The sequence below is a fragment of the Agromyces sp. NDB4Y10 genome, assembly GCF_001620055.1.
GTDB lineage: Bacteria > Actinomycetota > Actinomycetes > Actinomycetales > Microbacteriaceae > Agromyces > Agromyces indicus.
This window is the reverse complement of the sequence record NZ_LQGY01000022.1, coordinates 55,253-105,581: the sequence shown is the minus strand read 5'-3', so window position 1 is coordinate 105,581 and position 50,329 is coordinate 55,253. Positions and strand designations below refer to the sequence as shown.

The window sequence follows — 50,329 nt, the reverse complement described above, 5'->3', positions numbered from 1 at the left end:
CTGCTCGACGGGCGATGCGGTGGGCGCCTCGGCGGGCTGCGCCTCGGCGGCCGGCGCCTCCGCCTGGGGGGTCTCGGCGGGCTGCGCCTCACCGGACTCCGCGGGCTGCGCCTCACCGGACTCCGCGCCGGAGCCGTCACCGATCGTGACGAGGGCGGTGCCCACCTCGACGGTCTCGTCCTCCTGGACGAGGATCGCCTCGATGACGCCCGCGACGGGCGACGGGATCTCGGTGTCGACCTTGTCGGTCGAGACCTCGAGCAGCGGCTCGTCGACCTCGACACGGTCTCCCACGTTCTTCAGCCAGCGGGTGACCGTGCCCTCCGTGACACTCTCACCGAGTGCCGGGAGGCTGACGGATTCGCTCATGCGCTTGTCTCCTTCACAGCGTGTGACGCGTTCTAGCTTATTGCAGTCGTGTTTCGGCGGCCCGGGATCAGAGCGCGTGGAGCGGCTTGCCCGCGAGCTTCAGGAACGCCTCGCCGAGCGCCTCGTTCTGCGTCGGGTGCGCGTGCACCAGCGGGGCGATGTCCTCGGGGTACGCCTCCCAGTTGACGGCGAGCTGGGCCTCGCCGATGAGCTCGCCCACGCGGGCGCCGATCATGTGGACGCCGACGACGGGGCCGTCGTTCACGCGCACGACCTTGATCGACCCGCTCGTCTCGAGGATGTGGCTCTTGCCGTTGCCCGCGAGGTTGTACTCGTAGGAGGAGACCTGGTCGGCGCCGAACTTCTCGGCGGCCTTCGCCTCGGTGTAGCCGATCGAGGCGACCTCGGGCTCGCAGTAGGTCACCTTGGGGATGTTGACGTCCTCGACGACGATCGGGTTCAGGCCCGCGATCTCCTCGGCGACGAAGATGCCCTGCTGGAAGCCGCGGTGGGCCAGCTGCAGGCCGGGGACGATGTCGCCGACGGCGTACACGCCGGGCGCGCTCGTGCGGAGGCGCTCGTCGGTGATGACGAAGCCGCGGTCGATCGTGACGCCGGCCTCCTCGTAGCCGAGGTTGGCGGTGACGGGACCGCGTCCGACCGCGACGAGCAGGAGCTCGGCCTCGATGGTGTCGCCGTTCTCGAGCGTGATGACGACGCCGTCGTCGTGCTGCGTGACGCCCTGGAAGCGGACGCCGAGCTTGTAGTCGATGCCGCGCTTGCGGAACGCGCGCTCGAGCTGCTTGGAGATCGACTCCTCCTCGTTGGGGACGAGGTGGGGGAGCGCCTCGATAATCGTCACGTCGGAGCCGAAGGACTTCCACACGCTCGCGAACTCGACGCCGATCACGCCGCCGCCGAGGATCGCGACCTTCTGCGGGACGAAGTCGAGCTCGAGCGCCTGCTCGCTCGTGATCACGCGGCCGCCGATCTCGAGGCCGGGGAGCGAGCGGGAGTAGGAGCCGGTGGCGAGCACCACGTTCTTGCCGACGAGGCGCTGGTCGCCGACCTGCACCGCGTTCGGGGCGACGAGGCGGCCCTCGCCCTCGACGACGGTGATGCCGCGCGCCTTGATGAGGCCCTGGAGGCCCTTGAACTTGCTGGCGACGATGCCCTCGCGGTACTTCGTCACGGCGGGCACGTCGATGCCCTCGAACGTCGAGCGGACGCCGAACTTCGACGACTCGCGGGAGTTGTCGGCGACCTCGGCGGCGTGGAGCAGCGCCTTGGTCGGGATGCACCCGCGGTGGAGGCACGTGCCGCCGAGCTTGTCCTTCTCGACGAGGGCCACCGTGAGGCCCAGCTGCACGGCGCGCAGCGCGGCCGCGTAGCCGCCGCTGCCGCCTCCGAGGATGACGAGGTCAAAGTTCTGCTCGGACAAACCGGAATCTCCCTTGCGCGTCGGATCTGCGGCGAGAACTGCCCCGGCTCATGGCCGGGCAGGCTGCAGGGCGGTGATCGCCCCTACGACCTTACTACCTGGCGGCGAGCTGCTCGCCCAGCGCGACGAGGGTGCGGACGGCGGCGCCGGTGGCGCCCGGGCCGGTGTGCCCCCAGGCGGATCCGGTGTTGAACGAGGGGCCCGCGATGTCGAGGTGCGCCCACGGGATGCGCGGTCCGTCGTCGCCGTCGCGGCGACCCACGAACTCCTGGAGGAACACGCCCGCGAGCAGCATCCCCGGCACCACCGTGCCGAGCTTCGTGTTGGCCAGGTCGGCCACGTCCGACTTCAGCAGCGCCCGCAGGTCGGACGGCAGCGGCATGGGCCACACGGCCTCGCCCGCGGCATCCGCTGCCCGTCGCACCTCGGCGACGAGGTCGTCGTCGCCCATGAGGCCGGCGATGCGGTTGCCGAGCGCGACGACCTGCGCGCCGGTGAGGGTCGCCACGTCGACGATCGCGTCCGGGCGTTCCTCGCTGGCCGCGGCGAGCGCGTCGGCCATGACGAGCCGGCCCTCGGCGTCGGTGTTCAGGACCTCGACCGTGGTGCCGCCCTTCATCCGGATCACGTCGTTGGGGCGCGCGGCGTGGCCCGACGGCATGTTCTCGGCGAGGCAGAGCCATCCGGTCACGCGGACGGGCACGCCGAGCTCGGCGATCGCGACCATCGCCGCGAGCACCGCGGCGGCGCCCGCCATGTCCGACTTCATGCCGACCATCGACGCTCCGGGCTTCAGCGAGAGCCCGCCGGAATCGAACGTAATGCCCTTGCCGACCAGGGCGAGGTGAACGGATGCCGCGTCCGGCGCGTACTCGAGGCGCACGAGCCGCGGCGGGCGCGACGACCCTGCGCCGACGGCGGCGATGCCGGCGAAGCCCTCCGCGACGAGCGCCTCTTCGTCGAGCACGCGGACGTCGATGCCCACGGCGGATGCCGCCTCGGCGGCGGCGTCGGCGAGGACCGCGGGCGGCAGGTCGTTGGGCGCCGCGTTCACGAGGTCCTTGGCCCGGGCGACGGCCGCCGCGGTCGCCCGGATGCGGTCGAGCCGGACGGCGTCGCCGTCGTGCTCCGTGAGGAGCACCACGCGCTCGGTGCCGGCCGGCGCTTCGCGGTAGCGCGAGTAGCCGTAGGCGCCGAGTGCGGCGCCCTCGAGGGCCGCTTCCGCGACGTCCGCCGCGGTGCCCTCCGGCAGCGCGACCGCCACGGTCGCCGCCGCACTCAGCGCGCGCGAACCCGCGCCGGCTGCGAGGCGGAAGGCTGCGGCATCCGTCGCCTCGCCGAGGCCGCACACCGCCACCACGCGGGTCCGCTCGCCCGGTGCGACGAGCCGGGTGACCTCGTCGGCCCCGGCCTTCGCACCCAGGGCCGCGAGTGCGCCCGGCACCCACTCGAATCCGACCGGAGCGAGCACCTCCGGTCCGTCGGTGCCGCGACGGGCGAAGACGAGGAGGGCATCGGCGTCGGAGTCGGAGGGGAGGGCGGTGCTGAGCTCGAGGCTGGGAACGGGCATGGAACCGATCGTAGGTGTTCGCTGTGGGCATCATCGCCCGCGTCCCGCATCCGGACGGGGGCGGGCGCGGCGTCAGTAGCCTTGGAGCATGCGCGATCCCCGCTCCCTCTACGAGTTCGACCCGACCGTCGAGGTGCCGCCCGGCCTGCCGCTCGTGGCGGGCCTGACCGGATTCGCGGACGCGGGCGGCGCGGTCGCGCAGACGACGGAGTACCTGCGCTCGACCCTCGAGACGAGGACCGTCGCCACCTTCGACGCCGACGAGCTGCTCGACTACCGCGCGCGACGGCCGATCATCCTGTTCCAGGAGGACCACCTCACCGACTACCGGCCGCCGCGCCTCGCGCTCGACCTCGCCCGCGACGAGCTCGGCCAGCCGTTCCTCCTCATGACCGGCTTCGAGCCCGACTTCCAGTGGGAGCGCTTCAGCCGCGCCGTGCTCGACCTCATCGATCGACTCGAGGTCGGTTCGACCACCTGGATCAACTCGATCCCCATGCCCGTGCCGCACACCCGCCCCATCGGCGTGACCGTCAGCGGGAACCGGGCGGACCTCGTCGAATCGATGTCGGTGTGGCGACCGACCACGCAGGTGCCCTCGAACGCCCTGCACCTGGTCGAGTTCCGTCTCCAGGAGCGCGGCCACCCCACCAGCGGCTTCGTGCTGCTCGTGCCGCACTACCTCGCCGATGCCGAGTACCCGACCTCGGCCGTCGCGGCCCTCGAGGCGATCACCGCATCGACCGGGCGGATCTTCCCGACCGACGCGCTCCGCGAGCAGGGTCGCGAGTTCACTGCTCGGATCGACGAGCAGGTCGCGGAGAACGGCGAGCTCGCCAAGCTCGTGCACGCGCTCGAGGAACGGCACGACGCCTACATGGAGGGCACCACGCTGCGGTCGCCGCTGACCGATGAGGACGGCGAGCCGCCGTCGGCCGACGAGATCGCGGCCGAGCTGGAGAAGTTCCTCGCGTTCCGGCGCAATCGCGACGATGAGCGGAATTGACCGGCGGGAGGGGAATGCCGCGCAGGCGCCACGCGTTGCACCAGAACGATGGGTGAAGTGCGCCCGATCCCGGCGGTGTCGCGGGACGGACGACGCACGTCGCCCTGTATAATGGGGGGAAGGACCCGTTCTGGTCCGCCGTGCGGCTCGCGCCGCCGACGACGCGGACTTGACATGGGTCCTCATCGTGTCCGAAATCGCCGGATCGCGACGTTCTCCCGCGTGTCCGAGCTCGGGCACCGCGCGCGACGGTGAGGAAGAGGTTCAAACGCATGGCAACCAAGGCCACCACGGCGGCGACCGACGAGGCCGAGGCGACGACCGCCGCCGGCTCCACGTCGAAGCGCTCCACCGCGACGAAGAAGACCACCGCCGCCAAGGGCGGCAAGCGCGCCACGACCGCGTCGAAGACTCCGCGCACCTCCACCGCGAAGGGCGCCAAGGCGAAGTCCGCGAAGGCGGCCGGCGCCGACGTCGTCGACGAGGAGGTGGAGGTCGAGCCCGAGGAGCTCGACGACACCGAGGTCGACGCGACCGAGGTCGTCGACAGCGCCGACGCGACCGAGGAGGCACCGGCCGACGAGGCCGCCCCCGCTCCGGCGGAGGAGGAAGAGGAGGCCAAGCCCATCCCGGCTGAGCCGCATCCCACGGGCGCGCTCGTCCTGCGGGCCTCCGACGACGAGGACGAGATCCCGGTCTACTCCACGACGATCACCGGCGCGACCGCCGACCCGGTGAAGGACTACCTCAAGCAGATCGGCAAGGTCGCGCTCCTGAACGCGGCCGAAGAGGTCGAGCTGGCGATGCGCATCGAGGCGGGCCTCTTCGCCGAAGAGAAGCTGTCGCACATGTCCGACGCCGAGAAGAAGTCCCAGCTCGGCCGCGAGCTCCAGTGGGTCGCCCGCGACGGCCAGCGCGCCAAGAGCCACCTGCTCGGTGCGAACCTGCGCCTCGTGGTGTCGCTCGCCAAGCGCTACACCGGTCGCGGCATGCAGTTCCTCGACCTGATCCAGGAGGGCAACCTGGGTCTCATCCGCGCGGTCGAGAAGTTCGACTACACCAAGGGCTTCAAGTTCTCCACGTACGCGACCTGGTGGATCCGCCAGGCCATCACGCGTGCGATGGCCGACCAGGCCCGCACCATCCGCATCCCGGTGCACATGGTCGAGGTCATCAACAAGCTCGCCCGCGTCCAGCGGCAGATGCTGCAGGACCTGGGCCGCGAGCCCACGCCCGAGGAGCTGTCGAAGGAACTCGACATGACTCCCGAGAAGGTCATCGAGGTGCAGAAGTACGGGCGCGAGCCCATCTCGCTGCACACCCCGCTCGGCGAGGACGGCGACAGCGAGTTCGGCGACCTGATCGAGGACACCGAGGCGGTCGTCCCGGCCGACGCGGTGGGCTTCACGATGCTGCAGAAGCAGCTCGAGTCGCTCCTCGACTCCCTGAGCGAGCGCGAGGCCGGCGTCATCCGAATGCGGTTCGGGCTCGGGGACGGCATGCCGAAGACCCTCGACCAGATCGGCGACACGTTCGGCGTGACGCGTGAGCGCATCCGCCAGATCGAGTCGAAGACGATGGCGAAGCTCCGTCACCCGTCGCGTTCGCAGTCGCTCCGCGACTACCTCGAGTAGGCCCGCGGTGAAGTACGCGCCGGCGATCCTCGTCGGCCGGCTCGTCAGGTTCGCCGCTCGGCTGCGCAAGCCGGGCGGCGGATCGGCGGTTCCCGGCCTGATCGTCAACCGCATCGCGCCGGGCTACCTGAAGTCCACGCTGTCCGGGTTCCCGCAGGGGCTCGTCGTGGTCTCGGGGTCGAGCGGCAAGTCCACGACCACGAAGATGCTCGTGGCGATCCTGCGTGCCCACGGCGAGGGCGTGTTCACGAACCCCTCGACGGCGAACATCAGCCAGGGCCTCACCTCGGCGCTCCTCGAGCAGGCCGACTGGCGCGGCCGCGTGCCCGGGGATGTCGCGGTCCTCGAGATGGACGAGGGCCACGGCGCGCTCGTCATGCAGGGCGTCGACGCTCGGATCGTGACGCTGACCAACGTCATGGTCGACCAGATCGATCGATTCCACGACTCCGAGATGGTCGCCGGGATGCTCGCGCGCATCGCCGACCGCGCCCACGAGGCCGTCGTGGCGAACGCCGACGACGCGTACCTGATGCGACTGGCCGCGGCCCTGCGACCCGAGGTGGCGGTGCGCCGCTTCGGCGTCTCCGCCGACGTCCTCGCGGCGGCGCCCCGCGGGCTCGGCCACACGGAGACCAGCCCGACGCGGCTCGACCCCGCCGACGGGGTCGTCGTGGCATCCGTCGACGGCGCCTCGACCGTGCTCGCCGACGGCGCGGCATCCGTGCCCGTCGGCCTGCCGGCCCGCGGCACGCACTACGCGGTCGATGCCGCGGCCGCCTACGCCACGGCGAAGCAGGTGCTGGGGGAGCGGTTCTCGTCCGAGACCGCGGCGGCCGCGCTGAGCGCGATTCCCGCCGTGTTCGGCCGGGGCGAGCGCGTGACGGTGCGGGGCCAGGAGGTCGACTTCGTCCTCGTCCAGAACCCCGCGAGCTACCAGCTCAACGTCGACAGCATCGCACCGGGCACCGAGCAGGTCCTCTTCGCCATCGGCTCCGACGTCCGCGACCCCTCGTACTTCTGGCCCGCCGACGCCTCCTCGCTCGGCCGCGTGTCCATCGTGAGCGGCTCGAAGGCCGCGGAGGCGGCGCTGATGCTCGCCTACGACGGCGTCGAGATCGACCGGGTCGAGCCCGACCTCGGTCGCGCGCTCGACGACTTCCTCGCGGCACCGGCGCCCGCATCCGGCATCAAGACGATCGTCTTCTCGGCCGATTCGATGCGCCGCACCCGCGCCCACCTCGGACTCACGGGAGCGGAATGACCCTCACGATCGCCTCGCTGCTGCCCTCGCTGCAGAACACGAACGGCGACGCCGAGAACGCGGCGGTGCTCGCCGCCCGGGCGCGCTGGGCGGGCCTCGACGCGCGCGTCGTCGCCGTCGAGCAGGCGGCCGACCTTCCGGAGCGGGTCGACGCGGTCGTGCTCGGCTCCGGAAGCGACGCCTCCCTCGACGTCGCGCGCGAGCGGCTGCTCGCGCTCGTCGACGAACTGCGGCGGTGGGGTACCGAAGGCGTGCCCATCCTCGCGGTCGGGACCGGCTGGGAGCTGCTGAGCTGGGGGATCGAGCGGGCCGACGGATCGACCGTCGAGGGCCTCGGCATCGTCGCCGGTCGCGGCGTGCCTCGTGAGCACCGCATCGCCGGCGACCTCGTCGTGCAGGTGCCGCGCATCGGGCTCCTCGTGGGCTTCGAGAACCACGCGCGCGACTACGTGGGCGCCGAGGCGTCGCCGCTCGGGCGGGTGCGCGCCGGCACCGGCAACGGCCGGAGGTCGGGTCAGGAGGGCGTCCGCATGGGCGACGTCATCGGAACCCACCTGCACGGCCCCGTCCTGGCGAAGAACCCCGTGCTGGCCGACGCGATCCTGCGGAGGATGTGCGAGCGTGCCGGGCTCGAGTACGCTCCCGGAGCGCGCACCGCGGAGGTCGACGGCTACGCCGAGACGGCTCGGCAGGCGCAGCTGCGCGCGGCCGGGGTGAACGCCGCCGTCTGACCGGGGTTCCGGCCGCGGCATCCGTTCGGCTCGCAACACGACGAACGCCCCGGATCGCTCCGGGGCGTTCGTGTCGTCTGGGACGCGCTCAGTCGCGCGTGTCGGTGAGGAGCCGGCTCGACTCGTCGTGCCAGCTGTGGGCGATCTGCGACAGCTTCTCTTCGTGCTTGCGGCCGTGGTGGGCGCAGAAGAGCAGCTCGCCGCTGGAGACGACCACGCGGATGTAGGCCTGCGCGCCGCAGGCGTCGCACCGGTCGAGCGCCGTGAGCTCGTGGGGGGTGTCGAGTTCGTCGACCGCACCGGCGGTGTCGGTGTACTGGGTCATGGCGCCTCCTCCATTGCTCACGATCCGATCATTCCGTTCACCAATGAAAACACGCGCGGTGCTGCGAACCTTCCGTGCGGACCCGCATTTCGCTGACCGCGAAGCGCCTGGCCTGCATCGGGGGTGGCCCTCAGTAGGCTTGTGCGACGTGAGCTCCGACTATTCCGCCCGCCATCTCTCCGTGCTCGAGGGCCTCGAGGCCGTCCGCAAGCGACCGGGCATGTACATCGGCTCGACCGACTCCCGGGGCCTCATGCACTGCCTCTGGGAGATCATCGACAACTCGGTCGACGAGGCGCTCGGCGGCCACGGCAGCGAGATCGACGTGGTGCTCCACGCCGACGGCAGCGTCGAGGTACGCGACCGCGCGCGCGGCATCCCGGTCGACGTCGAGCCGAAGACCGGGCTCTCGGGCGTCGAGGTGGTCTTCACCAAGCTGCACGCGGGCGGCAAGTTCGGCTCGGGCTCCTACTCCGCGTCGGGCGGCCTGCACGGCGTCGGCGCCTCGGTCGTCAACGCGCTGTCCGAGCGACTCGACGTCGAGGTCGATCGGGGCGGCGCGACGTGGGCGATGTCATTCCACCGCGGCGAGCCCGGCGTCTTCGCCGATCGCGGCGCGCCCTCGCCGCAGTCGCCGTTCACGCCGTTCGAGCAATCGAGCGAACTGCGCAAGGTCGGGCGTGTCGCGAAGGCCGTGACGGGCACGAGGGTCCGCTACTGGGCCGATCCGCAGATCTTCACCAAGGGCGCCGCCTTCCAGCTCGACGAGCTGCTGAACCGCGCCCGGCAGACCGCGTTCCTCGTCCCGGGCCTCGCCATCTCGGTCATCGACGAGCGGGGCGAGGAGCCGGAGACGCACCGGTTCCGCTTCGAGGGCGGCATCTCCGAGTTCGTGGAGCACCTCGCCGTCGACGGTCCGGTCACCGACGTCTGGCGCCTCACGGGCGACGGCCGCTTCACCGAGACCGTGCCGGTGCTGAACGAGCACGGCGCGATGATCCCCACCGACGTCGAACGGCACTGCCACGTCGACGTCGCGCTCCGCTGGGGCACCGGCTACGACACGGTGACCCGCAGCTTCGTCAACATCATCGCCACGCCGAAGGGCGGAACCCACCAGGCGGGGTTCGAGCAGGGGCTCCTGAAGTTCCTCCGGCAGCAGGTCGAGCAGAACGCGCGCCGCCTCAAGGTCGGCAACGACAAGATCGAGAAGGACGACGTGCTCGCCGGCCTCACCATGGTGCTCACCGTGCGACTGCCCGAGCCGCAGTTCGAGGGTCAGACCAAGGAGGTGCTCGGCACCCCCGCCGTCCGCTCGATCGTGGCATCCGTCGTGCAGAAGGCGCTGGGGGAGCGGTTCGCCTCGACCAAGCGCGACGACAAGGCGCAGACGGCGATGGTGCTCGAGAAGATCGTCTCCGAGATGAAGGCGCGCATCTCGGCACGCACCCACAAGGAGACCCAGCGCCGCAAGAACGCCCTCGAGACCTCCTCGCTGCCCGCGAAGCTCGTCGACTGCCGTTCGTCGGATGTCGCGCAGAGCGAGCTGTTCATCGTCGAGGGCGACTCGGCCCTCGGCACCGCCAAGCTCGCCCGCGACAGCGAGCACCAGGCGCTCCTGCCGATCCGCGGCAAGATCCTCAACGTGCAGAAGGCCAGCATCGCCGACATGCTGAGCAACGCCGAGTGCGCCTCGATCATCCAGGTCATCGGCGCCGGCTCCGGTCGCACGTTCGACCTGTCGGCGGCGCGGTACGGCAAGGTCATCATCATGAGCGACGCCGACGTCGACGGCGCGCACATCCGCACCCTGCTCCTCACGCTCTTCTTCCGCTACATGCGGCCGATGATCGAGGACGGTCGCGTGTTCGCAGCCGTGCCGCCGCTGCACCGGGTCGTCGTGATGAATCCCGGCTCGAAGCCGAACGACGTGATCTACACGTACTCCGAAGCGGAGCTGAACGGCGTGCTCGCCACGCTGCGCAAGCAGGGCAGGAAGTACCAGGACCCGATCCAGCGGTACAAGGGGCTCGGCGAGATGGATGCCGACCAGCTCGCGACCACGACCATGGACCGGCAGCACCGCACGCTCCGGCGGGTCGGCGTGGCCGACGCCGAGAACGCAGGTCGCGTCTTCGAGCTGCTCATGGGCAACGAGGTGGCGCCGCGCAAGGAGTTCATCGTCGACAGCGCCGCCGCGCTGACGCGGGACCGCATCGACGCCTGACTCGGCCTTGCGGGCAGCAGACGGCTCCGTGGCGTTCGGCCACGTCCAGGCCGGGCGCGCATCGGAGCCGATCGCGCCGTCGGCCGGCCAGGTCAGCGGATGGCGCGCCCGACGACCTGCACGACCGCCTCGAGCGGCTGGCCCGAGCCGTCGCGCTTGGCGCCGCCCTCGGGCAGGGCCCGCACCGTGCCGTCCGCGGCGAGGGCGTGCGCCGGGCCGGGTCCGACCCACGCGACCGACAGGGCGTCCTGGCCCTTGAGGAACCGGTGCGCGCGGACTCCGCCGGTCGCCCGGCCCTTGCCCGGGTACTCGGCGAAGTCGGAGACCTTGGCCGCACCGGGGTCGGCGCCGAGCAGCGTGTCGCTGGCTGCCGCGACGGTGACGACGACCGCTCCGTCGATGTCGTCGCGAGCGAGCGCCTCGAAGTCGATGACCCGCGCGCCGGAGGCGAGCTTGATGCCGGCCATGCCGCCCGCCGGGCAGCCCTGGGGGCGAACCGCGGAGGCGGGGAAGTGCAGCAGCTGGGCGTCGCTGGTGACGAAGACGAGCTCATCGTCGTCGCCGCCCTGGGACGCCCCGATCACGCGATCGCCCGGCTTCAGGGCGATGATCTCGAAGTCCGGTCGAGCCGGGTAGGTGCCGGGCGCGACGCGCTTGACGACGCCCTGCTCGGTGCCGAGCACGATGGGCTTGGGCGAATCCACGGAGACCACGGCGACGACGCGCTCGTCGCGGTCGGTGAGCGCGAGGTACTCGGCGGCCTTGACGCCGGCCGCCAGGTGCACCGAGTTGGCCGGCAGGACGGGCAGTTCGAGCGGCGAGAACCGGATGAGGCGTCCCTTGGAGGTCACCGCCCCGATCTCGGTGCGGCTCGTGGTGTCGAGCTCGGAGCGGACGGCGTCGTGCTTGGCCCGTCGCGCCGGGGGTGCGAGCTGCACGGCGTCGGTGCCCTCGGCCGCGTCGATGCGGGCGATCCGCCCGGTGGCGCTCAGGATGACCCGGCAGGGCACGTCGGCGTGCTGCAGGTCGGCCGGGTCGACCGCCTTGCGCGTCTTCGGCTGGAGCTTCGCCTCGGTCAGCATGGTCCGCCGCGGGGTGCCGTAGAGATCGGCCGCCCGGCTGAGTTCCTCGCCGACCTGGGCGCGGATGCGCGCGTCGCTGCCGAGGAGTTCCTCGAGGTCGGCGATCTCCGCGAGGAGCTGGTCTCGCTCGGCCTCGAGCTCGATGCGCGAGAACTTCGTGAGCCTGCGGAGGCGGAGCTCGAGGATGTACTCGGCCTGCAGCCGGCTGAGGTCGAACACGTCGATGAGGCGCGAGCGTGCGGCATCCGCGTCGTCGCTCGTGCGGATGACCTGGATGACCTCGTCGATGTCGAGGATCGCGATGAGCAGGCCCTCGACGAGGTGCAGGCGCTCGCGTCGCCGCGCGAGGCGGAACTCCGAGCGCCGGGTCACGACCCGGATGCGGTGCGCCAGGTACACCTCGAGCAGCTCGCGAAGGCCGAGCGTCTGCGGCTGGCCGTCGACGAGGGCGACGTTGTTGATGTTGAAGCCGTCCTCGAGCGGTGTGAGCCGGTAGAGCTGCTCGAGAACCGCCTGCGGGTTGAAGCCGGTCTTGACGCCGATCACGAGGCGCAGGCCGCGGTTGCGGTCGGTGAGGTCGGTGACATCCGCGATGCCCGTGATCTTCTTGGCGTTGACGCCGTCCTTGATCTTCTCGATGACCTTCTCGGGGCCGACGAGGTAGGGCAGCTCGGTGACGACGAGGCCGGTCTTGCGTGCGGTGAGCTGCTCGATGCTCACCTTCGCGCGGGTCTTGAACGAGCCGCGCCCGGTCGCGTAGGCGTCGCGGATGCCCGCGAGGCCGACGATCGTGCCACCGGAGGGGAAGTCCGGGCCCGGCACGTACTCCATGAGCTCGTCGAGCGTCGCCTGCGGGTGCTCGAGCAGATGGCGCGCGGCCGCGACGACCTCGATGAGGTTGTGCGGCGCCATGTTCGTGGCCATGCCCACCGCGATGCCGCTCGCCCCGTTCACGAGCAGGTTCGGGATGGCGGCCGGCAGCACCTCCGGCTGCTGGTGCGAGTTGTCGTAGTTGGGGACGAAGTCGACGACGTCCTCGTCGAGGTCGTCGGTCATCGACATGGCGGGCGGCGCCATCCGCGCCTCGGTGTAGCGGGCGGCGGCCGGGCCGTCGTCGAGCGACCCGAAGTTGCCGTGGCCGTCGACGAGCGGCACGCGGAGCGTGAAGGGCTGCGCGAGCCGGACGAGCGCGTCGTAGATCGCCGAATCGCCGTGCGGGTGCAGCTTGCCCATGACCTCGCCCACGACGCGGGCGGACTTCACGTGGCCGCGATCGGGCCGGAGGCCCATGTCGCTCATCATGTAGAGGATGCGGCGCTGCACCGGCTTCAGGCCGTCGCGCGCATCCGGCAGCGCGCGCGAGTAGATGACCGAGTAGGCGTACTCGAGGAACGAGCCCTGCATCTCCTCGGCGACGTCGACGTCGTCGATCCGCTCGGCGATCTGGGAGGCGGGGGACTCGTTCTTGCCTGGGGTCATTCGTCGTCTCTGGGCAGGGCGCGATGCGCGCACGGGGGAACGGGGACCGCGCCCGGCCTGTGCCAGACTGGGCGCGATGCCTGCCATGCTACCGGTGCCCGCCGACGGAGCCCCGCGGCTCACCGCAGTCCTGGGCGCCGCCCTCGCATCCGTGGCCGGTGGCCCGAACCCGCTCGGCCTGCCGTCCGCGACCTCGGCCGTCGTGGTGCTCGTCGACGGCCTCGGCGCGGCCAATCTCGCGGCCCGTTCCGGCCACGCCCGCGCGCTGGCCGGCCGCATGTCCAGGCGGGACGTGATCCGCACGGTGTTCCCGTCGACGACGGCGGCGGCGATCGCGAGCTTCGCCACCGGGCTCATGCCCGGCGTCCACGGCCTGATGGGCTACCGCGTGCCGGACCGCCGCCACGACCGCGTCGTGAACCAGCTGAGCGGCTGGGACGACCGCATGGTGCCGGAGGCGTGGCAGCGGCACGCGACCGTGTTCGACCAGGCGCTCGAGCGCGGCATCCGCGCCGTCGCCGTCGGCGGCACGCGCTACGCGACCTCGGGCTTCACCCGCGCGGTCCTGCGCGGCGCCGAGTACCGGGCCGGCGCGACGATCGCCGACCGCTTCGCCGAGGCCGCGCGCGTCGTGCAGGAGGGGCCGGCGCTCGTGTACGTCTACGTCTCTGAGCTCGACCAGATCGCGCACGCGCACGGCTGGGAGTCCGACCGGTGGATCTCCGCGCTCGAGTCGCTCGACGCCGAGGTCGCCGCATTCGAACGGCGGATGCCGCGTGGCGTCGGGCTGCTCGTCACGGCCGACCACGGCATGGTCGACGTGCCGGCGCACCGCCACGTGTTCGTCGATGCGAGGCCCGACCTGCTCGAGGGGATCCGGCACGTGGCGGGGGAGCCGCGATGCCTCGGGCTCGTCTTCGAGCCCGACCTCCCGGCGACCGACCGGGCCGCACTCCTCGACGGATGGCGCGAGGCCGAGGGCGCACGGGCGTGGGTGCTCTCCGGCGACGAGGCGGTGGCCGCCGGGCTCTACGGCGACGTCGACCCCGCCAACCGGGACCGCATCGCCGACATCCTCATCTCGGCCCGCGCGGGCGTCGCGTACTACGACCGGCGGGAAGCGGATCGCCGGGGCGAGTCGATGGTCGGCCAGCACGGCTCGATGACCGACGACGAGACGCGGATCCCATTGATCCGTGCGGGCGTCTTCACGCGCTCCTGAGGCTCCCTCGGAGCACCGGGCAGCCTCAGGCCGGGTACTGGCCCCGCTTGACCTGGGGCTTGGGCAGGCGCAGCGGCCGGAGCTGCAGCGCGCGCATCGCGGCGTACCAGCGGACCCGCTCGACCTTGTCGGCGCCGAACCGGGCCGCGAGCTTCCGCTGCAGCACGAAGCCGAGGATGATGACGTCGACCACCGAGACGAGGAAGAACGCCCAGAGGGCGAAGATGCCGATCGTCTGCACCTCGTAGCTCGGCACGAACGTGAGCACGATCACGACGAACATGACGGGGATGAGGATCTCGCCGATGCTGAATCGCGCATCGACGTAGTCGCGCACGTACTTCTTCTGCGGACCCCGATCGCGAGCCGGAAGGTACTTCTCGTCGCCGGCCGCGAGGCCGAGCCGGGCCCGCTCCCGTGCCTCCGCGGCCTTCGCGCGGGCCTGGCGCGCCGCTTCCTTGCGGTCGTTCGGCACGAGCGGACGCTTCCGAGCGGCCTCGCGCTCGGCGCGGGTCGGGGTGGGGGCGCCCTTGCCGACCTTGGGTGCGGCGTGGTCGCCGTCGCCGGTCTGCGGAGCGGGGAGGTCGGTACTGGGGTGCTTTGCCACGGGAGTCCTCGTCGATTCGGTTCGCCTTAAGATTACCCGCATGACCGACCTGCGACCCGACGTCCAGCCTGCCCGCGACTCCGCCGATCCGACCGTCGAACGGCTGCGTGAGGCGGTCGAGGCCGGCTTCCCGCGCACCGTCGCCGATCTCACTCGTCTCGTCCGCATCCCTTCGGTCTCGTGGGCCGCCTTCGATCCCGCGCACGTCGCCGCGAGCGCGGACGCGGTCGCCGAGCTCGTGCGCGACCTCGGCGTCTTCGACGTCGTCGACATCCGTCGCGCGCCGATCGGCGAGGGCGACGGGGCCGCACTCGGCCAGCCTGCCGTGGTCGCGCGGCGCGCCGCCCGCAACGGACGGCCGACCGTTCTGCTGTACGCGCACCACGACGTGCAGCCGCCCGGGCGCGACGAGGACTGGGACTCCGCCCCGTTCGAGCCGACGCTCCGCGGCGACCGGCTGTACGGCCGGGGCGCGGCCGACGACAAGGCCGGCGTCATGGCGCACGTGGCCGCCATCCGTGCGCTCATCGACGTCGTCGGCGAGGACCTCGACCTCGGCATCGCGCTCTTCATCGAGGGCGAGGAGGAGTTCGGTTCCCGCTCGTTCGCGGCCTTCCTGCGGGAGAACCGCGACCTGCTCGAGGCCGACGCGATCGTGGTGGCCGACTCCAACAACTGGGACGTCGACACCCCGGCGCTCACCGTGGCGCTCCGCGGGAACGTGACCTTCCGCCTCACGGTCTCGACGCTCGACCACGCCTCGCACTCGGGCATGTTCGGCGGCGCGGTGCCCGATGCGATGCTCGCGGCGGTGCGCCTGCTGGACTCCCTGTGGGACGCCGACGGAGCCGTCGCCGTCGAAGGGCTGCGGTCCGCGGACCTCGCGACGCCGGACTACCCGGAGGCGCAGCTGCGGGCCGAGACGGGGCTGCTCGACGGCGTGGAGCCCATCGGCCGCGGCAGCATCCTCTCGCGCATCTGGGCACAGCCCTCGATCACGGTGACGGGGATCGACGCCCCCTCCGTCGCGAACGCGTCGAACACCCTTCTCCCGAGCGTGTCCGTCCGGCTGAGCGCGCGCATCGCGCCCGGCCAGGACGCCGGCGAGGCGCTGGCGGCGTTGCAGGCGCACCTGCGCGAGCGCGCCCCCTTCGGCGCCCACCTGGCGATCGACGACGTCGACACGGGCCAGCCGTTCCTCGTCGACACGAGCGGTTGGGCGGTCGCCGAGGCGCGCGCGGCCATGGCCGAGGCATGGGGGAGGGAGCCCGTGGACATCGGCGTGGGCGGTTCCATCCCGTTCATCTCCGAGCTCGTCGAGGAGTTCCCCGCCGCGCAGATCCTCGTGACGGGCGTCGAGGACCCCGACTCCCGCGCGCACAGCCCGAACGAGTCCCTCCACCTCGGGGTGTTCCGGAGGGCGGTGCTGACCGAGGCGGCGCTGCTCGCCCGGCTCCAGGCGCGCTCCTCCGCCTGAGGCACGTCGCCCGAACGATCACGGATGCCGCACCCGGGCAACGCCGGCGGGGGAGCTGCCCAGCCTGCGCGGGTACAATCGAGGCACCGAAGACTTCCGAGGAGTGACATGAGCGACACGATCACCGACGCCGCCCACGGCGTGAAGCTGAGCGAGCCCGCCGCCGCCAAGGTGCGCAGCCTCCTCGAGCAGGAGGGGCGCGACGACCTCCGTCTCCGCGTCGCCGTCCAGCCCGGCGGATGCTCCGGCCTCATCTACCAGCTCTACTTCGACGAGCGGATGCTCGACGGCGATGCCGTCGTCGACTTCTCCGGCGTCGAGGTCGTGGTCGACAAGATGAGCGTGCCGTACCTCGACGGTTCGACCATCGACTTCGAGGACTCGATCCAGAAGCAGGGCTTCACGATCGACAACCCGAACGCGCAGGGCAGCTGCGCGTGCGGCGACTCGTTCCACTGAGACCCACGTCGCTTCCGGAAGGGAGATCCGCCACGGCGGGTCTCCCTTCCGCATTTTCCGCAGGTGGTCCGCCTTTTCGCCGCACATCTCGCTGAATGGACGCCGAGCGTGCACGACCGGGGTGCCGGTACGGAGTAGGCTAGGACCGATCAATGCGCTTCGCTGAGAAGCGCCTTCGAGTCTCCCGAAAGGTCACCGGTGCGCCACAATCGCCGTCTCCGATGGGCTGCTGTTCCGATCGCAGCGACGCTCAGCCTCGTCCTCGCCGGATGCACGCAGGCACAGCTGAACGGATTCCTCCCCGGGTTCGTCGAGGGCGAGCCGCCCACGACCAACCACGCCGAGCGCATCTCCGGCCTGTGGGTCACCTCGTGGATCGTGCTGCTCATCGTGGGCGTCGTCACGTGGGGCCTGACGATCTGGGCGGTGATCGCCTACCGGCGTCGCAAGGGCCAGACGGGCCTGCCGGTGCAGCTGCGCTACAACATGCCGATCGAGGTGTTCTACACCGTCGTGCCGCTCATCCTGGTGCTCGGCTTCTTCGCCTTCACCGCGCGTGACCAGGCGGCGATCGAGGAGCGGTTCGCCGAGGACGACGTCGACGTCAAGATCGAGGCGATCGCGAAGCAGTGGGCGTGGGACTTCAACTACGTGAACGAGGACGTCTACTCGGCCGGCATCCAGGCACAGCTCGACGAGGAGGGCCCCGCCGGCTCCGTCAAGCAGGAGGAGCTGCCGACCCTGGTGCTGCCGGTCGGCGCGAACGTCGAGATCGCCCTCGAGGCCCGCGACGTCATCCACTCGTTCTGGGTCGTGGACTTCCTCTACAAGAAGGACATGTTCCCGGGCAAGACCAACTACATGTCGTTCGTCCCGGAGCGCGAGGGCACGTACGCCGGCAAGTGCGCGGAACTCTGCGGTGAGTACCACTCGCTCATGCTCTTCAACGTCGAGGTCGTCTCCGAGGCCGAGTACGAGGACTACATCGAGTCGCTGCGCGACGCCGGCCAGGAGGGCCAGCTGTCGAGCGAGTACGACCGCAACCAGAACCTGCCCGGCACGGGCGCGCCCGAACTGAAAGAGGAAGAGTAAGCCGCGATGAGCACCACCACAGCACCGGCTCGCCCCACGGCGACGTCGCAGCCGTTCGGCGCCTCGAAGGTCGAGCGCAAGGGCAACATCATGGTCAAGTGGATCACCTCCACCGACCACAAGGTCATCGGGTACCTCTACCTGATCACCTCGTTCATCTACTTCCTCATCGGCGGCGTGATGGCGCTGATCATCCGCGCGCAGCTGTTCGAGCCCGGCCTCGAGATCGTCCAGACGCGTGAGCAGTACAACCAGCTGTTCACGATGCACGGCACGATCATGCTGCTCATGTTCGCGACGCCGCTGTTCGCCGGGTTCGCCAACGTGCTGATGCCGCTCCAGATCGGAGCCCCGGACGTCGCGTTCCCGCGCCTGAACGCCTTCGCGTACTGGCTGTTCAACTTCGGTTCGCTGATCGCCGTCGCGGGCTTCTTCACGCCGCAGGGCGCGGCATCCTTCGGCTGGTTCGCCTATCAACCGCTCGCATCGACGACCTTCTCACCAGGTATCGGCGGCAACCTCTGGATGCTCGGGCTCGGCATGTCCGGTTTCGGCACGATCCTCGGTGCCGTGAACTTCATCACGACGATCATCACGATGCGCGCGCCCGGCATGACGATGTTCCGCATGCCGATCTTCACCTGGAACACGCTCGTCACGTCGATCCTCGTCCTGATGGCGTTCCCGGTGCTCGCCGCCGCGATCCTGGCCGCGTCGGCCGACCGCATCTTCGGTGCGCACATCTACGACCCCGCGAACGGCGGCGTCATCCTGTGGCAGCACCTGTTCTGGTTCTTCGGACACCCCGAGGTGTACATCATCGCGCTGCCGTTCTTCGGCATCGTCTCGGAGATCTTCCCGGTGTTCAGCCGGAAGCCGATCTTCGGATACAAGACGCTGATCTACGCGACGATCGCCATCGCAGCGCTGTCGGTGTCCGTCTGGGCCCACCACATGTACGTGACCGGCTCCGTCCTGCTGCCGTTCTTCGCCCTCATGACGATGCTCATCGCCGTTCCGACCGGTGTGAAGATCTTCAACTGGATCGGAACCATGTGGCGCGGGTCGATCACCTTCGAGACGCCGCTGATCTGGTCGCTCGGCTTCCTGATCACGTTCGTCTTCGGTGGTCTCACCGGCGTCATCCTCGCCTCGCCGCCGCTCGACTTCCACGTGTCGGACACCTACTTCGTGGTGGCGCACTTCCACTACGTGGTCTTCGGCACCGTCGTGTTCGCCATGTTCGCCGGCTTCTACTTCTGGTGGCCCAAGTGGACCGGCAAGATGCTCAACGAGACGCTCGGCAAGTGGCACTTCTGGCTGCTGTTCATCGGCTTCCACACGACGTTCCTCATCCAGCACTGGCTGGGCGTCGTGGCCATGCCGCGCCGGTACTACTCGTACCTGCCCGAGGACAACATCACCTGGATGAACCAGCTCTCCACGATCGGTGCGTTCATCCTCGCGGTCTCGATGATCCCGTTCTTCCTGAACGTCTACGTGACGGCCCGTCGCGCGCCCAAGGTGACGGTCAACGACCCGTGGGGCTACGGCGGATCGCTGGAGTGGGCGACGAGCTGCCCCCCGCCCCGGCACAACTTCACGTCGATCCCGCGGATCCGCTCCGAGCGCCCCGCGTTCGACCTCAACCACCCGGAGGCGGGCATCCCCGTGGGCATCGGTCCGGCCAAGGACGCGCCCGAGGCACCCGTGTACGACGCCGACACCAAGGAAGTCAAGTAGATGCGCACCAACGTCATCCTCTTCTGGGTCCTCACCGGCTTCTTCGCCCTCGCGACCGCGGTCTACGCGTTCTGGAGCTCGATCGACGGCGCCTCCCGGATCGCGAACTCGTTCAGCGCGGGTCCGGAGTGGGCCGGCACCATCGCCCTCGCCCTCACGTCCATCCTGAGCGCCTTCATCGCGTTCTACCTGGGGCGCGTGCACAAGGAGCAGGGCGGTGAGCTCCCCGAGGACCGGCTCGACGCGAACATCGACGACGGCGACGCCGAGCTGGGCTTCTTCAGCCCGTGGAGCTGGTGGCCCATCGTCCTCGCCGGTGGCGCGGCGCTCGCGTTCCTCGGCCTCGCGGTCGGATTCTGGATCACCTTCATCGCGGTGCCCCTGGCACTGATCGGCCTGGTCGGTTGGGTCTTCGAGTACTACCGGGGTAACTTCGCCCGCTGATCGCACCGTCACGACGCCCCGGCCCCATACGGCCGGGGCGTCGTGCGTTGCAGCCGGCCTTCAGAGGGCTCGCACGGCCCCGACCGTGCACCATGCCAGCCCGGACCGCTCGTCCCGGATCTCGAAGCCCGCACGACGCACCGCCTCGCGCATGGCCTGCGGCCGGTGGACGTACGATCGGAAGTCCACCTGGGCGCGGCGATGCATCCGGTTCTCGATCGCGACGCGCGAGCGGATCACCCAATTCCGCCTCGGGTGACTGAACACGAGCGCGCGTCTCGCCCGGCTCGCGGCCGCCGTGAGGAGCCGTTCCGCTTCCGGGTAACAGCACACGACCCGGTTGAGCACCACGAGATCGGCCGGCTCGATCGCCTCGGGGTCGACGGCGACATCCAGGCCCACCAGACGGGTCACCCGATCGGCGACGCCCGCCTCACTGAGCAACCGTTCGGCGTCGCGCTCGTAGCCGTTCGAGAGCTCGACGTTCACCGTCCGCGTCGCGCCACGCGCCAGCAACTCGAGTTGCATCTCGCCGACGCCACCTCCGATCTCGAGCACGGTGGCCCCGCGGACTCCGGCTTCCTCGAGGAATTCGACGAGACGGCGCTCGATGCGCGACAGCCCCCTCGCGCCGTAGCGCCGCGCGACGCGCTGGGCGAACCGGCCGTCGAACACCTCGTCGTAGCCGTCCGGATGCGAGGGCCCGCAGCACTCGTCCATGCGGACAGTATGGGCCAGGCTCAGCGGCGACGGAAGAGGAGCACGTCCACCGACACCGTGACTGCCGTGATCCCCGCACCGGGACCGACTCCCGGGCTGGGCGCGGCCGCCAGATCGCTCGGTCGGACGTGGTGTGCCGCCGGTCCCATTCCGACGAGCGCGGCGCACTGGGCTTCATCCAGCTCCGCGACGTAGTCGAGCGTCGTGCTGGTCACCGGATCGAATCCTGCGCTCGACAACTGGGTCGTGACCTGCTCGGCCTTGCCGCTCGGAATGTCCAGCATGGCGCCGGAGGAGCGGAGCTCCGCCAGGTGCCGGTCGGTCGGCACCACCACCGCGAGCAACCCGCCCTCACGCGTGATCCGCGCGAACTCGTCGGGGTTCCGAGGGGCGAAGACGTTGATCGACAGATCGGCGACGGCGTCCCGGATGGGCAATGGGCGCCAGAGGTCGAGGACGACACCGGTCGCGTGCGGGTTCCCGCGTCGCGCCATCCGAACCGCGGTGGGCGAGCGGTCGACGAGCAGCAGGTTCGCCCCGTCGAAGCGCGCCGACAGCCGTCCCGAGTAGTAGCCGGTGCCGCACGCGAGATCCACGATCCGCGGCGCCGAGCCCTCGAGGTGCAGGTTCGCCGCCGCGCCGTCCTCGAGCGCGCGGGCGATCGGTTCGTACACGCCGGATTGGAGAAGCTCAGCACGAGCCTCCAGCATCTCGCGCGAATCTCCGGTGAGGCTCGGCGCGCGGGGCGGGAGCAGCGTGACCGTCCCGTGCTTCGTCAGGTCGAATCGGTGACCCGTATCGCATCCGAGGACGCGTTCGTCGACGGACTCCAGCGGCTGGAAGCAGTTCGGGCACCGAAGCCAGGTCGAATCGATCGACATGGCCCGGTGCCCGATTGCGATGGGGGAGCGGATCAGTGGTGCGAGGTGTGGTGCGACGCCTCGAGCTCGCCCTTCGTGACCGGCGTGATGCGGTCCTCGAAGAACCACCGCGACATGCCCGCGCGAAGGCGCTGACCGACGGTGATCTTGCCGCGGTCGTTCGGGCGCAGCATGAGCGGCTGGTACGACTCGTAGCTCACGAGCCTCCAGCGCTCGTACTCGTCGAGCGGCTGGTGCACCTCGATGAACTCGCCGCCGGGCAGCTTCACGATGCGACCGGACTCGTACCCGTGCAGGACGATCTCGCGGTCCTTCTTCTGCAGCGCGATGCAGACGCGCTTGGTGACGAAGTAGGCGACGATCGGGCCGAGGATGAGCAGGGCCTGCAGCGTGTGGATCACGCCCTCCATCGTCAACATGAAGTGCGTCGCGATGAGGTCGGACGAGGCCGCCGCCCACAGGACCGCGTAGAACGTCACGCCGGCCGCGCCGATGGCGGTGCGGGTGGGCGCGTTGCGCGGGCGGTCCGCGATGTGGTGCTCGCGCTTGTCGCCGGTCACCCACGCCTCGATGAACGGGTAGATCAGCACGGTGAGGATGAACAGCCCGAGCACGACCACCGGCACGAGGATGTTGAGCGACCAGGTGCGCTCGAACAGCACGAACTCCCAGCCGGGCGGCACGAGGCGGAGCGCGCCGTCGGCGAATCCGATGTACCAGTCGGGCTGCGTGCCGGCGGAGACCGGCGACGGGTCGTACGGACCGTAGTTCCAGATCGGGTTGATCGTGAACAGCGATGCGATCAGCGCGAGGACGCCGAAGACGATGAAGAAGAAGCCACCGGCCTTCGCGGCGTACACGGGGAGGATGGGCGGGCCCACGGCGTTCTGCTGGGTGCGACCCGGCGCGGCGTAGTGGGTGTGCTTGTGCACGACCACGAACAGCAGGTGGATCGCGATGAGCGCGAGCAGGATCACCGGCAGGATCAGGATGTGGAGCGTGTACAGGCGCCCGACGATCGCCGTGCCCGGGAACTCGCCGCCGAAGAGGAGGAACGAGGTCCAGGTGCCGATCAGCGGGAAGCCCTTGATCATGCCGTCGATGATCCGGAGGCCGTTGCCCGAGAGGAGGTCGTCCGGAAGCGAGTACCCCGTGAAGCCCTCGCCCATGGCGAGGATGAACATCACGAAGCCGATCACCCAGTTGAGCTCGCGCGGCTTGCGGAACGCCCCCGTGAAGAACACGCGCAGCATGTGCAGGCCGATCGCGGCGACGAACAGGAGCGCCGCCCAGTGGTGCATCTGGCGGACGAAGAGACCGCCGCGGATGTCGAACGAGATGTCGAGCGTCGAGGCCATGGCGACCGACATCTCGACGCCCTTCAGCGGCACGTACGAGCCCTCGTACTCGACCTCGGCCATGGAGGCCTGGAAGAAGAACGTCAGGAACGTGCCCGTGATCAGGATGACCACGAAGCTGAAGAGTGCGATCTCACCGAGCAGGAAGGACCAGTGGTCGGGGAACGCCTTGCGGCCGAGCGCGTGGACGAACGTCGAGAGGCTGGTGCGCTGGTCGATGTAGTTCGACGCGGCGCCGGTGACGGAGCGACGCTGCGGCGCTTGGGTGGTTGCGGTGCTCAATTGCGCTCCCAGAAACTCGGGCCGACGGGTTCGGTGAAGTCGCTCTGCGCCACGAGGTAGCCCTCGTCGTCGACCGCGATCGGCAGCTGCGGCAGGGGCCGCGCCGCCGGTCCGAAGATGACCTCGCAGTGGTTCGCCACGTCGAACTGCGACTGGTGGCACGGGCAGAGCAGGTGGTGCGTGTGCTGCTCGTACAGTGCGACAGGGCAGCCGACGTGGGTGCAGATCTTGGAGTACGCGACGATCCCGTCATAGGACCACGAGGCACGCTCCTCGGTCTCGTTGAGCTCCTCGGGGTTCAGGCGCATGAGGAGGACGGCCGCCTTGGCCTTCTCCTCGAGACGACCGTGGTGCATCTCGGCGAGACCCTCGGGGATGACGTGGAACGCGCTGCCGATGGTGACGTCGGACGCCTTGATCGGCACACCGGAGGGGTCGAGCGTGAGGCGGGTGCCCTGCTTCCACATGGTGTGGCTGAGCAGCTCGACCGGGTTCTCATCCTGCGGCGCGAGTCCGCGGAAGAGGACGACGGCCGGCAGCGGGAAGACGAGCAGCGCGCCGATGAGGCTGTTGCGGATGACGGAGCGGCGCGAGAAGCCGGACTCGCGGTCGGCATCCTGGAACACCTGGATGGCGCCCTCCCGTGCAACGGGGTTGCCGCCGATCGGGTGGCGCTCGTCGGCGAGCTCGACGTCGGCCATGAGCGACTTGGCCCAGTGGACGGCGCCGAAGCCGATGCCGAGGAGCGCGAGCGTCGCGCCGAGGCCGACGAACATGTTGTTCAGGCGGACGTCGCCGACGTTGTTGCCCTCCATCGGGAAGAGCATGTACGCGGCGATCGCCCAGACGCTGCCGAGGATCGACAGGTAGAAGAGCGTGTAGACGGTGCGCTGCGCGCGCTTCTCCTTCGCCGGGTCCTCGTCGGTCACGCGCGGGCGGTGCGGCGGGAAGCCGGGGTTCTCGAACGCGTCCGTGGGGATGAGTGCGGTGCCCGTCTTCACGGCGGGGACGTTCGCGGCGTGCGACGAGTCGGCAGCGGCGATCTCAGAACCGCTGTGGTCGTCCTGTGCCATGGTTCTCCTTCTTCGCTTCTTCGGTCGGCCCTAGTTGGACTTCGCCGTGATCCACACGGTGATCGCGACGATGGCGCCGAGACCGAAGATCCAGATGAACAGGCCCTCCGCGACCGGACCGAGCGAGCCGAGCTCGAACCCGCCGGGCGAACGGTTGTCCTGCACGTACTGCAGGTAGGTGATGATGTCGCGCTTGTCTTCGGGCGTGATGTTGAGGTCGTTGAAGACCGGCATGTTCTGCGGGCCCGTGACCATGGCCTCGTAGATGTGGACGCCCGAGACATCCGTGAGCGGGGGAGCGTACTTGCCCTCGGTCAGCGCACCGCCGGCACCCGCGACGTTGTGGCACATCGCGCAGTTGATGCGGAAGAGCTCGGCGCCGTTGGCGGCGTCGCCGCCGCCGTTGACGAGGCTGTCGGCGGGGATGTCGGGACCGGGTCCGAGCGAGCCCACGTAGTACGCCAGCTGCTTGACCTGCTCATCGGTGAACTGCGGCGGCTTCACCTGCGCCTGCGGGCCCTGCATCTGCATGGGCATGCGGCCGGTGCCGACCTGGAAGTCGACCGAGGCCGCGCCGACGCCGATGAGGCTCGGACCCTCGGAGGTCCCCTGCGCGTCGAGGCCGTGGCAGGTGGCGCAGTTGGCCTGGAAGAGCTTCTTGCCCTCCTCGATCGTCTCCTGCGACGTGGGGGAGGGCTCGGCCTGCGCCGTCGTCGTGCTGAAGGCGGCGTAGGCGCCGCCGGTGAACACGAGGCCGAGCGCGAGCAGCGCGGCCGTGGCGAGCGGATGCCGGCGACCTGTGCGTCGCTTCGAGCGGGTCATTGATCTCTTCCTGTTCGCGGGCATTGCGGGGTGGCGCTTCCGGGTCTCGGCGCTATCTGAGGACGTAGATGACGAGGAACAGGCCGATCCAGACCACGTCGACGAAGTGCCAGTAGTACGACACGACGATCGCGCTGGTGGCCTCGCGGTGGCCGAAGTTCTTCACGGCGAAGGTGCGGCCGATCACGAAGAGGAAGGCGATCAGGCCACCCGTGACATGGAGGCCGTGGAAGCCGGTCGTCAGGTAGAACGCCGAGCCGTAGGCGTTGGAGTCGAGGGCGATGCCCTCGGAGACGAGCTGCGCGTACTCCCACACCTGGCCGGCGACGAAGATCGCGCCCATGGCATACGTGAGGAAGAACCACTCGACCATGCCCCACTGCGTCGGCTTCCAGCCCGTGCGATAGGGCTGGCTGCGCTCCGCCGCGAACACGCCGAACTGGCAGGTGAACGACGACGCCACGAGGATGATCGTGTTCGTCAGGGCGAACGGGAAGTTCAGGCGACCCGCCTCGAACTCCCACAGTTCCGGGGAGGTCGAACGAAGGGTGAAGTAGATCGCGAACAGCCCCGCGAAGAACATCACCTCGCTTCCGAGCCACACGATCGTGCCGACCGCAACGGTGTTCGGACGCTTGATCACGGGCGCGCTCGCCTGATACGTCAATGAGGTGCTCGTCACCCTCCCATTATGGCTGATTCGGCGGGGCAATTTTCGACGTGGCGTCGAATCTCAGGTTGGGGGAGCGCCACCGGGCCTGTGACGAGCCCGACTCGGGCCCGTGAATCCGCCTTGAATCCCCGTCGATAGGATCGGTCCATGTCCGCGATGCAGAATTGGCCGGCCGTCCTGAACGCCCTCCTCCAGGGCGAAGACCTCAGCGTGTCGGATGCGGCGTGGTGCATGGAGCAGGTCATGACCGGCGCCGCGACGGAGGCGCAGCTGGCCGCGTTCCTCGTCGCGCTCCGCCTCAAGGGCGAGACGGTCGACGAGATCGTCGGCTTCCGCGATGCGATCCTCGAGCACGCGGTCCAGCTGCCGGCCGACTCCATGGCTCTCGACATCGTCGGCACGGGCGGCGACCGGTTCGGCACCGTCAACGTCTCGACCATGGCCTCGATCGTGTGCGCCGCCGCCGGCGTGCCGGTCATCAAGCACGGCAACAAGGCCGCGAGCTCCGCGTCGGGATCCTCCGACGTCCTCGGCGCCCTCGGCATCGACCTGTCGCTCTCCGCCCAGCGCGTCGCGGAGGTGCTCGATCGGGCCGGCATCACGTTCGCGTTCGCCGCGGCCTTCCACCCGGGCTTCCGTCACGCCGGCCCCGTCCGATCGCAGCTCGGCATCCCGACGGTCTTCAACTTCCTCGGCCCGCTCTGCAACCCCGCCCGGCCCGAGGCATCCGCCGTGGGCGTGGCCCAGCTCGACCGGGTTCCGCTCATCGTCGGCGTGTTCCAGACGCGCGGCGCGACCGCGCTGGTGTTCCGCGGCGACGACGGGCTGGACGAACTGACCACGACCGGGCACAGCCACATCTGGGAGGTCTCCCGCGGAACGGTCAAGGAGCACGACCTCGATCCGCGCGACCTCGGCATCCCCCGAACCGAGATCGAGCAGCTGAAGGGCGGCGACGCCCAGCACAACGCGGCGGTGGTCCACGAGGTGTTCGGCGGAGCGCGCGGGCCGGTGCGCGACATCGTCGTGCTCAACGCGGCCGCCGGCCTCGTCTCGTACGAGCTGGCGAACGATCCCACGCAGGTGCAGCGGACCATCCTGGAGCGCTTCCACGAGAAGATGGCCGTCGCCGAGGGCGCCATCGACAGCGGTGCGGCCGCGCGGAAGCTCGAGGACTGGATCGCCGCGACCCGGGCCTGAGTCGCGCGACGACGCACGACGGGGCCCCGCCGAAGCGGGACCCCGTCGTCGACCCCGGACGATCAGTTCACGTCGTCGTCGACCCAGTCGAAGGTCTTCGTGACGGCCTTCTTCCACAGCCGGAGCTGGCGTTCGCGTTCCTCGGAGTCCATCTTCGGCTCCCAGCGTCGGTCCTCCTGCCAGTTGGCGCGGAGTTCGTCGAGGTCCGACCAGAACCCGACCGCGAGCCCCGCCGCGTAGGCGGCGCCGAGCGCCGTGGTCTCCGCGACGACCGGGCGAACGACCGGCACACCGAGGATGTCCGCCTGGAACTGCATCAGGGTGTCGTTGGCGATCATGCCGCCGTCGACCTTGAGATCCGTGAGGTCGACCCCCGAGTCGGCGTTGATCGCGTCGATGACCTCGCGGGTCTGGAACGCCGTCGCCTCGAGTGCCGCCCGGGCGATGTGGCCCTTGTTGACGTAGCGCGTGAGGCCCACGAGGGCACCGCGCGCGTCCGGACGCCAGTACGGCGCGAACAGCCCGGAGAACGCGGGCACGAAGTACGCCCCGCCGTTGTCCTCCACCGACTTCGCGAGCTCCTCGACCTCCGGAGCGCTCGAGATGATGCCGAGGTTGTCGCGCAGCCACTGCACGAGCGAACCCGTCACGGCGATCGCGCCCTCCAGCGCGTAGTGCGCCGGCTGGTCGCCCAGCTTGTACCCGAGCGTGGTGAGGAGCCCGTTCTTCGAGTGGACGATCTCGGTGTCGGTGTTGAAGATGAGGAAGTTCCCCGTGCCGTAGGTGTTCTTCGACTCGCCCTTGTCGAACGCGGCCTGGCCGAACGTCGCCGCCTGCTGGTCGCCGAGGATGCCGGCCACGGGAACCTCCCGGAGCAGGCTCGACGACTCGACGGTGCCGTACACCTCGGAGGAGGAGCGGATCTCCGGCATCATCGAGCGCGGCACGCCGAACACGTCGAGGATGTCATCGCGCCACTGCAGCGTCTCGAGGTCCATGAACATCGTGCGGCTCGCGTTGGTGACATCCGTCGCGTGCACGCCGCCGTCGGTGCCACCGGTGAGGTTCCAGAGGACCCAGCAGTCGGTCGTGCCGAAGAGGAGGTCGCCGGCCTCGGCCTTCTCGCGCGCGCCCTCGACGTTCTCGAGGATCCACACGATCTTCGTGCCCGAGAAGTACGTCGCGAGCGGGAGCCCGACGTCCTGCTTGAAGCGCTCGACGCCGCCGTCGGCCGCGAGGCGGTCGACGATGGGCTGGGTGCGCGTGTCCTGCCAGACGATCGCGTTGTACACCGGCTCGCCGGTGTTCTTGTCCCAGACGACGGCGGTCTCGCGCTGGTTGGTGATGCCCACCGCGGCGATGTCGTGGCGGGTCAGGTCGGCCTTGCCGAGCGCCTGCCCGATGACCTCGCGGGTGTTCCGCCAGATCTCCATCGGGTCGTGCTCGACCCAGCCGGCCTTGGGGAAGATCTGCTCGTGCTCGAGCTGGCCCGTGGCCACGATCGAACCCTTCTTGTCGAAGATGATCGCGCGCGAGCTGGTGGTGCCCTGGTCGATCGCCAGGATGTAGTCGGCCATGTCGGATTCGTACCTCTCTGTACCGTTGCGGAGTCGTTCGGCGAAGCGGATGTCGCGCCGGTTCGGCGGACGGGGAAGCGCCGAGGGGCCGGTCGCCGACCGGCCCCTCGACGAACTCAGAACTCGATCGGGAGCAGCGGGATCGCCGCCCAGCCGGCCAGGACGCCGCCGATGATGGGGCCGACGATCGGCACCCACGAGTAGGCCCAGTCGGAGCCGCCCTTGCCCCTGATCGGGAGGATCGCGTGGGCGATGCGCGGGCCGAGGTCGCGAGCCGGGTTGATCGCGTACCCGGTCGGACCACCGAGCGAGGCGCCGATGCCGACGACCAGCAGCGCGACGGGCAGGGCGCCGAGGGCCGCGAGACCGGAGGCGTCGCCATTACGGCCGAACCCGATCACGACGAACACGAGCACGAACGTGCCGATGATCTCCGTGACGAGGTTCCAGCCGTACGAGCGGATCGCCGGGCCGGTCGAGAATACGCCGAGCTTGGCGGCGGGCTCCGGCTCGTCGTCGAAGTGCTGCTTGTAGGCGACCCAGCAGAACACGGCGCCGAGGATCGCACCGACGAGCTGGCCGGCGATGTAGGTGAGCACGCTGATCGGCCCGACCTCGACCGTGGTGCCGACCGCAGCGTTGCCGAACTCCGTCACGCCGTTCGCGACGAGGCCGAGCGTCACCGCCGGGTTGATGTGCGCGCCCGAGGCGAAGGCGACGATCACACCAGCGAAGACCGCGAAGCCCCAGCCGAAGTTCACCAGCAGGAAGCCGCCGCCGAAGCCCTTCGTCTTCGCCAGGGCGACGTTGGCGACCACACCGCAACCGAGGAGCACGAGCATGGCCGTGCCGACCAGTTCGGCGAGGAACAACACACCGAGATTGTCCACGTTGACCTTCCATCCTTTCGCCGTGCCCCGATGGGCCGCGCCCAGGGGCGGATCTGCGCCCACCCTACCCGCGCGCCGGACAAGCGGGGAAGGGCTTCCGGCTTTTCCGCCGAAGCCCTTTCACCCGTGGTGTCGGCAGGGGTAGCTTGACGGGGGAGTGCTGCGTCGGCGCCGACGGGCGAGGGGCCCCGGCGTGCGCAGCCGAGGGGAAAGGGACGCTTCGTGAAGAAGATCATCAACGACCCGAAGCGCGTCGTCGACGAGTCCGTCGCCGGATTCGCGCTCGCGCACGCCGACCTGGTCACGGTCGCGACCGACCCGATCCACGTGGTGCGCGCCGACGCACCCGTGCAGGGCAAGGTCGGCATCGTCTCGGGCGGAGGCAGCGGCCACGAGCCGCTCCACGCGGGATATGTCGGCCACGGCATGCTCGACGCCGCGGTGCCGGGCGCGGTGTTCACCTCGCCGACGCCCGACCCGATCCTCAACGCGACCAAGGCGGTCGACGGCGGCAAGGGCGTCCTCCACATCGTGAAGAACTACACGGGCGACGTCCTGAACTTCGAGACGGCCGCCGACCTCGCGGCCGCCGACGGCATCGAGGTCCGCGCCGTGGTGACCAACGACGACGTCGCGGTGAAGGACTCGCTCTACACCGCCGGTCGGCGCGGCGTCGCCGGCACCGTGCTCGTCGAGAAGATCGCCGGCGCGGCCGCGGAGCGCGGGGACTCGCTCGACCAGGTCGCCGAGATCGCCGAGCGCGTGAACGCGAACGCCCGCTCGATGGGCATGGCGCTCACGCCCTGCACGGTGCCGCACGCCGGCGAGCCCAGCTTCACCCTCGCCGAGGACGAGGTGGAGATCGGCATCGGCATCCACGGCGAGCCGGGACGCGAGCGCATCAAGATCGAGCCGGCCGACTCGCTCGTCGACCGCCTCATCACGCCCGTGATCGAGGACCTGCCCTTCTCCTCGGGCGACCGGGTCCTCCTCTTCGTCAACGGCATGGGCGGGACGCCGCAGGTCGAGCTCTATCTCGCGTACCGCCGCGCGGCCGAGGTGCTCGAGGAACGAGGCATCCGCATCGAGCGTTCGCTGGTCGGCAACTACATCACCTCACTGGAGATGCAGGGGTTCTCGATCACGCTGCTGAAGCTCGACGACGAGATGATCGAACTCTGGGACGCGCCCGTGCACACCGCCGCACTGCGGTGGGGCCGCTAGGAGGCGCGGGGTGGGACTGGACATCACCTGGGCGGTCGACTGGGTCCGACGCAGCGCCGAGTCCATGTCGGAGCACCGAGTGGAGCTCATCAACCTCGACCGCGAGATCGGCGACGGCGACCACGGTGAGAACATGGACCGGGGGTTCCAGGCCGTGCTGCCGAAGCTCGACGACCTCCCGGCCGGCTCGACGCCGTCCGACGTCCTCAAGCTCCTCGCAACGACGCTGATCTCCACGGTGGGCGGCGCCGCGGGCCCGCTCTACGGCACCGCCTACCTCAAGGCGTCGGGCGCGGTCGGCGGCGAGGTCTCGCTCGATGCGGACGCGGTCGTCCGCATGCTCGAGGCGGGGCGCGACGGCATCGTGCTCCGGGGCAAGGCCGAGCCCGGCGACAAGACCATGGTCGACGCCTGGTCGCCCGCGGTCGAGGCGGCGCGCGGTGCCGCCGAATCGGGTGCGAGCGCCGCGACGACCCTGCAGGCGGCAGCGGATGCCGCAGCGGAGGGCGCCGTCGCCACGGAACCCCTCGTGGCGCGCAAGGGCCGGGCCAGCTACCTCGGCGAACGTTCGGCGGGGCACCGGGATCCCGGTGCGCAGTCGACGGCCTACCTCCTCGCCGCCGGTGCGGCGGCGGCCTCGAACGGGACCAGTGCCTGAGCCCGCGGCCGGCCGCGTCGGCGTGGTCTTCGTCTCGCACTCGGAGCGCCTCGCCGAGGGACTCGTCGAGCTCGCGCGCCAGATGGCGCCCACGGTGCGGCTCGAGGCGGCGGGCGGCACCGACGACGGACGGATCGGCACGAGCTTCGACAAGGTGACGGCGGCCATCTCGGCCGCGGACGCCGGCGCCGGCGCCGTGGTGCTCTGCGACCTCGGCTCGGCCATCATGACCGCCGAGACGGCACTGGAGTTCCTCGACGACGACCAGCGGGCGCGGGTCCGGATCGCCTCCGCGCCGCTCGTCGAGGGTGGCGTCGCGGCATCCGTCGCCGCCGAGTCGGGCGACGCGCTCGATGCGGTGGTCCGAGCCGCCGAGTCCGCCGGCGGCCCGGGAGGGACCGGCGCCGAAGCCGGTGCGACCGCGGGGGAGGAGCCCGCTGCCGACCGGGGCGAGGCGACCCGCATCAGCCGGCGGGTGACGCTGACCAACGCCGACGGGCTCCACGCCCGTCCCGCGGCGGAACTCGTCAAGCTCGCGAGCTCGTTCCCGCAGCGCGTGACCGTCAACGGCATCGACGCGAAGAGCCTGCTCTCGATCATGGGTCTCGGCCTGACCAAGGGCGCCGAGGTCGAGATCGCCTCCGACGACCCGGAGGGCGCCGCAGCGGTGGACGCGATCGTCGCCCTCGCCGAGTCGGGCTTCGGCGAGCATTGAGACGGATGCCGCGACCGGCCCGGTCGCGGCATCCGTTCGCCTCACTCGTCGACGGCAGCGCTCAGGCCTCGGCGACGGATGCCGCGCAGGACCACCAGGGTCGCCGCGACGGCGGCGCCGGACCACAGGACGGCCGTCGTGCCCGCGATCGCGGCGCTCGGCGCGACGATCGACTCGCCCATGAGGGCCTGCACCGTGACGATCGCCGTGGTCGCCGCCGCGAGGACCGTGGCGATGGCGACGAGGCCGAACCGCACGCGCACGTCGGCGAGCACCGCGACACGCCTCGCCGCCCACTCGAGCGCCATCACGAAGAGCACCAGCGCCTGCAGCGCATGCATGCCGACGAAGTGCGGGATGCGGAGGTCGCCGGCCACCGTGCTCCATCCGAGCACCGGGATACCGGGCCCGCCGTCGGCGACGCCCACCGAGTGCGCCCCGGCGATGCCGCGGAAATCCGCGAGCTGGGCTGCCGTCGGGCTCGTCATGAGGAACGCGAGGGCCATGCCGGCGAGGGCCAGGATCGACCCGGCGCGGATGGCGAGGCTGCGTGCCGGATCGCCGAGCGGCGCGCGGAACAGTGCGAACGCGACGACGAGGGTAGCGATCCAGACAACCACGATGGAGACCGCCATCACCGACCAGAGCACGGACGCCAGCGGCGTCGACACGTTGAAGTGACTGGTGGTGCCCGCGACGACGGCGCCGACGATGACGACCATCTCGATGACGAGCGCGACCGCGCTCACGGTCCCCGCCCACCAGGACACGCGTCGCAACCGGCCACGGGTCAGGGTGATGAGCCAGGCGAGCGTGACCGCGTAGATGGCGATGGACAGGGCGAACTTCAGGGGCTTCGCCCAGATCGGCTGGCCGAGCAACGTCCGTTCGTCGACCAGGAGCCCGACGACGCTCGCGACGGCGAGCGCGACCATGGCGGCGGTCAGGACGAGCAGCGGACGATGCCAGGTCCGGGCGCCCGTCGCGCCGCCGGGTGCCGGCCGGTCCGGCGTGGGGGTCGGGGCTTCCGTGGAGATGGTCCGGATGGTCATGGCGTGCTCCTCGCGCGTCGGATCTCGTCGGCACGCTCGGGCTCGTACCTGGTGGTGGAGACGTGCTCCTGGGCCGCACGGCGGAACGCCGCGAACAGCGCGTCGCCGAGCGCCGTGCCCACGACGACGGTCTCGGCCTTCTCGTCGCGCGTGACGCGCCGCTCGACCGTGTCGAGGTCGGCCTCCGCGACGATGAGCGCGGCCTCGACGTAGCGCCGCGACCAGTCGTCGGCGTTCCGCTGGTCGACCGCGTCGAAGGCTTCGAGCACGGCGGCCGCGGCGATGCGTCCGGGGTTCTCGGGGTGGATCGCGAAGCCGTCGAGCAGGGCGTCGACCCGCTCGAGCGCCGCGGCGTCGACCGCCCGATCGTCGACGCGAACGGATGCCGCGCGCTGGGCCACGCCGAAGACGTGGGGGAGCGGCAGGTCGGAGTCGATCGCGGCGATCACCTCGCGCGCGGTGGCGACGTCGAGCCCGCCGGGTCCGAGCAGCGCTCGGATCAGACGGATGCGACGGACGTGCTCATCGTCGTACTGCGCCTGGTTGGGGCTCGTACGCCGGCCGGGCGGCAGGAGCCCCTCGCGCAGGTAGTACTTGACCGTGGGGACGGGGGTCTCGGTGATCCGGCTGAGCTCCGACATCCGCATATGGATACTCTAACTATCGATAGTTGTACTGTCTATAGTGGATCTCGCCGCGACGCCGATTGCGGGAGTACCATCACGGCATGGCACGCGACGAAGCGGGCCCAGACACTCGCAACGCCTTCACGAGGTTCTTCGACCGGGTGGACCGGATCATGAGCCCGGCGTTCGAGTCGCCCAAGGTGGCCCAGGAAGAGCCCGCGGACAGCGGTCCGTCGGGGGAGAAGCCGTGTCCGATCTGCGGACACCCGATGTTCGAGCACTACATCGACGAGTCCACGTCGAACGTGCTGCTCGAATGCCCGACCGACGAACGCCTGCCCGAGCCGGCGGCCAGCGGTCCACTCAACGAATTCGGCATGCCGGCGAGTGACGAGCGCCTGGCGAGGATGCGACGGCGCGCGGAGAAGCGCGGATAGCACTGCATCGTGCACCCGCTCCATCGTGAAGCGGCTTCAGCGGTTCCGGCCGTGGTCACGATGGGGCGGGGAGTCGTGTGCCATTCGATCGGACATAATGCACATTATCGGCGACACGGACTCAGTTGTGATGGGGCGGCACGACGTCGCAACGCCGTGCCGCCGTCGGGGCGTGTCCGACCTCAGCGGACCGCCTTCTTCACGAGTTCGACGATCGTCTGTTCGCCGCGCGGCGTGAGCTCCGTCAACGCGAACGTCGTCGGCCACATCTCGCCGTCGTCGAGGTTCGCGATGTCGTTGAATCCGAACGTCGCGTATCGCGAGTCGAACTTGCCGGCCGCCTGGAAGAAGCAGAGCACCTTGCCGTCCTTCGCGTAGGCCGGCATGCCGTACCACGTCTTCGGCGCGAGCTCGGGCGCCGCCTCGGTGATGAGCGCGTGCAGCCGCTCGGCGATCGCTCGGTCGGCGTCGCCCATCTCGGAGATCTTCTCGAGCAGGTCCGCCGTGCCGTCCTTCTTCTTCCCGCGGACCTCTCGCGCTCGCTCCTTCATCGCGGCGCGCTCCTCGGCGGTGAAGCCCTCGACCTCCTCGTCGCGGGCGGCCTTCTTCGTCGCAGCCATGGCGGCTCCTTTCGGTTCGTGGTTCGGATCAGGGCGTGGGAACGCCGGTCAGGCGCCGACGTAGTCGGCCAGGTGCTGGCCGGTCAGGGTCGAACGGGCGGCGACGAGGTCGGCCGGGGTGCCCTCGAAGACGACCCGACCGCCGTCGTGTCCGGCGCCGGGCCCGAGGTCGATGATCCAGTCGGCATGGGCCATGACCGCCTGGTGGTGCTCGATGACGATCACCGACCGGCCGGAGTCGACCAGTCGATCGAGGAGCCCGAGCAACTGCTCCACATCGGCGAGGTGCAGCCCCGTGGTGGGCTCGTCGAGCGCGTATACCTGGCCCTGCTCCCCCATGTGCGACGCGAGCTTGAGGCGCTGCCGCTCGCCGCCCGAGAGCGTCGTGAGGGGTTGGCCCACGGCGACGTAGCCGAGGCCCACGTCCACCAGCCGCTGCAGGATCGCGTGCGCGGCCGGGAGGCGCGCCGCGCCGGCCCCGAAGAATGCCTCGGCCTCGGCGACGGGCATCTCGAGCACCTGGCTGATGTCGCGTCCGCCGAGCCGGTAGTCGAGGACCGACGCGTCGAAGCGGCGTCCCTCGCAGACCTCGCACGTGCTCGCCACGCTCGCCATCGGACCGAGGTCGGTGTACACCACGCCGGCGCCGTTGCAGTTCGGGCATGCGCCCTCGGAGTTCGCGCTGAACAGCGCCGGCTTCACGCCGTTCGCCTTCGCGAACGCCTTGCGGATCGGCTCGAGGAGGCCGGTGTAGGTCGCCGGGTTGCTCCTGCGCGAGCCCCGGATCGCACCCTGGTCGATCGAGACCACGCCCTCGCGCCCGGCGACGGAACCGTGGATGAGCGAGCTCTTGCCCGAACCGGCCACGCCCGTGACCACCGTCAGCACGCCCAGCGGGATGTCGACGTCCACGTCGCGCAGGTTGTTCTCGCTCGCACCGCGGACCTCGAGCGCGCCGGTCGCGGTCCGCGTGGAGGTCTTCAGCCGCGCCCGGTCGTCGAGGTGGCGACCGGTGAGGGTGCCACTCCCCCGCAGCCCGTCCACGGTGCCCTCGAAGACGACCTCGCCGCCGGCCGACCCCGCGCCCGGCCCGAGGTCGACGACGTGGTCGGCGATGGCGATCGCCTCCGGCTTGTGCTCGACGACGAGTACCGTGTTCCCCTTGTCGCGCAGTTGCACGAGCAGGCGGTTCATGCGCTGGATGTCGTGCGGGTGCAGGCCCACCGTGGGCTCGTCGAACACGTACGTGACATCCGTCAACGACGAGCCGAGGTGCCGGATCATCTTCGTGCGCTGCGCCTCGCCACCGGAGAGCGTGCCCGACGGGCGCTCCAGCGCGAGGTAGCCCAGGCCGATCTCGACGAACGAGTCGAGGATCTGGCCCAGGCTCGCCAGCAACGGGGCCACGGACGGCTCGTCGATGGCGCGGACCCACTCGGCGAGGTCGCTGATCTGCATGGCGCAGGCGTCGGCGATGCTCAGGCCGCGGATCTTCGAGGACCGAGCGCCTTCGTTCAGGCGCGTTCCGCCGCACCCCGGGCACGGCGTGAAGGTGACGGCGCGCTCGACGAACGCGCGGATGTGCGGCTGCATCGCATCGCGATCCTTCGACAGGAAGGACTTCTGGATCTTCGGGATCAGTCCCTCGTACGTCATGTTCATCGACTGCAGGCGGACCTTGGTCGGCTCCTTGTGGAGGAAATCGTGGAGCTCGGTCTCGGTGTAGTCGCGGATCGGCTTGTCGGGGTCGAGGAAGCCGGACTCGCTGAAGATCCGCACCATCCAGCCGTCGACGTTGTAGCCCGGCACGGTCAGGGCACCTTCGGCAAGCGATTTCCGGTCGTCGTACAGCTGCGTCACGTCGATGTCGGACACCGTGCCCATCCCCTCGCACCGCGGGCACATGCCGCCGAGCTGGCTGAACTCGGCGGTCACCGACTTCCCGTCGCCGCGGTCGACGCTGATGGAGCCGCTCCCCCGCACCGTCGGGATGTTGAACGAGAACGCCTGCGGCGACCCGAGGTGCGGCCGCCCGAGCCGGCTGAACAGGATCCGCAGCATCGCGTTCGCATCGGTGACGGTGCCGACGGTGGAGCGGGCGTTCGCCCCCATTCGCTCCTGATCGACGAGGATCGCCGTGGTGAGGCCGTCGAGCACGTCGACGTCGGGGCGGGCCAGGCTGGGCATGAACCCCTGCACGAACGCGCTGTACGTCTCGTTGATCATGCGCTGCGACTCGGCCGCGATGGTGTCGAAGACCAGCGAGCTCTTGCCCGACCCGGACACGCCCGTGAAGACCGTGAGCCGGCGCTTCGGGATCTCGACGTCGACGTCCTTCAGGTTGTTCTCCCGCGCCCCCCTGACGCGGATCAGGTCGTGCCGGTCGGCAGGGTGCATGGCGGATGCCGCGCGGTCGGTCGACGCCGTGGTCATGTTCAGCTGGGCTCCTGGATGCGGACCATGTTGCCGGCGGGGTCGCGGAACGCGCAGTCGCGCACCCCGTACGGCTGGTCGATGGGTTCCTGCGCGACCTCGGCGCCGCTGGCCTGGACCTGCTCGAACACGCCGTCGACGTCGGTCGTCGCCAGGACGATGCTCGCGTAGGTGCCCTTGGCCATCATCTCGGCGATCGTCCGGCGCTCGTCCTCGGTGACTCCGGGGTCGGCGGCCGGCGGGTGCAGCACGACCGACGTGCCCGGCTGCCCGGCGGGCCCGACGGTGATCCACCGCATGCCGTCGTAGCCGACGTCGTTGCGCACCTCGAAGCCGAGGACGTCGCGATAGAACGCCAGTGAGGCGTCCGGGTCGCTGTGCGGGAGGAAGGTGTACTGAATCGTGATGTCCATGCGGGCCACGCTACTTCCGTGCCGCTCGCGCGGCTTCTCGATTCCTGACCGGTCTCACGACGCGCTTGGCCACCACGCTCGGTACGCCCTCCAGCGGATGCTCGGCGGTGCGCCGGTAGGTGCTCGGCGGCACCCCGACGAGCTCCGTGAAGCGCGTGCTGAACGTGCCCAGCGACGAGCACCCGACGGCGAAGCAGACGTCGGTCACGCTGAGGTCGCCGCGCTGCAGGAGCGCCATCGCGCGCTCGATCCGCCGGGTCATGAGGTAGGAGTACGGCGACTCGCCGTACGCGCGCCGGAATTCCCGGCTCAGGTGCCCGGCCGACATCCCCACCGATCGCGCCAGGGCGTCGACGTCGAGCGGCTGCGCGTAGTCGCGGTCCATCCGGTCGCGCACGCGCCGGAGTCGTGCGAGGTCTCGCAGGCGCTGCTCCTCGGTCGGACTGGTGGTCACGAGCGCGATGCTGCCACCTCGCCCCGGACCGTGTCCAGCAGCACGCTCGGATCCCCGATCAGGACGCGGTGAGCAGGTCCCCCTCGCGCACGGCCTCGAGCGAGAGCACGCGGTAGCCCTCCTCCTCGAAGAACACGGTGAGGCGGTCCGACTCGACGCTCATGACACGGCCGTCGCCCCACTCCCGGTGCCGGACGGACTGGTCGAGCCGGTACTCCCCCGCGACCTCCGGCTCGGCCTCCTCGAAGGCGGACCCGCGATCGCAGGTGTCGCAGTTCCCGCACGGTTCCGGCACCTCGGCGCCGAAGTACTCGACGACGAACGCCCGCCGGCACCGGCTGGTCTCCGCGTAGCGGCGGACCATCGCGCGGCGCGATTCGTCCACGCGCCGGCGGCGATCGACGGCCTCGTCGACGACGTCGACCGCGTGGCCCGGGTCGACGGGTCCGCGCAGGGTGAAGCCCTGATCGTCCGAGGTCGCGGCATCCGCTTCGACGAGGAGATTCAGGATCATCGTGACCGACCGGGTGGGCAGGTCCAGCTCGTCCGCGAGCGTCCTCGCCGTGCGCCGGCCGTCGGCCGCGGCCAAGGCCGCCGCCACCGCGCGGACGCGCTCGGCCTTCGGTCGACCCGAGGCGAAGAAGGCCCGCAGGCCCAGGTCCTCGGCGCGGTAGTGCAGGGTCGCCGACGCTGGCCGGCCGTCACGACCGCTCCGGCCGACCTCCTGGACGTAGGCGTCGAGCGACTCGGTGATGTCGCCGTGGACGACGAACCGGACGTCGGGCTTGTCGACGCCCATGCCGAACGCGCTCGTCGCCACGACGACGTCCAGCTCGCCGGCGAGGAAGGCCTCGTGCACGTCGCGCCTCGCGCGCGCCCCGAGGCCGCCGTGGTACGCCGCCGCCCGGAGCCCCGACTGCAGCAGCTCCTCGGCGAATCGCTCGGTGTCCGCCCGCGTGGCCACGTACACGAGCCCGGGCTTCGCCGCGTCGAGGGTGGTCTCGACGACCGCGCGTCGCTTCGCGTCCGCATCCTCGTGTCGCACGACGGAGAGGCGGATGTTCGGCCGATCGAACCCGCCGACCAGCACCCGGGGAGCACGCAGGCCCAGGCGCTCGACGATCTCATCGCGGACCGGCGCCGAGCCCGTCGCGGTCAGGGCGACCACGGGGGGCCGCCCCAGCGCGTCGATCGCGGCACCGAGCCGGAGGTAGTCCGGCCGGAAGTCGTGGCCCCAGGAGGACACGCAATGGGCCTCGTCCACCACGACGAGCCCGACGTCGAGCGCGGCGAGCTCGTCGACGACCTCCTGCCGGGCGAGCTGCTCCGGCGCGAGGAAGACGAACTCGGCGTCGCCGGCCGCGACGGATTCCCAGGCGCGCGCATTCGCCCCGTCGCTGTGCGCCGAGTTCACGGCGACCGCGGTGCCTTCGCCGCCGGCGCGATCGAGGTGCCGCACCTGGTCGGCCTGCAACGCGATGAGCGGGGAGATCACCACGGTGGGCCCGTCGAGCAGGTGGGCGGCGACCTGGTAGACCGCCGACTTGCCGTAGCCGGTCGGCATCACGACCAGCACGTCGCGGCCGCCGACGAGCTCCTCGATCGCCTCCTCCTGCCCCGGCTTCAGCGTCGTCCAGCCGAACCGCTCCTCGGCGATCCGACGCATCCTGTCCCTCGTCCGGCCCACGCGACCCCTTCCTCACGAGCGTTCCAGTCTGGTCGAGGCGGCGAGTCCGCGCCGGGGGCTTGCGCCGACGGGCCGAGTGCGAGAATGCTGCCATGACCGCGAAGGTGGCGTTCGTGCTCGGCGGTGGCGGCGTCCTGGGCGCCGTGCAGGTGGGCATGCTCCGCGCGGTGCTCGAGCGCGGCATCCGGCCCGACCTCGTCGTGGGGACGTCGATCGGCGCGATCAACGGCGCGATCGTCGCCGCCGACCCCGACCGGTGCATCGACCGACTGGACCACGCCTGGACGTCGCGGGACGCCCGAGTCCTCACGACCGGGCTCGGGGTGCGGCCCGGCCGGGCGCACGTGATGTCGCGCGGACCGCTCGTGCGGCTCCTCGAGGGCGCTCTCCCCCGCGTCCGCACGTTCGCCGACCTCGAGGTCGAATTCCGGTGCTGCGCGGCGAGCATCGAGCGGGCGGCCGAGCACTGGTTCGCCGAAGGGCCGCTCGTGCCCGCGGTCCTCGCCTCCGCGGCGCTGCCCGGGGTGTTCCCGGCCGTGCGCATCGGCGACGAGCACTTCGTCGACGGCGGCATCGTGAACTCGATCCCGATCAGCGAAGCCGCGGCCGCGGGAGCCACCGACATCTACGTGATGCAGGTGGGGCGGATCGAGCACCCGCTCTCGGCGCCCCGGAACCAATTCGACAACGCCCGCGTCGCCTTCGAGATCTCCCGCCGCCATCGGTTCGCGCGCGACCGGGCGGCGCTGCCGCCCACGACGCGCCTGCACCTGCTTCCCACGGGCACCGCGAGCGAACGCGACAACCGCATCGCCCGCAACCTCTCCCCCGTCGCCGTGCGCCGACGGATGGAGCGGGCCCATCAGGCCGCGTCCGACCACCTCGACACGGAGGCCGCGGCGCCCCACGCGAGCCGCCGGTCGTCCTCCTGACATGCGCGTCCCGCCGAGATGGGTCCGGCGCCTCGTCCTGGCGCCGGCGGTGGTCGTCGCCGCGATCGCGGTCACGGCGCTGCTGCCCCTCTGGCTCGTGGTCGCCGTCGCCGTCTCGCTGCTCCTCGAGACCCGATTGCGGACGCCGCGGCTGCTGTGGATGGGCAACCTCTACCTGCTGTGGGATGCCGCGGCCCTGATCGGGCTGTTCGCACTCTGGGTCGCGTCCGGGTTCGGGCTTCGCATCCACTCACCCACCTTCCGGAGAGCGCAATATCGTTTCGTGGCTCGCATGCTCGAGTTCCTGTTCTGGAACGGACGATGGGTCCTCCGCCTGGACATCGACGTGCGCGTGCCGGCAGGGTTCCACGACGACGACGGGCCGAGGGTCATCGCCAGCCGCCACGCCGGCCCGGGCGACTCGTTCATCCTCGTGCACGCGGTGTTCGACTGGTTCGAGCGATCGCCGCGGATCGTCCTGAAGGACACGATGCAGTGGGACCCGGCGATCGACGTCGTCCTCAATCGCCTGCCGAACCGGTTCCTGGCGCCGGAACCGGCCCCGGATGCGCACCGCCCCGTCGACCACCTCCTCCTCGACCGGATCCGCGACCTCGCCACCGACATGGGGCCGCGCGACGCGCTCGTCATCTTCCCGGAGGGCGGGAACTTCACCGAACGACGGCGCACCCGTGCGATCGAGCGGCTGCGCGCCGCGGGGCTCCACGCAGCCGCAGACCGGGCTGCGCGCTTGCAGAACGTCATGGCCCCGCGACCCGGCGGCTTCTTCGCCGCGCTGGACGCCGCGCCCGATGCCGACGTCTACTTCGTGGCCCACACCGGACTCGAACGGATCCGGACCATCACGGACGTCTGGCGCGAGCTCCCGACCGACAAGACCATCGTCATGCGGTTCTGGCGAGTGCCGCGGAACGAGATCCCGACCGCCCGCGAGGAACGGTTCGACTGGCTCCTCCAGGAGTGGGAGGACATCGACGACTGGATCGGCCAGCACCGGCGACAGGACCGCGACACGCCGGGAAGCACGCGGTTTCCTCCGCGCTCCGAAGGACCCGCGGGCATACGCTGAGCGCGAGCACGCAACCCCGCGCGTGCCGGAAGGAGTCGTCGTCATGTCGTCCCCGCAGTCCAGCAGCGGCTTCGCCGCATTCGCGTTCGATTCCGCCGACCTCACGAGATCGGCCGTCAGCACCATCCGCGTCGCCCTCGGCATCACCGGCGTCCTCGCGTTGATCGCCGGGATCTTCATCACGTTCTGGCCGAAGAACTCCGCGATCGTGCTCACGGTCCTCATCGGGATCTACTTCCTCATCGCCGGCCTCGCCTACGTCGGACTCGGCATCTTCTCGAAGGGTCTCTCCGGCGGCGCGAGGGCGCTCGACATCATCCTCGGCGTGCTCTTCGTGATCGGCGGCATCCTCATGCTCACGAGCCCCAGCGAGAGCGCCGTGGTGCTGGGGATCTTCCTCGGCGTGCTCGTCGGCATCCTCTGGATCGTCGAAGGTGCGGTCGCCCTCGCCCAGGCCGGCAACTCGGCGTCCAAGGGCTGGTCGATCTTCTTCGGCCTGCTCAGCGTCATCGCCGGCATCGTGCTGCTCTTCTCGCCGCTGTGGGGCGCCGTCATCCTCTTCTGGGTGACCGGCATCTCGCTGATCATCCTCGGCATCATGCAGATCGTCCGGGCGTTCACGTTCGGTCGTGATCTCCAAGTGTCCGCCTGAGTCGGGGGGCTGCAGGGCGGACTGCGGGGCCGGTCGTCTCGGATTCGACCGGCCCCGCCTCTCGCGCTAGCGCTCGGGCGAGAAGCCGGAGACGTCGCCGACGTAGCGCGTGTGGTCGTCCGGGACCGGGTCGACGGCGGCGGCCGCGACCTCGGCGGCGAACTCCGCGACGTTGTACAGCTTGCCCGCGTCCTCCTTGCGCGCGGCGATGGCACCCGGGTTGGCGCGCTCGAGCAGCGTCGCGGTGATGGTGCCCTCGATCATGTCGCCGGAGACGACGACGAACTCGACGCCCTTCGCGTCGAGTTCGGGCAGCTTCGCCCGGAGTGCGTCCTCACCGGCTCGCTTCGAGAGCGCGACCGGCTCGTACTCCGGCATCGTCGGCGTCGTACGGATGAAGTGCGCCTGGTGGCTGGTGACGAACACGATCCGCGAGTGCTCGGCGAGGTGGGGCAGCGCGTTCTCGACGACGTTGACCTGCGCGTCGCGGTTCAGGCGCATCGCGTAGTCCTCCCCCATGCCGGACTCCATGCCGCCCGAGGCATTGAGCACGAGGAGGTCGATCGGCCCGAACTCGTCGACGGCGCGCTCGAACATCGCCCGGACCGACGCGGCATCCGTCAGGTCGGCGCCGACCGCGATCGCCCGACCGCCCGCGGCGGTGATCTCGCCGACGATCTTCTCGGCTCGCGGCGCCTTGCTGCGGTAGTTGATCACGACGGCGGCGCCCGCTTCGGCGAGATACCGTGCGGTGTCGGCGCCGATGCCGCGGGACGAGCCCGTGACGACGGCGACGCGACCGTCGAGCGATCCGGGGGCGAGCGGGTTGGTCACGATGGGCTCCTCGATGCGGTGCGGGGATGGCTGGGCGCCACGCGGAGCGCCGCCCCCGAGACTACCAACTCCCCCACCGGCGTCCCGCGCGCTGATAGGTTCGAGGTAGCCCGAAGGAGTCGAAGTGGATGTGCTGACGCAGTACGCGTGGATCGCCTGGCTGGTGCTGATCCTCGTGTTCGCGACCATCGAGGTGTTCACCCTCGAGATGACGTTCCTCATGCTCGCGCTCGGCAGCGTCGCGGGACTGCTCTCCGGCCTCACCGGCATCCCCTGGTGGGCGCAGTTCATCGTGGCCGCCGTCGTCGCGGTCGCACTGCTGCTGACGCTTCGACCATCGCTGCTGCGGCTGCTGCGCCGCGGTGCGGATCCGGCGCGCAGCAACGTCGATGCGCTGATCGGCGCCGAGGGCAGCGTGGTGCGCACGGTCACCGCCGCCGGCGGCCAGGTCAAGCTGCACAACGGCGACGTCTGGACGGCGCGGCTCTCGCCCATCACCGAGCAGGCGGACGTCGCCGCGGGCGAGCGCGTGCTCGTCACCGGCATCGACGGCGCGACGGCGGTCGTCGTGCCCATTGAGAGGAGCGCCCAGGCGTGAACGACATCGGCCCCATCATCACCCTGGTCGTCGTCGCGGCGATCGCGATCTTCGCGATCGTGGTCATCGCGCGATCCATCCGGATCGTCCCCCAGGCGTACTCGGGCGTCGTCGAACGGCTCGGCCGGTACCACAAGACCCTCTCCCCCGGCCTGAACCTCCTCGTGCCCTTCATCGACCGGCTGCTGCCGCTCGTCGACATGCGCGAGCAGGTCGTCTCGTTCCCTCCGCAGCCGGTGATCACCGAGGACAACCTCGTCGTGTCGATCGACACGGTCGTCTACTTCCAAGTCACCGACGCCCGCGCGGCGACCTACGAGATCAACAACTACCTCGGCGCGGTCGAGCAGCTCACCACGACCACCCTCCGCAACGTGGTCGGCGGCCTGAACCTCGAAGAGGCACTCACGAGCCGCGACAACATCAACGGCCAGCTCCGCATCGTGCTCGACGAGGCGACCGGCAAGTGGGGCATCCGCGTCTCCCGCGTCGAGCTCAAGGCGATCGATCCGCCCCTGTCCATCCAGGACTCGATGGAGAAGCAGATGCGCGCGGAGCGCGACCGCCGCGCCGCGATCCTCACCGCCGAGGGCACGAAGCAGTCCGCCATCCTCGAGGCCGAGGGTGCCCGGCAGGCCTCGATCCTCAAGGCCGAGGGCGACGCCAAGGCCGCCGTGCTCCGTGCACAGGGTGAGGCCGAGGCGATCCTCACGGTCTTCGACGCCATCCACAAGGGCGACCCCGACCCCAAGCTGCTCGGCTACCAGTACCTGCAGATGCTCCCCCAGCTCGCCGAGGGCGCGTCGAACAAGCTCTGGATCATCCCGAGCGAGCTCACCGAGGCCCTGAAGGGGATCGGCGGCGCCTTCACGCCGAAGGACGGCGCGACCGGCGCACCGGGTACCCGCACGGACCTGCCCGGCTGACCCTCCCGTGGGCTCGCCCTGGTTCGAACCGGCGGCGCCCCGCGTGCTCGCGCACCGCGGGCTGGCGCTCGACGCACCCGAGAACACCCTGCTCGCCTTCGAGCACGCCGTGCGCGCGGGTGCCGGTTACCTCGAGACCGACGTGCACCTCAGTGCCGACGGCGAGGCCGTGATCGCCCACGACCCCGAGCTCGGGCGCGTCGCACCCGGTCGGACCGAGCGGGTCGCCGACCTCACTGCGGATGCGCTGCGCCGGGTCGACCTCGGACACGGCCAGGGCTTCCCGACCCTGATCGAAGCACTGCATGCGTTCCCCGCGGCGCGATTCAACATCGACGTCAAGACGGATCCGGCGGTCGCCGCGACGGTGGAGGCCATCCGGGCTGCCGACGCCCGGGATCGGGTACTGCTCACGGCGTTCTCCGACGCGCGGCGCCGCCGGCTCGCGGCGATGCTTCCGGGGGTCGTGACCTCGGCGGGGCGCGCTTCCGTGCTGCGGGCGCGGGCGGCATCCGTCGTCGGGAGCCCGGCCCTGCTGCGTCGGGCGGTGGCAGGTGCCCAGGTGCTCCAGATCCCCGAGCGCGTGGGGCGGGTCCCGCTGCTGACGCCACGCCTGCTCGAACGCGCGCACGCCGCCGGCCTCGAAGTGCACGTGTGGACGGTCAACGCCGAGGCGGACATGCGACGGCTGCTGCGACTCGGCGTCGACGGCATCGTCACCGACCGGGCCGACGTCGCGCTGCGGGTCGTCTCGGGAAGCTGAGAGTTCCCCGGCAAAACCCCAGCCCCCGGGAAGAATACGCCCAGCTTGATCGTCTATACCTGATTGACGATCGAGAGGAGTACGCCATGGCGGACCGGAGCCTTCGGGGCATGCGAATCGGCGCCCAGAGCCTGCAGAGCGAGGACGGCGTCGTGTTCGCCGACCGTGCCGACTACACCTACCAGTGCGAGGCGTGCGGGCGCGACACGGTCATGACCTTCTCGACGGAGGCCGAGATCCCCGAGATGTGGGAATGCCGCCACTGCGGCAGCTCCGCGGTCCTCCTCGTGGACTCGAAGCCGGTCGAGATCGACCGGTCGGGCGAGAAGGTCGCCCGTACCCACTGGGAGATGCTGCTCGAGCGCCGCACGCGCGCCGAGCTCGAGGAACTCCTTCAGGAGCGCCTCAACTACCTGCGGGCCCGACGCGGCCAGCAGAAGATCGGCGCCTAGACCGCCGATTCCCCGCCGTCGCCCCGCCCGGATCCCGTCCGGCGCGGGGCGTTCTGCGTCCGCCCACGCACCCCGACCGCGATGAGACCGCCGATCGCCGCGATCACCGTGAGCGTCGGCACGAATCCGCCCAGCACGACCGCCGGCGTGAGTCCCTCGCGCAGCTCGACGTCGGTCACCATGGCCCCGGCCTCGTACGCCGGGAGTTCGTCGACGGTGCGACCGGTGGGGTCGATGACCTGGCTGGTGCCGACCGTGGAGATGTTCACCACGGAGCGGCCGGTCTCGATCGCGCGCAGCCGCGCGATCGCGAGCTGCTGCTGGTTCTCGTCGGTGCCGCGGAAGTCGGCGTTGTTGGTCTGCAGGAGGTAGAGCTCCGCGCCGTCGCGCGCGCCCTCCCAGATGAGGCCGTCGTAGATGACGTCGAAGCAGATCGCGAGCCCGGCGACCGCGCCGCCCACGTCGAAGACGGGTGGTTCCGTGCCCGGCGAGTAGCCGCGCTGGATGAGGCCCGTGAGCTCGGGGACGAGGGCGTCGTAGAACCAGCGGTCGGGGATGTACTCGCCGAAGGGCACCGGGTTCCGCTTCGAGAACCGGTCGACCGCGCCGGCGCCGGACTCCCAGAGCAGCGAGGTGTTGTAGAACCGCTCCTCGTCGTCGACCGTCACCGTGTTCAGCACGACGGGCGCGCCGATGCGTTCGCTCAGGTCGTCGAAGGTGCGCGCGGCCCCGGCGCTGCGGGTCGGGTCGACGTCCGAGCCGCCCTCGGGCCAGAGCAGCACGTCGATGCCGGGTTCGTCGAGCACCGGCTCGGTCGCGTCGAGCTGCGCTGCGAGGATGTCGCCGGGTTCGCGCTCGTCGAAGTAGCCCGACGGCCCGTTGCCCTGCACGCTCGCCACGCGGAGCTCCCCCGTCGGTGTCGTCGGCCAGGCGGGCACCGCCACGGCGACCACGAGGAGCGCGACGACCGGGACCGCGCGGCGAACGTCGCGCCACCCGCGCAACCGCACCCACTCGATGACACCGGCGACGAGCGCGACCATGACGAGGCCCAGGCCGCTCGAGCCGACCCACGACACGACCTGCGCGAACGGGCTCTCGGACTGGCTGAGGGCAGCGCGCCCCCATGGGAATCCGCCGTAGGGGATGCTGCCCGTCGCGGTCTCGCGCACGATCCACAATCCGGCGACGAGGAGCGGCAGCAGCACGAGGCGAGCCCAGCGGGACGACGTCGCGCGCGGCAGCCACCGGTACGCCAGGGCGATGAGGACGGCTCCGCCCGCCACGAACAACGACTGGAGGATCGAGAGGGCGAGCCACGGCACGGGCCCGAGGTACAACGAGGTCCACGACACGTGCGTGAGGTAGAAGCCGAGCCCGAAGACGAGTCCGATGTGGAAGGCCGCCCAGGAGGAACGCCCGATCAGGGAGACGAGCGCCATGCCGATGCCGACGAACGCCAGCGGCCAGACGCTCGCTCCGGGAAACCCGAGGTCGTACACGACGCCGCCGAGCGCGGACACGAGCAGCGCGGCCCACAGCGGCATGACGGGCCGGGTGCGGTCAGCGGATGCCTCGGCTGCGGCATCCGTTCGCATCGGAGTGGTACTCATGCGGCGGCACCGTACGCGACCACGCCGCGCCGGACGGCGTCGATCGCGGCGCGCGCGGTGGCGCCCAGCTCGGCGTCGGCCACGATCGAGATCTGGTCGAGGAGGTCGATGACCTGCTTGGACAGGCGCACGAAGTCGCCCGCGGCGAGCTCGGTCTCCGACAGGACGCTGCCGAGCGCCGCGCCGCGGGCCCAGGCGTGCATGGCCGCCGAGAGCGCCGGAGACGGCTGCTCGGTCCCCGGCAGGCGGTGGTCGCGCTCGACGTCGTCGAGTTCGCTCCACGCATCGGTCGTGCGATCGAACGCCGCGCGGAACGGTCCCTTCGGGAGCCGGAACTGCAGGCCGCGCTCGTCCCGACGCGGCTCGTACACGAGCGCGGCCGCCATCGCGGCGATGCCCGCGACGTCGAGGCCGGCCCACAGGTCGCGCCGGAGGGATTCGGCCACGAGCAGGTCGCGTTCGCCGTAGATGCGCTTCAGGGTGCGACCCGCCGCCGTGGAGACGAGCCCGCCCTGCCCGTCCGACTCGAGGTAGCCGAGCTGCACGAGCACCTCGGCGACCCGGTCGAACCGCTTGGCGACCTGGCCGGTGCGGGTCCGGATCTGGCGGCTGAGGTCGTCGTGGTCTCGCTTCAGGCGCCACCACCGCTCGGCCCAGCGGGCGTGCTGCTCGCGCTCGGCGCAACCGTGGCACGGATGCGCCCGGAGGCGCTTGCGCTCGGAGGCCAGCTCCCGCTGCATCCGCTCGCGTTGGGCGTGGGTCGGGTTGCCCTTCGCCTGCTGCCGCTCGAGGTCGGCGATGCGCCGACGGATCCCCGCGTACTCGCCGAAGTCGCCCAGGTGGCACTGCATCGCGCGCTCGAAGCCGGCCATCGACTCCTCCTGCTTGCGCAGGGTTCGGGCGAGGTCGACGACCGCGCGGTCGGCCTGGAACTGCGCGAACGACAGCTCGAGCACCTGACGGGTCCGCTCGCGGCCGAACTGGTCGACGAGGTTCACGGCCATGTTGTAGGTCGGCGAGAAGCTGGAGTTCAGCGGATAGCTGCGCCGGGACGCCAGCGAGGCCACCGCCTCGGGATCGAGCCCGTCGACCCACTGGATCACGGAATGGCCCTCGACGTCGATGCCACGTCGCCCCGCTCGACCGGTGAGCTGGGTGTACTCCCCCGGCGTGATGGGCACGCGCGCCTCGCCGTTGAACTTCTCCAGCTTCTCGAGCACGACCGAGCGCGCGGGCATGTTGACGCCGAGCGCCAGGGTCTCGGTGGCGAACACGACCTTCAGGAGCTTGCGCTGGAAGAGGTCCTCGACGATCTCCTTGAAGGTCGGCAGCATGCCCGCGTGGTGCGCCGCCACGCCTCGCTGCAGGCCCTCGAGCCACTCCCAGTAGCCGAGCACGGCCAGGTCGTCGTCGCGCAGCATCCGGGCGCGCTCCTCGACGATGGATCGGATCTCATCTCGTTCGGCCGTGTCGGTGAGGCGGATGCCGCTGCGGAGCACCTGGCGGACCGCCTGGTCGCAGCCGGCGCGGGAGAAGATGAACACGATCGCGGGCAGCAGGTGCTTGGAGTGCAGCAGGGCGACCACATCCGGCCGGTCGATGCGCGAGGCACCGTGCCCGCCCTGGTGGAACCGGCCGCGGTCGCTTCCGCGCCGCCCGCGTTCCGAACGGCCCCGGATCGACCGCCCGCCCGCGCGGGCGAGGCGCTGGAGCTCGGGATTCACCCGATGGGTGGCCGCCTGCCCCGATGAGTCGAAGAGGTCCACGAGCTTCCCGCCCGCGAGCACGTGCTGCTCGAGGGGTACCGGCCGCTGCTCGGAGACGATCACGTCCGTGTCGCCGCGCACGGCCTGCAGCCAGTCGCCGAACTCCTCGGCGTTGGACACCGTGGCGCTCAGGGAGACCAGGCGCACCACCTCCGGGAGGTGGATGATGACCTCCTCCCACACCGCGCCGCGGAATCGGTCGGCGAGGTAGTGCACCTCGTCCATGACGACGTACGCGAGCCGGTCGAGCAGCGGCGAGTCGGCGTAGAGCATGTTGCGGAGGACCTCGGTGGTCATCACCACGATGCGAGCGCCGGAGTTGATGTTCGTGTCGCCGGTGAGCAGGCCGACGTTGCGGGCCCCCCAGGTGTCGACGAACTCCTGGTACTTCTGGTTCGAGAGCGCCTTGATGGGCGTCGTGTAGAACACCTTCTCGTCGCCCGACTCCATCGCGAGGTAGACCGCGTACTCCGCGACCACCGTCTTGCCCGCGCCGGTGGGTGCGGCGACCAGCACGCTCCGCCCTTCGTCGAGGGCGCCGCACGCGGCGCGCTGGAACGGGTCGAGGTCGAAGGACAGGTTCGCCGCGAACTCCTGCAGCCTCGGCTGGCGCCGTTGCTGCCGGGACAATGCGTAGCGTTCCGCCGGCGAGAGGCTCATCCCCCCAGCCTAGACAGGACTGCCGAACTCCAGCTGATTGCGCTTGGCGACGCGCTTGTCGTGCAGATGCGCGATG

The 50,329-nt window shown here is 70.5% G+C and carries 48 protein-coding genes and 1 pseudogene (1 of these 49 only partly in view); 23 read left to right on the top strand and 26 right to left on the bottom strand.

What is annotated here, in order from left to right:
• From AVP42_RS05730 to AVP42_RS05720, 3 genes are all read right to left on the bottom strand, one after another.
• The coding region (locus tag AVP42_RS05730; protein WP_304439342.1) for a biotin/lipoyl-containing protein at positions 1-369 on the bottom strand (369 nt) is incomplete at its 3' end.
• Between the two features lie 67 nt (positions 370-436).
• Positions 437-1,810: a dihydrolipoyl dehydrogenase gene (gene lpdA / locus AVP42_RS05725; RefSeq protein ID WP_067946991.1), complete on the bottom strand. Its 1,374-nt coding sequence runs from the start codon at positions 1,808-1,810 to the stop codon at positions 437-439.
• A gap of 94 nt (positions 1,811-1,904) precedes the next feature.
• Positions 1,905-3,380: a leucyl aminopeptidase gene (locus AVP42_RS05720; protein ID WP_067946989.1), complete on the bottom strand. Its 1,476-nt coding sequence runs from the start codon at positions 3,378-3,380 to the stop codon at positions 1,905-1,907.
• 88 nt (positions 3,381-3,468) lie between these two features.
• Here AVP42_RS05720 and AVP42_RS05715 point away from each other — a divergent pair, with 88 nt between their 5' ends.
• From AVP42_RS05715 to AVP42_RS05700, 4 genes are all read left to right on the top strand, one after another.
• A complete protein-coding gene (locus tag AVP42_RS05715; RefSeq protein WP_067946987.1) occupies positions 3,469-4,386 on the top strand; it encodes a proteasome assembly chaperone family protein in 918 nt (305 codons plus the stop codon).
• A gap of 272 nt (positions 4,387-4,658) precedes the next feature.
• A complete protein-coding gene (locus AVP42_RS05710) occupies positions 4,659-6,020 on the top strand; it encodes an RNA polymerase sigma factor (RefSeq protein WP_067946985.1) in 1,362 nt (453 codons plus the stop codon).
• Positions 6,021-6,027: 7 nt separating this feature from the next.
• Positions 6,028-7,284, top strand: a complete 1,257-nt coding sequence (locus AVP42_RS05705) for a MurT ligase domain-containing protein (RefSeq protein WP_067946983.1) — start codon at positions 6,028-6,030, stop codon at positions 7,282-7,284.
• A complete protein-coding gene (locus tag AVP42_RS05700) occupies positions 7,281-8,015 on the top strand; it encodes a type 1 glutamine amidotransferase (RefSeq protein ID WP_067946981.1) in 735 nt (244 codons plus the stop codon). The genes AVP42_RS05705 and AVP42_RS05700 overlap by 4 nt, the downstream gene beginning before the upstream one ends.
• Before the next feature lie 88 nt (positions 8,016-8,103).
• On the opposite strand, the gene AVP42_RS05695 is transcribed toward AVP42_RS05700, so the two are convergent.
• Entirely contained in the window at positions 8,104-8,340 is a 237-nt protein-coding gene (locus AVP42_RS05695; RefSeq protein ID WP_067946979.1) for a hypothetical protein, read from the bottom strand.
• A 148-nt stretch (positions 8,341-8,488) separates the two neighbouring features.
• On the opposite strand from AVP42_RS05695, the gene AVP42_RS05690 reads away from it, so the two are divergent.
• Complete coding sequence (locus AVP42_RS05690; RefSeq protein ID WP_067946977.1) at positions 8,489-10,567, top strand: type IIA DNA topoisomerase subunit B; 2,079 nt, start codon at positions 8,489-8,491, stop codon at positions 10,565-10,567.
• 92 nt (positions 10,568-10,659) lie between these two features.
• On the opposite strand, the gene AVP42_RS05685 is transcribed toward AVP42_RS05690, so the two are convergent.
• On the bottom strand, positions 10,660-13,128 hold the full coding sequence (locus AVP42_RS05685; protein ID WP_067946974.1) for a DNA topoisomerase (ATP-hydrolyzing) subunit A: 2,469 nt from the start codon (positions 13,126-13,128) through the stop codon (positions 10,660-10,662).
• Positions 13,129-13,204: 76 nt separating this feature from the next.
• On the opposite strand from AVP42_RS05685, the gene AVP42_RS05680 reads away from it, so the two are divergent.
• Positions 13,205-14,350, top strand: coding sequence for an alkaline phosphatase family protein (locus tag AVP42_RS05680; RefSeq protein WP_067946972.1), 1,146 nt, complete (start codon positions 13,205-13,207; stop codon positions 14,348-14,350).
• 25 nt (positions 14,351-14,375) lie between these two features.
• Here AVP42_RS05680 and AVP42_RS05675 read toward each other — a convergent pair whose 3' ends face one another.
• Positions 14,376-14,957, bottom strand: coding sequence for a DUF3043 domain-containing protein (locus AVP42_RS05675; protein WP_067946970.1), 582 nt, complete (start codon positions 14,955-14,957; stop codon positions 14,376-14,378).
• Positions 14,958-14,997: 40 nt separating this feature from the next.
• Between AVP42_RS05675 and AVP42_RS05670 the strand changes: the two genes are divergently transcribed.
• The 5 genes from AVP42_RS05670 (at position 14,998) to AVP42_RS05650 (ending at position 20,172) form a co-directional block, all read left to right on the top strand.
• Positions 14,998-16,434 (top strand): dipeptidase, encoded by a 1,437-nt coding sequence (locus AVP42_RS05670; protein ID WP_067946968.1) that lies wholly within the window; start codon positions 14,998-15,000, stop codon positions 16,432-16,434.
• A 108-nt stretch (positions 16,435-16,542) separates the two neighbouring features.
• The gene (erpA, locus tag AVP42_RS05665) at positions 16,543-16,893 is read left to right on the top strand and encodes an iron-sulfur cluster insertion protein ErpA (RefSeq protein WP_067946967.1); all 351 of its coding nucleotides are present in this window, start codon (positions 16,543-16,545) and stop codon (positions 16,891-16,893) included.
• Between the two features lie 198 nt (positions 16,894-17,091).
• The gene (gene coxB / locus AVP42_RS05660; RefSeq protein WP_067946965.1) at positions 17,092-17,985 is read left to right on the top strand and encodes a cytochrome c oxidase subunit II; all 894 of its coding nucleotides are present in this window, start codon (positions 17,092-17,094) and stop codon (positions 17,983-17,985) included.
• Positions 17,986-17,991: 6 nt separating this feature from the next.
• Positions 17,992-19,728 (top strand): cytochrome c oxidase subunit I, encoded by a 1,737-nt coding sequence (gene ctaD, locus AVP42_RS05655; RefSeq protein ID WP_067946963.1) that lies wholly within the window; start codon positions 17,992-17,994, stop codon positions 19,726-19,728.
• Positions 19,729-20,172, top strand: a complete 444-nt coding sequence (locus tag AVP42_RS05650; RefSeq protein ID WP_067946961.1) for a cytochrome c oxidase subunit 4 — start codon at positions 19,729-19,731, stop codon at positions 20,170-20,172.
• 60 nt (positions 20,173-20,232) lie between these two features.
• On the opposite strand, the gene AVP42_RS05645 is transcribed toward AVP42_RS05650, so the two are convergent.
• From AVP42_RS05645 to AVP42_RS05620, 7 genes and pseudogenes are all read right to left on the bottom strand, one after another.
• Entirely contained in the window at positions 20,233-20,892 is a 660-nt protein-coding gene (locus AVP42_RS05645) for a methyltransferase domain-containing protein (protein ID WP_067946959.1), read from the bottom strand.
• A 20-nt stretch (positions 20,893-20,912) separates the two neighbouring features.
• Positions 20,913-21,566 carry a methyltransferase domain-containing protein gene (locus AVP42_RS05640; protein WP_157356739.1) on the bottom strand — a complete coding sequence of 218 codons (654 nt, stop codon included), beginning with the start codon at positions 21,564-21,566 and terminating at the stop codon, positions 20,913-20,915.
• Between the two features lie 84 nt (positions 21,567-21,650).
• Positions 21,651-21,773: pseudogene (locus tag AVP42_RS17055) on the bottom strand (putative RNA methyltransferase); the annotation flags it as partial.
• 32 nt (positions 21,774-21,805) lie between these two features.
• On the bottom strand, positions 21,806-23,413 hold the full coding sequence (locus AVP42_RS05635) for a cytochrome bc complex cytochrome b subunit (RefSeq protein WP_067946955.1): 1,608 nt from the start codon (positions 23,411-23,413) through the stop codon (positions 21,806-21,808).
• On the bottom strand, positions 23,410-24,486 hold the full coding sequence (locus AVP42_RS05630; RefSeq protein WP_067946952.1) for a ubiquinol-cytochrome c reductase iron-sulfur subunit: 1,077 nt from the start codon (positions 24,484-24,486) through the stop codon (positions 23,410-23,412). Before AVP42_RS05630 ends, AVP42_RS05635 begins: the two co-directional genes overlap by 4 nt.
• Positions 24,487-24,516: 30 nt before the next feature.
• Positions 24,517-25,308, bottom strand: coding sequence for a c-type cytochrome (locus AVP42_RS05625; RefSeq protein WP_067946950.1), 792 nt, complete (start codon positions 25,306-25,308; stop codon positions 24,517-24,519).
• Between the two features lie 52 nt (positions 25,309-25,360).
• Positions 25,361-25,990, bottom strand: a complete 630-nt coding sequence (locus AVP42_RS05620) for a heme-copper oxidase subunit III (RefSeq protein ID WP_067946948.1) — start codon at positions 25,988-25,990, stop codon at positions 25,361-25,363.
• Positions 25,991-26,128: 138 nt separating this feature from the next.
• Between AVP42_RS05620 and trpD the strand changes: the two genes are divergently transcribed.
• The gene (gene trpD / locus AVP42_RS05615; RefSeq protein WP_067946946.1) at positions 26,129-27,181 is read left to right on the top strand and encodes an anthranilate phosphoribosyltransferase; all 1,053 of its coding nucleotides are present in this window, start codon (positions 26,129-26,131) and stop codon (positions 27,179-27,181) included.
• Between the two features lie 62 nt (positions 27,182-27,243).
• Here the strand turns inward: trpD and glpK are convergent, their stop codons facing one another.
• Together glpK and AVP42_RS05605 are read right to left on the bottom strand one after the other, a co-directional pair.
• Complete coding sequence (gene glpK, locus AVP42_RS05610; RefSeq protein WP_067946944.1) at positions 27,244-28,758, bottom strand: glycerol kinase GlpK; 1,515 nt, start codon at positions 28,756-28,758, stop codon at positions 27,244-27,246.
• Positions 28,759-28,874: 116 nt separating this feature from the next.
• Positions 28,875-29,600: an MIP/aquaporin family protein gene (locus AVP42_RS05605; RefSeq protein ID WP_067947003.1), complete on the bottom strand. Its 726-nt coding sequence runs from the start codon at positions 29,598-29,600 to the stop codon at positions 28,875-28,877.
• A gap of 270 nt (positions 29,601-29,870) precedes the next feature.
• Between AVP42_RS05605 and dhaK the strand changes: the two genes are divergently transcribed.
• Genes dhaK through dhaM form a run of 3 tightly spaced genes read left to right on the top strand, consistent with a single transcriptional unit; the run spans position 29,871 to position 32,245 of the window.
• On the top strand, positions 29,871-30,872 hold the full coding sequence (dhaK, locus tag AVP42_RS05600) for a dihydroxyacetone kinase subunit DhaK (protein WP_067946942.1): 1,002 nt from the start codon (positions 29,871-29,873) through the stop codon (positions 30,870-30,872).
• 10 nt (positions 30,873-30,882) lie between these two features.
• Positions 30,883-31,530, top strand: a complete 648-nt coding sequence (gene dhaL, locus AVP42_RS05595; RefSeq protein WP_067946940.1) for a dihydroxyacetone kinase subunit DhaL — start codon at positions 30,883-30,885, stop codon at positions 31,528-31,530.
• Positions 31,523-32,245, top strand: coding sequence for a dihydroxyacetone kinase phosphoryl donor subunit DhaM (gene dhaM, locus AVP42_RS05590; RefSeq protein WP_067946938.1), 723 nt, complete (start codon positions 31,523-31,525; stop codon positions 32,243-32,245). Before dhaL ends, dhaM begins: the two co-directional genes overlap by 8 nt.
• Before the next feature lie 41 nt (positions 32,246-32,286).
• On the opposite strand, the gene AVP42_RS05585 is transcribed toward dhaM, so the two are convergent.
• Together AVP42_RS05585 and AVP42_RS05580 are read right to left on the bottom strand one after the other, a co-directional pair.
• Positions 32,287-33,297, bottom strand: a complete 1,011-nt coding sequence (locus tag AVP42_RS05585; RefSeq protein ID WP_197466965.1) for a hypothetical protein — start codon at positions 33,295-33,297, stop codon at positions 32,287-32,289.
• On the bottom strand, positions 33,294-33,938 hold the full coding sequence (locus AVP42_RS05580; RefSeq protein ID WP_231878551.1) for a MerR family transcriptional regulator: 645 nt from the start codon (positions 33,936-33,938) through the stop codon (positions 33,294-33,296). Before AVP42_RS05580 ends, AVP42_RS05585 begins: the two co-directional genes overlap by 4 nt.
• Before the next feature lie 86 nt (positions 33,939-34,024).
• Here AVP42_RS05580 and AVP42_RS05575 point away from each other — a divergent pair, with 86 nt between their 5' ends.
• Complete coding sequence (locus AVP42_RS05575) at positions 34,025-34,360, top strand: hypothetical protein (protein ID WP_067946936.1); 336 nt, start codon at positions 34,025-34,027, stop codon at positions 34,358-34,360.
• Between the two features lie 182 nt (positions 34,361-34,542).
• On the opposite strand, the gene AVP42_RS05570 is transcribed toward AVP42_RS05575, so the two are convergent.
• From AVP42_RS05570 to AVP42_RS05550, 5 genes are read right to left on the bottom strand one after another with little or no spacing between them, the layout of a single operon-like run.
• The gene (locus AVP42_RS05570) at positions 34,543-34,980 is read right to left on the bottom strand and encodes an iron chaperone (RefSeq protein WP_067946934.1); all 438 of its coding nucleotides are present in this window, start codon (positions 34,978-34,980) and stop codon (positions 34,543-34,545) included.
• A gap of 48 nt (positions 34,981-35,028) precedes the next feature.
• Entirely contained in the window at positions 35,029-37,413 is a 2,385-nt protein-coding gene (locus tag AVP42_RS05565) for an excinuclease ABC subunit UvrA (RefSeq protein ID WP_082847026.1), read from the bottom strand.
• A gap of 2 nt (positions 37,414-37,415) precedes the next feature.
• The gene (locus AVP42_RS05560) at positions 37,416-37,826 is read right to left on the bottom strand and encodes a VOC family protein (protein WP_067946932.1); all 411 of its coding nucleotides are present in this window, start codon (positions 37,824-37,826) and stop codon (positions 37,416-37,418) included.
• Between the two features lie 10 nt (positions 37,827-37,836).
• Positions 37,837-38,280 (bottom strand): helix-turn-helix transcriptional regulator, encoded by a 444-nt coding sequence (locus AVP42_RS05555; protein WP_067946930.1) that lies wholly within the window; start codon positions 38,278-38,280, stop codon positions 37,837-37,839.
• Positions 38,281-38,338: 58 nt separating this feature from the next.
• Complete coding sequence (locus AVP42_RS05550; RefSeq protein ID WP_067946928.1) at positions 38,339-39,946, bottom strand: ATP-dependent DNA helicase RecQ; 1,608 nt, start codon at positions 39,944-39,946, stop codon at positions 38,339-38,341.
• Positions 39,947-40,059: 113 nt separating this feature from the next.
• On the opposite strand from AVP42_RS05550, the gene AVP42_RS05545 reads away from it, so the two are divergent.
• The 3 genes from AVP42_RS05545 to AVP42_RS05535 are packed head-to-tail and all read left to right on the top strand — an operon-like array spanning position 40,060 to position 42,641.
• Positions 40,060-40,899, top strand: a complete 840-nt coding sequence (locus tag AVP42_RS05545) for a patatin-like phospholipase family protein (RefSeq protein ID WP_067946926.1) — start codon at positions 40,060-40,062, stop codon at positions 40,897-40,899.
• Position 40,900: 1 nt separating this feature from the next.
• Positions 40,901-41,989, top strand: coding sequence for a 1-acyl-sn-glycerol-3-phosphate acyltransferase (locus tag AVP42_RS05540; protein ID WP_082847025.1), 1,089 nt, complete (start codon positions 40,901-40,903; stop codon positions 41,987-41,989).
• 43 nt (positions 41,990-42,032) lie between these two features.
• Positions 42,033-42,641: an HdeD family acid-resistance protein gene (locus AVP42_RS05535; protein WP_067946924.1), complete on the top strand. Its 609-nt coding sequence runs from the start codon at positions 42,033-42,035 to the stop codon at positions 42,639-42,641.
• Between the two features lie 66 nt (positions 42,642-42,707).
• Here AVP42_RS05535 and AVP42_RS05530 read toward each other — a convergent pair whose 3' ends face one another.
• Positions 42,708-43,475, bottom strand: a complete 768-nt coding sequence (locus AVP42_RS05530; RefSeq protein ID WP_067946922.1) for an SDR family oxidoreductase — start codon at positions 43,473-43,475, stop codon at positions 42,708-42,710.
• A 124-nt stretch (positions 43,476-43,599) separates the two neighbouring features.
• On the opposite strand from AVP42_RS05530, the gene AVP42_RS05525 reads away from it, so the two are divergent.
• The 4 genes from AVP42_RS05525 to AVP42_RS05510 all read left to right on the top strand — a co-directional run bounded on the left by AVP42_RS05525 (position 43,600) and on the right by AVP42_RS05510 (position 46,214).
• Positions 43,600-44,073 carry an NfeD family protein gene (locus AVP42_RS05525; RefSeq protein ID WP_067946920.1) on the top strand — a complete coding sequence of 158 codons (474 nt, stop codon included), beginning with the start codon at positions 43,600-43,602 and terminating at the stop codon, positions 44,071-44,073.
• A gap of 14 nt (positions 44,074-44,087) precedes the next feature.
• Positions 44,088-44,999: an SPFH domain-containing protein gene (locus tag AVP42_RS05520; protein WP_369798131.1), complete on the top strand. Its 912-nt coding sequence runs from the start codon at positions 44,088-44,090 to the stop codon at positions 44,997-44,999.
• A gap of 7 nt (positions 45,000-45,006) precedes the next feature.
• Entirely contained in the window at positions 45,007-45,762 is a 756-nt protein-coding gene (locus tag AVP42_RS05515; protein WP_067946916.1) for a glycerophosphodiester phosphodiesterase, read from the top strand.
• An 86-nt stretch (positions 45,763-45,848) separates the two neighbouring features.
• The gene (locus AVP42_RS05510) at positions 45,849-46,214 is read left to right on the top strand and encodes an RNA polymerase-binding protein RbpA (RefSeq protein WP_067946914.1); all 366 of its coding nucleotides are present in this window, start codon (positions 45,849-45,851) and stop codon (positions 46,212-46,214) included.
• Here AVP42_RS05510 and lnt read toward each other — a convergent pair.
• The 3 genes in view from lnt to tatC are tightly spaced (at most 9 nt apart) and all read right to left on the bottom strand, a layout consistent with a single transcriptional unit that may run on beyond the window.
• Positions 46,211-47,827 carry an apolipoprotein N-acyltransferase gene (gene lnt / locus AVP42_RS05505; RefSeq protein WP_082847024.1) on the bottom strand — a complete coding sequence of 539 codons (1,617 nt, stop codon included), beginning with the start codon at positions 47,825-47,827 and terminating at the stop codon, positions 46,211-46,213. The two genes, AVP42_RS05510 and lnt, sit on opposite strands and share 4 nt — an antisense overlap.
• Positions 47,824-50,253, bottom strand: a complete 2,430-nt coding sequence (locus AVP42_RS05500) for an RNA helicase (protein ID WP_067946910.1) — start codon at positions 50,251-50,253, stop codon at positions 47,824-47,826. The genes lnt and AVP42_RS05500 overlap by 4 nt, the downstream gene beginning before the upstream one ends.
• A gap of 9 nt (positions 50,254-50,262) precedes the next feature.
• On the bottom strand, positions 50,263-50,329 hold the 3' end of the coding sequence (gene tatC, locus AVP42_RS05495; RefSeq protein ID WP_067946997.1) for a twin-arginine translocase subunit TatC. The gene runs 689 nt beyond the window's last position; only the last 67 of its 756 coding nucleotides appear in the window; its start codon lies beyond the right edge, outside the window; the stop codon is at positions 50,263-50,265.

Excerpts from the sequence above, each read along its gene's own strand:
- AVP42_RS05580 (WP_231878551.1), bottom strand. The coding sequence starts at position 33,938 with ATGTCGGAGCTCAGCCGGATCACCGAGACCCCCGTCCCCACGGTCAAG.
- AVP42_RS05700 (WP_067946981.1), top strand. The coding sequence starts at position 7,281 with ATGACCCTCACGATCGCCTCGCTGCTGCCCTCGCTGCAGAACACGAAC.
- AVP42_RS05715 (WP_067946987.1), top strand. The coding sequence starts at position 3,469 with ATGCGCGATCCCCGCTCCCTCTACGAGTTCGACCCGACCGTCGAGGTG.
- AVP42_RS05560 (WP_067946932.1), bottom strand. The coding sequence starts at position 37,826 with ATGGACATCACGATTCAGTACACCTTCCTCCCGCACAGCGACCCGGAC.
- AVP42_RS05510 (WP_067946914.1), top strand. The coding sequence starts at position 45,849 with ATGGCGGACCGGAGCCTTCGGGGCATGCGAATCGGCGCCCAGAGCCTG.
- trpD (WP_067946946.1), top strand. The coding sequence starts at position 26,129 with ATGTCCGCGATGCAGAATTGGCCGGCCGTCCTGAACGCCCTCCTCCAG.
- AVP42_RS05650 (WP_067946961.1), top strand. The coding sequence starts at position 19,729 with ATGCGCACCAACGTCATCCTCTTCTGGGTCCTCACCGGCTTCTTCGCC.
- AVP42_RS05630 (WP_067946952.1), bottom strand. The coding sequence starts at position 24,486 with ATGGCACAGGACGACCACAGCGGTTCTGAGATCGCCGCTGCCGACTCG.
- AVP42_RS05500 (WP_067946910.1), bottom strand. The coding sequence starts at position 50,253 with ATGAGCCTCTCGCCGGCGGAACGCTACGCATTGTCCCGGCAGCAACGG.
- AVP42_RS05670 (WP_067946968.1), top strand. The coding sequence starts at position 14,998 with ATGACCGACCTGCGACCCGACGTCCAGCCTGCCCGCGACTCCGCCGAT.
- AVP42_RS05680 (WP_067946972.1), top strand. The coding sequence starts at position 13,205 with ATGCCTGCCATGCTACCGGTGCCCGCCGACGGAGCCCCGCGGCTCACC.
- erpA (WP_067946967.1), top strand. The coding sequence starts at position 16,543 with ATGAGCGACACGATCACCGACGCCGCCCACGGCGTGAAGCTGAGCGAG.
- AVP42_RS05625 (WP_067946950.1), bottom strand. The coding sequence starts at position 25,308 with ATGACCCGCTCGAAGCGACGCACAGGTCGCCGGCATCCGCTCGCCACG.
- AVP42_RS05540 (WP_082847025.1), top strand. The coding sequence starts at position 40,901 with ATGCGCGTCCCGCCGAGATGGGTCCGGCGCCTCGTCCTGGCGCCGGCG.
- AVP42_RS05550 (WP_067946928.1), bottom strand. The coding sequence starts at position 39,946 with ATGCGTCGGATCGCCGAGGAGCGGTTCGGCTGGACGACGCTGAAGCCG.
- AVP42_RS05575 (WP_067946936.1), top strand. The coding sequence starts at position 34,025 with ATGGCACGCGACGAAGCGGGCCCAGACACTCGCAACGCCTTCACGAGG.
- AVP42_RS05565 (WP_082847026.1), bottom strand. The coding sequence starts at position 37,413 with ATGACCACGGCGTCGACCGACCGCGCGGCATCCGCCATGCACCCTGCC.
- lnt (WP_082847024.1), bottom strand. The coding sequence starts at position 47,827 with ATGAGTACCACTCCGATGCGAACGGATGCCGCAGCCGAGGCATCCGCT.
- AVP42_RS05645 (WP_067946959.1), bottom strand. The coding sequence starts at position 20,892 with ATGGACGAGTGCTGCGGGCCCTCGCATCCGGACGGCTACGACGAGGTG.
- AVP42_RS05535 (WP_067946924.1), top strand. The coding sequence starts at position 42,033 with ATGTCGTCCCCGCAGTCCAGCAGCGGCTTCGCCGCATTCGCGTTCGAT.
- AVP42_RS05585 (WP_197466965.1), bottom strand. The coding sequence starts at position 33,297 with ATGACCATCCGGACCATCTCCACGGAAGCCCCGACCCCCACGCCGGAC.
- AVP42_RS05710 (WP_067946985.1), top strand. The coding sequence starts at position 4,659 with ATGGCAACCAAGGCCACCACGGCGGCGACCGACGAGGCCGAGGCGACG.
- AVP42_RS05685 (WP_067946974.1), bottom strand. The coding sequence starts at position 13,128 with ATGACCCCAGGCAAGAACGAGTCCCCCGCCTCCCAGATCGCCGAGCGG.
- ctaD (WP_067946963.1), top strand. The coding sequence starts at position 17,992 with ATGAGCACCACCACAGCACCGGCTCGCCCCACGGCGACGTCGCAGCCG.
- glpK (WP_067946944.1), bottom strand. The coding sequence starts at position 28,758 with ATGGCCGACTACATCCTGGCGATCGACCAGGGCACCACCAGCTCGCGC.
- AVP42_RS05695 (WP_067946979.1), bottom strand. The coding sequence starts at position 8,340 with ATGACCCAGTACACCGACACCGCCGGTGCGGTCGACGAACTCGACACC.
- AVP42_RS05545 (WP_067946926.1), top strand. The coding sequence starts at position 40,060 with ATGACCGCGAAGGTGGCGTTCGTGCTCGGCGGTGGCGGCGTCCTGGGC.
- AVP42_RS05605 (WP_067947003.1), bottom strand. The coding sequence starts at position 29,600 with ATGCTCGTGCTCCTCGGTTGCGGTGTGGTCGCCAACGTCGCCCTGGCG.
- AVP42_RS05570 (WP_067946934.1), bottom strand. The coding sequence starts at position 34,980 with ATGGCTGCGACGAAGAAGGCCGCCCGCGACGAGGAGGTCGAGGGCTTC.
- AVP42_RS05720 (WP_067946989.1), bottom strand. The coding sequence starts at position 3,380 with ATGCCCGTTCCCAGCCTCGAGCTCAGCACCGCCCTCCCCTCCGACTCC.